Origin of the sequence: Streptomyces sp. NBC_00576 (genome assembly GCF_036345175.1) — a bacterium.
Lineage (GTDB): Bacteria > Actinomycetota > Actinomycetes > Streptomycetales > Streptomycetaceae > Streptomyces.
This window is the reverse complement of the sequence record NZ_CP107780.1, coordinates 10,563,940-10,621,610: the sequence shown is the minus strand read 5'-3', so window position 1 is coordinate 10,621,610 and position 57,671 is coordinate 10,563,940. Positions and strand designations below refer to the sequence as shown.

General features: G+C 68.5%; 44 protein-coding genes and 5 pseudogenes (2 of these 49 only partly in view). 19 read left to right on the top strand and 30 right to left on the bottom strand.

Annotated elements, in window-relative coordinates; genetic code table 11:
* A protein-coding gene (locus tag OG734_RS46295) for a fatty acid desaturase family protein (RefSeq protein WP_330293387.1) crosses the window boundary here: on the top strand, positions 1 to 275 show its end. The gene continues 844 nt to the left of window position 1, outside the view; the window shows 275 of its 1,119 coding nt (coding positions 845-1,119); the start codon falls outside the window, past its left edge; its stop codon occupies positions 273 to 275.
* A gap of 324 nt (positions 276 to 599) precedes the next feature.
* Here OG734_RS46295 and OG734_RS46290 read toward each other — a convergent pair whose 3' ends face one another.
* The 3 genes from OG734_RS46290 to OG734_RS46280 form a co-directional block, all read right to left on the bottom strand.
* Complete coding sequence (locus OG734_RS46290) at positions 600 to 1,361, bottom strand: beta-glucanase (RefSeq protein ID WP_330293386.1); 762 nt, start codon at positions 1,359 to 1,361, stop codon at positions 600 to 602.
* Between the two features lie 468 nt (positions 1,362 to 1,829).
* On the bottom strand, positions 1,830 to 3,842 hold the full coding sequence (locus tag OG734_RS46285) for a glycosyl hydrolase (RefSeq protein WP_330293385.1): 2,013 nt from the start codon (positions 3,840 to 3,842) through the stop codon (positions 1,830 to 1,832).
* A 238-nt stretch (positions 3,843 to 4,080) separates the two neighbouring features.
* Positions 4,081 to 4,620, bottom strand: a complete 540-nt coding sequence (locus OG734_RS46280) for an immune inhibitor A domain-containing protein (RefSeq protein ID WP_330293384.1) — start codon at positions 4,618 to 4,620, stop codon at positions 4,081 to 4,083.
* Positions 4,621 to 5,205: 585 nt separating this feature from the next.
* Here OG734_RS46280 and OG734_RS46275 point away from each other — a divergent pair.
* Together OG734_RS46275 and OG734_RS46270 are read left to right on the top strand one after the other, a co-directional pair.
* Positions 5,206 to 8,547 (top strand): S8 family peptidase, encoded by a 3,342-nt coding sequence (locus OG734_RS46275; RefSeq protein ID WP_330293383.1) that lies wholly within the window; start codon positions 5,206 to 5,208, stop codon positions 8,545 to 8,547.
* Between the two features lie 282 nt (positions 8,548 to 8,829).
* On the top strand, positions 8,830 to 10,017 hold the full coding sequence (locus OG734_RS46270) for a PQQ-binding-like beta-propeller repeat protein (protein WP_330293382.1): 1,188 nt from the start codon (positions 8,830 to 8,832) through the stop codon (positions 10,015 to 10,017).
* Between the two features lie 197 nt (positions 10,018 to 10,214).
* Here OG734_RS46270 and OG734_RS46265 read toward each other — a convergent pair.
* A pseudogene (locus OG734_RS46265) lies at positions 10,215 to 10,601 on the bottom strand (transposase); the annotation flags it as partial.
* A gap of 569 nt (positions 10,602 to 11,170) precedes the next feature.
* Here OG734_RS46265 and OG734_RS46260 point away from each other — a divergent pair.
* The 3 genes from OG734_RS46260 (at position 11,171) to OG734_RS46250 (ending at position 15,077) form a co-directional block, all read left to right on the top strand.
* Positions 11,171 to 11,797 carry a class I SAM-dependent methyltransferase gene (locus tag OG734_RS46260; protein ID WP_330293381.1) on the top strand — a complete coding sequence of 209 codons (627 nt, stop codon included), beginning with the start codon at positions 11,171 to 11,173 and terminating at the stop codon, positions 11,795 to 11,797.
* A 737-nt stretch (positions 11,798 to 12,534) separates the two neighbouring features.
* Positions 12,535 to 14,220, top strand: coding sequence for a ribonuclease J (locus OG734_RS46255; protein WP_330293380.1), 1,686 nt, complete (start codon positions 12,535 to 12,537; stop codon positions 14,218 to 14,220).
* Between the two features lie 128 nt (positions 14,221 to 14,348).
* Positions 14,349 to 15,077: a spermidine synthase gene (locus OG734_RS46250; protein WP_330293379.1), complete on the top strand. Its 729-nt coding sequence runs from the start codon at positions 14,349 to 14,351 to the stop codon at positions 15,075 to 15,077.
* A gap of 337 nt (positions 15,078 to 15,414) precedes the next feature.
* Here OG734_RS46250 and OG734_RS46245 read toward each other — a convergent pair whose 3' ends face one another.
* From OG734_RS46245 to OG734_RS46235, 3 genes are all read right to left on the bottom strand, one after another.
* The gene (locus OG734_RS46245; RefSeq protein WP_330293378.1) at positions 15,415 to 15,957 is read right to left on the bottom strand and encodes an NAD(P)H-dependent oxidoreductase; all 543 of its coding nucleotides are present in this window, start codon (positions 15,955 to 15,957) and stop codon (positions 15,415 to 15,417) included.
* A gap of 79 nt (positions 15,958 to 16,036) precedes the next feature.
* Positions 16,037 to 17,017 (bottom strand): aldo/keto reductase, encoded by a 981-nt coding sequence (locus tag OG734_RS46240; RefSeq protein WP_330293377.1) that lies wholly within the window; start codon positions 17,015 to 17,017, stop codon positions 16,037 to 16,039.
* Between the two features lie 98 nt (positions 17,018 to 17,115).
* On the bottom strand, positions 17,116 to 17,961 hold the full coding sequence (locus tag OG734_RS46235) for an SDR family oxidoreductase (protein ID WP_330293376.1): 846 nt from the start codon (positions 17,959 to 17,961) through the stop codon (positions 17,116 to 17,118).
* A 247-nt stretch (positions 17,962 to 18,208) separates the two neighbouring features.
* On the opposite strand from OG734_RS46235, the gene OG734_RS46230 reads away from it, so the two are divergent.
* The gene (locus tag OG734_RS46230; RefSeq protein ID WP_330293375.1) at positions 18,209 to 19,159 is read left to right on the top strand and encodes a helix-turn-helix domain-containing protein; all 951 of its coding nucleotides are present in this window, start codon (positions 18,209 to 18,211) and stop codon (positions 19,157 to 19,159) included.
* A gap of 217 nt (positions 19,160 to 19,376) precedes the next feature.
* Here the strand turns inward: OG734_RS46230 and OG734_RS46225 are convergent, their stop codons facing one another.
* Positions 19,377 to 20,924: an MFS transporter gene (locus tag OG734_RS46225; RefSeq protein ID WP_330293374.1), complete on the bottom strand. Its 1,548-nt coding sequence runs from the start codon at positions 20,922 to 20,924 to the stop codon at positions 19,377 to 19,379.
* A gap of 232 nt (positions 20,925 to 21,156) precedes the next feature.
* Positions 21,157 to 21,300 (bottom strand): annotated as a pseudogene (locus OG734_RS46220) (MarR family winged helix-turn-helix transcriptional regulator); the annotation flags it as partial.
* A 448-nt stretch (positions 21,301 to 21,748) separates the two neighbouring features.
* Between OG734_RS46220 and OG734_RS46215 the strand changes: the two are divergent.
* Entirely contained in the window at positions 21,749 to 21,877 is a 129-nt protein-coding gene (locus OG734_RS46215; protein WP_263973004.1) for an LPFR motif small protein, read from the top strand.
* Between the two features lie 150 nt (positions 21,878 to 22,027).
* On the opposite strand, the gene OG734_RS46210 is transcribed toward OG734_RS46215, so the two are convergent.
* The 5 genes from OG734_RS46210 to OG734_RS46190 all read right to left on the bottom strand — a co-directional run bounded on the left by OG734_RS46210 (position 22,028) and on the right by OG734_RS46190 (position 25,657).
* Positions 22,028 to 22,708: a polysaccharide deacetylase family protein gene (locus OG734_RS46210; RefSeq protein WP_330293373.1), complete on the bottom strand. Its 681-nt coding sequence runs from the start codon at positions 22,706 to 22,708 to the stop codon at positions 22,028 to 22,030.
* Positions 22,709 to 22,710: 2 nt separating this feature from the next.
* A complete protein-coding gene (locus tag OG734_RS46205; protein WP_330293372.1) occupies positions 22,711 to 23,406 on the bottom strand; it encodes a glycoside hydrolase family 11 protein in 696 nt (231 codons plus the stop codon).
* 360 nt (positions 23,407 to 23,766) lie between these two features.
* Positions 23,767 to 23,937 (bottom strand): hypothetical protein, encoded by a 171-nt coding sequence (locus OG734_RS46200; protein WP_318325307.1) that lies wholly within the window; start codon positions 23,935 to 23,937, stop codon positions 23,767 to 23,769.
* A gap of 200 nt (positions 23,938 to 24,137) precedes the next feature.
* The gene (locus OG734_RS46195; protein ID WP_443065046.1) at positions 24,138 to 24,401 is read right to left on the bottom strand and encodes a hypothetical protein; all 264 of its coding nucleotides are present in this window, start codon (positions 24,399 to 24,401) and stop codon (positions 24,138 to 24,140) included.
* Positions 24,402 to 24,520: 119 nt separating this feature from the next.
* On the bottom strand, positions 24,521 to 25,657 hold the full coding sequence (locus OG734_RS46190) for a hypothetical protein (protein WP_330293371.1): 1,137 nt from the start codon (positions 25,655 to 25,657) through the stop codon (positions 24,521 to 24,523).
* Positions 25,658 to 26,107: 450 nt separating this feature from the next.
* Here OG734_RS46190 and OG734_RS46185 point away from each other — a divergent pair, with 450 nt between their 5' ends.
* From OG734_RS46185 to OG734_RS48245, 3 genes and pseudogenes are all read left to right on the top strand, one after another.
* Positions 26,108 to 26,308 carry a hypothetical protein gene (locus tag OG734_RS46185; RefSeq protein WP_330293370.1) on the top strand — a complete coding sequence of 67 codons (201 nt, stop codon included), beginning with the start codon at positions 26,108 to 26,110 and terminating at the stop codon, positions 26,306 to 26,308.
* 528 nt (positions 26,309 to 26,836) lie between these two features.
* Positions 26,837 to 26,968 (top strand): annotated as a pseudogene (locus OG734_RS46180) (GNAT family N-acetyltransferase); the annotation flags it as partial.
* A gap of 234 nt (positions 26,969 to 27,202) precedes the next feature.
* Positions 27,203 to 27,598, top strand: a pseudogene (locus tag OG734_RS48245) (SCO2400 family protein); the annotation flags it as partial.
* A gap of 194 nt (positions 27,599 to 27,792) precedes the next feature.
* Here OG734_RS48245 and OG734_RS46175 read toward each other — a convergent pair.
* The gene (locus tag OG734_RS46175) at positions 27,793 to 28,080 is read right to left on the bottom strand and encodes a hypothetical protein (protein ID WP_330293369.1); all 288 of its coding nucleotides are present in this window, start codon (positions 28,078 to 28,080) and stop codon (positions 27,793 to 27,795) included.
* 851 nt (positions 28,081 to 28,931) lie between these two features.
* On the opposite strand from OG734_RS46175, the gene OG734_RS46170 reads away from it, so the two are divergent.
* A complete protein-coding gene (locus OG734_RS46170) occupies positions 28,932 to 29,432 on the top strand; it encodes a GtrA family protein (protein WP_330294029.1) in 501 nt (166 codons plus the stop codon).
* Positions 29,433 to 29,566: 134 nt separating this feature from the next.
* Positions 29,567 to 30,835, top strand: a complete 1,269-nt coding sequence (locus OG734_RS46165) for an alpha/beta hydrolase family protein (protein WP_330293368.1) — start codon at positions 29,567 to 29,569, stop codon at positions 30,833 to 30,835.
* 76 nt (positions 30,836 to 30,911) lie between these two features.
* Here the strand turns inward: OG734_RS46165 and OG734_RS46160 are convergent, their stop codons facing one another.
* Complete coding sequence (locus OG734_RS46160; RefSeq protein ID WP_330293367.1) at positions 30,912 to 31,295, bottom strand: winged helix-turn-helix transcriptional regulator; 384 nt, start codon at positions 31,293 to 31,295, stop codon at positions 30,912 to 30,914.
* A 251-nt stretch (positions 31,296 to 31,546) separates the two neighbouring features.
* On the opposite strand from OG734_RS46160, the gene ligA reads away from it, so the two are divergent.
* Positions 31,547 to 33,634 carry an NAD-dependent DNA ligase LigA gene (ligA, locus tag OG734_RS46155; protein WP_330293366.1) on the top strand — a complete coding sequence of 696 codons (2,088 nt, stop codon included), beginning with the start codon at positions 31,547 to 31,549 and terminating at the stop codon, positions 33,632 to 33,634.
* Between the two features lie 317 nt (positions 33,635 to 33,951).
* Here the strand turns inward: ligA and OG734_RS46150 are convergent, their stop codons facing one another.
* Both OG734_RS46150 and OG734_RS46145 read right to left on the bottom strand, forming a co-directional pair.
* Positions 33,952 to 34,608 (bottom strand): response regulator transcription factor, encoded by a 657-nt coding sequence (locus OG734_RS46150; protein WP_330293365.1) that lies wholly within the window; start codon positions 34,606 to 34,608, stop codon positions 33,952 to 33,954.
* Positions 34,605 to 35,756, bottom strand: a complete 1,152-nt coding sequence (locus OG734_RS46145; RefSeq protein ID WP_330293364.1) for a sensor histidine kinase — start codon at positions 35,754 to 35,756, stop codon at positions 34,605 to 34,607. Before OG734_RS46145 ends, OG734_RS46150 begins: the two co-directional genes overlap by 4 nt.
* Before the next feature lie 276 nt (positions 35,757 to 36,032).
* Between OG734_RS46145 and OG734_RS46140 the strand changes: the two genes are divergently transcribed.
* Entirely contained in the window at positions 36,033 to 36,395 is a 363-nt protein-coding gene (locus OG734_RS46140; RefSeq protein WP_330293363.1) for a hypothetical protein, read from the top strand.
* Positions 36,396 to 36,611: 216 nt separating this feature from the next.
* Here OG734_RS46140 and OG734_RS46135 read toward each other — a convergent pair whose 3' ends face one another.
* Positions 36,612 to 37,640 carry an SDR family oxidoreductase gene (locus OG734_RS46135; protein ID WP_330293362.1) on the bottom strand — a complete coding sequence of 343 codons (1,029 nt, stop codon included), beginning with the start codon at positions 37,638 to 37,640 and terminating at the stop codon, positions 36,612 to 36,614.
* Between the two features lie 253 nt (positions 37,641 to 37,893).
* Between OG734_RS46135 and OG734_RS46130 the strand changes: the two genes are divergently transcribed.
* Positions 37,894 to 39,615: a SpoIIE family protein phosphatase gene (locus OG734_RS46130; protein ID WP_330293361.1), complete on the top strand. Its 1,722-nt coding sequence runs from the start codon at positions 37,894 to 37,896 to the stop codon at positions 39,613 to 39,615.
* 54 nt (positions 39,616 to 39,669) lie between these two features.
* Here OG734_RS46130 and OG734_RS46125 read toward each other — a convergent pair whose 3' ends face one another.
* Genes OG734_RS46125 through kdpF form a run of 4 tightly spaced genes read right to left on the bottom strand, consistent with a single transcriptional unit; the run spans position 39,670 to position 44,321 of the window.
* Positions 39,670 to 40,338: a potassium-transporting ATPase subunit C gene (locus tag OG734_RS46125; RefSeq protein WP_330293360.1), complete on the bottom strand. Its 669-nt coding sequence runs from the start codon at positions 40,336 to 40,338 to the stop codon at positions 39,670 to 39,672.
* A 25-nt stretch (positions 40,339 to 40,363) separates the two neighbouring features.
* The gene (gene kdpB, locus OG734_RS46120; protein WP_443065133.1) at positions 40,364 to 42,460 is read right to left on the bottom strand and encodes a potassium-transporting ATPase subunit KdpB; all 2,097 of its coding nucleotides are present in this window, start codon (positions 42,458 to 42,460) and stop codon (positions 40,364 to 40,366) included.
* A 47-nt stretch (positions 42,461 to 42,507) separates the two neighbouring features.
* Complete coding sequence (gene kdpA, locus OG734_RS46115) at positions 42,508 to 44,223, bottom strand: potassium-transporting ATPase subunit KdpA (RefSeq protein WP_330293358.1); 1,716 nt, start codon at positions 44,221 to 44,223, stop codon at positions 42,508 to 42,510.
* 8 nt (positions 44,224 to 44,231) lie between these two features.
* Positions 44,232 to 44,321 carry a K(+)-transporting ATPase subunit F gene (gene kdpF, locus OG734_RS46110; protein ID WP_016434100.1) on the bottom strand — a complete coding sequence of 30 codons (90 nt, stop codon included), beginning with the start codon at positions 44,319 to 44,321 and terminating at the stop codon, positions 44,232 to 44,234.
* Between the two features lie 573 nt (positions 44,322 to 44,894).
* Between kdpF and OG734_RS46105 the strand changes: the two genes are divergently transcribed.
* Entirely contained in the window at positions 44,895 to 46,856 is a 1,962-nt protein-coding gene (locus tag OG734_RS46105) for an APC family permease (RefSeq protein WP_330293357.1), read from the top strand.
* Positions 46,857 to 47,207: 351 nt separating this feature from the next.
* On the opposite strand, the gene OG734_RS46100 is transcribed toward OG734_RS46105, so the two are convergent.
* The 5 genes from OG734_RS46100 to OG734_RS46080 all read right to left on the bottom strand — a co-directional run bounded on the left by OG734_RS46100 (position 47,208) and on the right by OG734_RS46080 (position 53,162).
* Positions 47,208 to 48,254, bottom strand: coding sequence for a LacI family DNA-binding transcriptional regulator (locus tag OG734_RS46100; RefSeq protein ID WP_330293356.1), 1,047 nt, complete (start codon positions 48,252 to 48,254; stop codon positions 47,208 to 47,210).
* Positions 48,255 to 48,405: 151 nt separating this feature from the next.
* Positions 48,406 to 49,794, bottom strand: a complete 1,389-nt coding sequence (locus tag OG734_RS46095; protein WP_330293355.1) for an acyl-CoA reductase — start codon at positions 49,792 to 49,794, stop codon at positions 48,406 to 48,408.
* The gene (locus tag OG734_RS46090) at positions 49,791 to 51,134 is read right to left on the bottom strand and encodes a hypothetical protein (RefSeq protein ID WP_330293354.1); all 1,344 of its coding nucleotides are present in this window, start codon (positions 51,132 to 51,134) and stop codon (positions 49,791 to 49,793) included. Before OG734_RS46090 ends, OG734_RS46095 begins: the two co-directional genes overlap by 4 nt.
* A gap of 10 nt (positions 51,135 to 51,144) precedes the next feature.
* Positions 51,145 to 51,882 carry an ABC transporter ATP-binding protein gene (locus OG734_RS46085; protein WP_330293353.1) on the bottom strand — a complete coding sequence of 246 codons (738 nt, stop codon included), beginning with the start codon at positions 51,880 to 51,882 and terminating at the stop codon, positions 51,145 to 51,147.
* A 38-nt stretch (positions 51,883 to 51,920) separates the two neighbouring features.
* On the bottom strand, positions 51,921 to 53,162 hold the full coding sequence (locus tag OG734_RS46080; protein ID WP_330293352.1) for an ABC transporter substrate-binding protein: 1,242 nt from the start codon (positions 53,160 to 53,162) through the stop codon (positions 51,921 to 51,923).
* A gap of 127 nt (positions 53,163 to 53,289) precedes the next feature.
* Here OG734_RS46080 and OG734_RS46075 point away from each other — a divergent pair, with 127 nt between their 5' ends.
* A complete protein-coding gene (locus OG734_RS46075) occupies positions 53,290 to 56,004 on the top strand; it encodes a branched-chain amino acid ABC transporter permease/ATP-binding protein (protein WP_330293351.1) in 2,715 nt (904 codons plus the stop codon).
* A 227-nt stretch (positions 56,005 to 56,231) separates the two neighbouring features.
* Here OG734_RS46075 and OG734_RS46065 read toward each other — a convergent pair whose 3' ends face one another.
* Positions 56,232 to 57,281: a GDSL-type esterase/lipase family protein gene (locus tag OG734_RS46065; protein ID WP_330293349.1), complete on the bottom strand. Its 1,050-nt coding sequence runs from the start codon at positions 57,279 to 57,281 to the stop codon at positions 56,232 to 56,234.
* Between the two features lie 166 nt (positions 57,282 to 57,447).
* Between OG734_RS46065 and OG734_RS46060 the strand changes: the two are divergent.
* Positions 57,448 to 57,569 (top strand): annotated as a pseudogene (locus OG734_RS46060) (IS5/IS1182 family transposase); the annotation flags it as partial.
* A 42-nt stretch (positions 57,570 to 57,611) separates the two neighbouring features.
* On the opposite strand, the gene OG734_RS46055 reads toward OG734_RS46060, so the two are convergent.
* Positions 57,612 to 57,671 carry the 3' portion of a hypothetical protein gene (locus tag OG734_RS46055; RefSeq protein WP_330293348.1) on the bottom strand. The gene runs 375 nt beyond the window's last position, so only the last 60 of its 435 coding nucleotides appear in the window; its start codon lies beyond the right edge, outside the window; the stop codon is at positions 57,612 to 57,614.

Here is a 57,671-nt window from a genome sequence, read left to right as displayed (position 1 = left end):
CGAACATCAGCGGCAGCAAGGCCATGCACTTCATGACCGGCAACCTGTCGCACCAGATCGAGCACCACCTCTTCCCCGACCTGCCGAGCAACCGGTACGCCGAGGTCGCGGTGAAGGTGCGCGCGCTGTTCGAGAAATACGAGCTGGAGTACGTCACCGGCCCGCTGCCCAAGCAGGTGTTCTCCGCGTGGCACAAGGTCTTCCGGCTCTCGCTGCCGAACAAGAAGCCCAAGGTCAAAACGCCGGACCGCGAGCAGGAACTCGTCACCGCCTGATACCCGGTATCGGATCTCACCGATCCCGGCCGTACCGGCGGCACCGCCGGGATCGGTGAGATCCGTCGCGGACGCTGGGCGACCGCGACCTCAGACCGTACGACACGGGACCCGGGGCAGCCTGAGCTGCGCCCCGTTTCGTAGAGTCCCTGGGATACCGGGAGGCAAGCCGCCGGCCGGGAGAGCTTGCCCAGCGGCACCGTTCCCCCTCGCACTCGTGGTTGACACAGACCTCGCCCCGCCCGAGCGGGAAGTCGTCGATCTCGTGCTCCACGAAGTGCCCCTTCTCCTCGTGTTTCTGTGACATCGCCGTCGCCTACAGGCTCACGGTCCGTCGCTGTCGGCCACCGCCTCGGACTCGTCGGACACAGCCTCCAAAAGCGCGGCTGGCCGCCGCACCACGAGGTGCTGGACCTCGTACGACATCTCCTTGACCTGGGGAGCCGGTGGCGGGTGATAGCGGCCCGCGGACACCGAAAGGTTGACGATGAGGTAGGCGTGCCAGGCGCGCCCCACGCCTCGGCGGTCGGCGAACACCCGGCTGCCGTTCACCCACCAGATCACCGACCTCGGCCCGAACTCAACGCGAAGGTCGACCCACGCGCCCGGGCCGACAGCGGCATCGCGGTAGTAGAGGTTGCCGCCGCGGACGTGGTTGGTCAGCTCCAGGAGGTCGGGGTTGTCGGGATGGTACTCGAAGACATCGATCTCCTGGTCGCCGTCCCGCCAAGTCCAGATGGCCGGCCAGGCCCCGGTCTCGTACGGCAGTCTGACCCGCGCCTCGAGCACATCCCCCGCGCGAACGGTGAAGGCCTCCTCGCTCCCCTCCGTGGTGAGCAGGCCCGTGTCCCACCGGCCGTCCCTGCGGAGGGTGGCACGGAAGGTGCCCGAGCGGCTGTACGCGGGGTCCGCCGTCAGGTGATCCAGTTTGTTGTCGCCGGGATTGACCGGTCCGCCGTTCGGATATGCCCACGAACGCCCTGCCACCCATTGACGGGTAGACGCGAAGTCCGCCGTAAAGACGACCTCAGGTCCAGACAAAATCCCCTCCGCCGACGGCGTTCCGTCGCATGCAGGATTCTCCATGCACGGATGCTGCTCCCTGTATGACTTCAGCATGCAAAAGCTGGTGAACCCACGGAAAGGACAACTCGGACGAGTGAATCCGTATGACAAAGCTCGGTCGCAGACACCGCCCGCGCCCACGAGAGCCAGCGGGCCCGGGAGCCTTCCCCGCCGACCAGCACCATGACGCGCACCCATCTGCACATCGACGCCGCTGCTCGTGCTCACCACGACTCGTGCTCGTACGGACGTCGACGTCCAGGAAGTGCCGGTGTTCGGCGAGGGCGGAAGCGGCACCTCGCCATGAACCATGGCTGGACGCGGTCGGGGTCGACCGGCGGGCGTACGGGCAGCTCAGGCACGTGTTGTGCAGCCTCTTGGCCCGCACGTCGTCGTGGATGATCCGGTCTCCTGGGTGAGAGCGGGCCACGCCGCTCTCGGCTCTCCCGTGCAAGCTGGCTCGGGTGGAGGTACCTCGTGCCGGGTGCATCATTCGGCCCTGATGTTGTCCATGTACACAACGCCCTTGGTCGCCGTGCCGCTGCCACGGCCGAGGTACAGATTGAACGCCGTCACCTTGGCCAGACGAGCCGCGTCGAGCACCGCTTCGGTGTGTGCGGTGTCCCAGGGAGCGGGCCGGAACTCGCTGAAGGGTGTCCTCATCTCCTGCCCGTTCGTGTCGTCCAGCGGAAACCGGTACTGGAACTGGACTCCGTCAGCGACGATCTCGAACGCCCCGGCGTTTTCGGAACCGTCGCCCCGCAGCCACAGCGCCAGGGACGTGAAAGCGGACCAGTCCGCGACGACCGACTTGCCGATGCCGGTGTACTCGGATCCGGTGAAGTCGTATGTGTAGGCCAGTCCGTAGGAGCCCGCGGACTTGTGATCGGGCGAGAGCGTGAGGGTGTTGGAGTTGGTGTGGGTGTACGCCTCGCTCAGGGCGGCGTCGTCTCCGGCGTATCCCTCGAAGTCGTCGACCCAACCGGCAGGCAGCGGTGCGACCTCGCCGAGAAGGACCACGGCCGAGTCGGTGAGCGTCTCGCCGTGCACCCGCGACCTCACGGTGAGGGTGACCGGGCTGTTGCCCGGCAAGGCCGGGTCGATCGACCAGTCGCCCGAGTAGAAGCCGTCGACGTCGAGGCGCAGCGGTCTCGCGCGTCCGCCGTTCACGGAGTAGGTGACCCGGCTCGCCCGCGCGGGCGTGACGCGTACTCGGAGGGTGGTCTTGGAGGCCGTCACGCGCTGTCGGTCCGCGGGAGACACGATATGCATGAACGGGACGTTCCTTACAGCGGTGGTGCAGGCGGCGAACACCCCCCGGAGATCTGCGGCGAACAGGGTGTAGGAGTCCTGGTGGTACTTGACGAAGTCCGGCAGCAGGGCGTGGCCGGGGTACGGCACATAAGCGCGCTTGGTGCCTCCGAAGTTGGCCCAGGTGAGCATGTACGTCATCTGACGGGCCAGCGGGTCCGCCTTGACGGCCTGCAACAGCTGGGTGAACCACTGCGGGTTACGGACCTCGGTACCGCTTTCCCCGAACTCGGTGAAGGCCGGCACCTTGCCCCGCTCGTTCGCCAGCCGGACCACCATCGCCAGGTCCCGCACCAGACCGTCCAGCCAGGGGGCCGGTCCGGCTTCGTCGTAGGAGTCGTAGCCGAGGATGTCGATGAACCGGTCGCCCGGGTAGGTCTTCAGGTAGCCGGTCGGGTCGCCTCCGAAACTCGAGTTGGGTGAGTAGGCGTAGAGCAGGTTGTGGACGCCCCTGGTGTCGCGCAGGTACTCGACGGTGTAGCGGAACAGCTCGATGAACTCGCCCGAGGTCGTGTGGCCCGCGCCCCACCAGAACCAGCCTCCGTTGTTCTCGTGGAAGGGTCGGAAGATGACCGGAATCGCGGTGCCGTCCGGTCGCCGCGCACCCTTGACCGCCTTGGCGATGCGGTCGAGGAAGTCGTTGAAGTCCGCGTGCTTCGCCCCTCCGGGAAGGATCTGGCCGACCACTCGGCCCGTTGTGTCGTAGAAGTCCTTGCCGGTGACGAAGTTCGGCATGTGGGCGGTGAGGGTGTTGATGCCGCCGCGTGCGTCCCCCCGCCGGATGCACCGGCTGAGTGCGGCGATGTTCTCGGCTTCGGTTCCGCCCTGGGTGCCGGGGCGTTCGTCGCCGTCGAGGATGAGGGTGTCCCAGCCGAAGACCGCAGGGTAGTCGCCCACCGCCGCCCTGGTGTCGGACGCCTTGCCGTCGGGAGTGGTGAAGGTGAAGCCGTAGGTGAGGTCGTGCTGGTGACCGAACAGGATTCCCTTGCCCTGCTGCCGCTTCAGGTACGCGAACAGCGAGCGAGTGGCGGGAGTTGCCTTGTCGTCGACGATCCGGACCGGCGTCGGCTCGCCAGTGGGCACCGAGGGGGAGGCCGCCGCGGCGGCCACCGGGGTTCGGGCGCCGGCTGCCACGGCGACCGCGGCACCGAGGAGGATGACGGTGCGACGCTTCAGGGGCGAACTGGGCATGTATGTCTCCTTGTGACGTGGCGATCTCTCGCAGGGGGGTGACCCACCGGGGTCGGGTGCAACGCACTGGGGGCGTCGTGAGCGGGAGCCCCCGTCGGCGGCGCCGCGCATCATCGCGGATGACGGTGGTCGCCGTTGTCGTACAGCGGGACGGGACGAGGCTCGGGTGGCTGTGGACTGGTGGCCTGCTCAGTCGGCCGTCGTGCAGTCGTCTCGTTCCGGAGGGACGAGCTGTCTGTCACTCGCGAGTCTGCGACCCAGAGCCGTGGACCCGACCCGCCATTACTGGATTCTCCGGGTCGGAGTGCCCGAGAAGAGGGGTGAGCCGTCCGCGATGGCTGCCGGCCCAGGCGTTCAGACCGTCGCTGACCACGTTCCATACGCTGGAGCAGTTGGTCCGACCGCAGACGTTGATGCCATAACAGGCTTCGCTGTATGGGACTTTGACCCAATCCGTGACTACACGCTCGACCCAATAGCGGCCTGAGGACTGCCTTTTGTAGTGCTTCTTCACCGACTTGGGCTTCTTTCCGGTGCCAAAATACAGCCGTTCGTGGTGCTCCCGGTTGTAGTGCGCCCGCCAGGCCGTCGATTTGTTCTTGGTGCGGTCAGGCTCAGGTATCCGGCTCACGTGGTCCGTCACGTCGTACCGGGCCACGGCCGCCGTCGATGTACCTTCGCCGGCCTGCGTCACCGCGAAGGCGGAGAACGTGAATGCCACCATGGCAAGGGCGACACTGGTCGCCGCCGCCCTGAACATCCAGGGTCTGTTGGTCACTTGTGGGGGGGTCCTTCCAGTGACGCGGGCCGGCTGCGAAAAGAGGGTCCTGGTCAGGGACATCCGCAATACACGACACGCGTGTGATTCAAGTGACGCTATTTGACTAGAGGTTGAGGAAAAAAGAAAGAGCTTGACTCTGCCCTGACCAAGTCACTGGATGCGGAGAGCCATTGATGAGCAACAGCACCGGCCGCTACCCAATTGACCCAAAAGACAACAAGGGGTGGGGCAAGGCCAACAGGACGACAGAATGGACACGATGAATAAGTCAACAGGTCCAGCTGACCGGAGGGACTGCGCGACAAAGAAGCGGGCGCACCGACACAGACTGGCGCATGTCAGTAATGACGAGGCCAGCCACGGTCGGCCAGGGGGATGCGCTGGAGAGCCACACGCTTCACGCGGGGCCTGACATCGACCGACCGGGGCCCATTGGCTGACCACTCGTCAGTTCGAGACCTTTCGGGTTGTCTCCATCCTCTCCCCTCCGCCGGTTTGCGAGCGCCGCTGAGAACCGAACGCCTTCCACGCGCGTGGTAGCGGAGAACGCATGGTCATGCGCACAAAGACGGGGGAACGCGAGTGGGATCCACAGTACGCGCGAGAACGGCGGCACTTGCCGCCTTGACGGCCGGGGCGCTGCTCACGGCGACGGTATCGGCCGGAGGCCTGTCGGCGCACGGCGCCGGCTCCGCGGCGCATGCCGGAGCGAAGCCACCGGCGACCGTCACGCTGGTCACCGGCGACCGTGTGACCGTCGGATCCGACGGCCAGGTCGCTCGGCTCGTGCGCGGCAAGGGCCGCGAGAAGATCGGCTTCTCGGTGCGGCGCGAGGCCGGCCACACGTACGTCGTCCCGCAGGATGCCCTGCGCCCGGTCGCCGACGGCGTGCTCGACCGGCGGCTCTTCGACGTCGCGCAGCTGGTCAGGGACAAGTACGACGACGCGCACCGCACCACGCTGCCGCTGATCGTCGGCTACCGGAAGGACGATGCCGGAGCAGGGGCCTTCGCCACCGCCCGTGACCCGTTCGCGGGCGTGGTCCTCCGGGAGCGCCGTAAGCTGCCCGCACTCGACGGCGAGGCCTTCGAGGCGCCCAAGGTCGGTGCCCCAGCGCTGTGGGCGGCCGTCACGGGCCGTTCTTCGGCCCGTACGGCTAGCAGTACGGCCGTCGCTGCGCGGCCCGTCGCCCATGTCTGGCTGGACGCGAAAGTCCGGGCCACCCTGGCCGAGAGCGTGCCGCAGATCGGTGCGCCCGCCATATGGGAGTCGGGCTACACCGGCAAGGGCATCAAGGTGGCGGTCCTGGACACGGGCGTGGACGAGACCCACCCGGACCTCGCCGGCGTCGAGATCGCGCAGAAGAACTTCAGCAGGTCCCCCGACGTCCAGGACCGCTTCGGGCACGGGACGCACGTGGCCTCCATCCTCGCCGGGAGCGGTGCGAAGTCCGGCGGCCGCTACAAGGGCGTGGCGCCCGACGCGAAGCTGCTGGACGGCAAGGTCCTGCGCGACGACGGCTTCGGTGAAACCTCGGACATCGTCGCCGGCATGCAGTGGGCCGTCGACCAGGGCGCGCAGGTCGTCAACATGAGTCTGGGCTCCCCCGACACCCCGGGTGTCGACCCGATGGAGGCGGCCGTCGCCCAGCTCTCCGGCAAGGCCCTGTTCGTGGTGGCCGCGGGCAACGAAGGCAACGGGCCCCACACGATCGGGACGCCGGGCAGCGCCCCCGCGGCGCTCACTGTCGGGGCCGTGGACAAGCAGGACCAGATCGCCGATTTCTCCAGCCGTGGCCCGAACCTCGACGGCACGCCCAAGCCGGACATCACCGGCCCCGGCGTGGACATCACCGCCGCCCTGACCACGCAGGGCGAACTGCCCTCGAGCGAGGGCTACGTGTCGCAGTCCGGCACGTCGATGGCCTCCCCGCACGTCGCGGGCGCCGCTGCCCTGGTGCTCCAGCAGCACCCGGACTGGAGCGGAGCCCGGCTGAAGGCGCTCCTGACCAGTTCGGCCAAGCCCAACCCGCTGCTGAACGCCCACCAGCAGGGCGCGGGCCGGGTGGACCTGGCGCGCGCCGCCACGGCCCTGGTCGTCTCCGAGCCCGGCTCTCTCGGCTTCGGCACGCACGCCTGGCCCCACGCCGACGACAAGCCGGCCTCCAAGACCCTCGCCTACCGCAACTACGGCACCATGGCCGTCACCCTGCGGCTGAGTGCCTCCGGCGTGGACCCGTCGGGCGGCCCCGCCCCGGCCGGCATGTTCACCGTCAAGGACGCTCAGCTCACCGTTCCGGCCGGCGGTACCGCGCAGACCACCGTCACCGCCGACACGCGCAAGGGCTCCGTCGACGGCGTTTTCGGTGGCACCGTGCTGGCGTCGGGAGACGGCCAGCAGGTGCGCACCGGTCTCGTGGTCGAGCGGGAGGTGGAGTCGTACGACGTCACAGTGCGGCACATCGACGCCGACGGGGCGAACCCGGCCACCTACGCGACGACGATCAACCCCATCGGCGGGCTCGGCGGGTCCTTGGAGCTCCCGTACCGCGAGAACGGCACGGTGGTCCAGCGGCTGCCCAAGGGGTCCTACCAGTTGGAGAGCCTGGTCTTCGCCAAGGACAACGAGCTGGGCTTCTTCGTCCAGCCGGTTCTGGAGGTGACCGGGAACGTCGCGGTCACCCTCGACTCCCGCAGGGCGAAGCCGTTCGCCGTGCGGGCACCGGATCCGGCCGCGAAGCTCGTCACCTCCATCGTCGGTTATTACGACGAGGCCGTGGGCGTGTCCAACTCCTGGTCCACCGACGGGGTGCCGCCGATCCGCACCGCCGCCCTCGGCCCTGCGTCCGCCACGATGCGCGCCCAGTTCAACGGGGTGTGGAAGACGCCCGGCGCGGCCGGCGAGAACGTCGACTATCGGCTCGCCTTCAACCGCAAGGGGAGCTTCTTCACCGGCCTGACCCGCACCGTCACCAGGGCCGAGGTCGCCGAGGTGAAGCTCGGCTTCGGCGCTTCCGTCACCGGGGCGAAGGGCCAGGTCCACATCACGCCACTGGACGAGCTCGGGAGCAGCGTCGGCATACACGAACCGCAGGAGCAGAACCTGCCGCAGGCCACCACGCACTACCTCAGTACGGCCGGGGTGCGCTGGTCCTGGACGGCCGCGCAGCTCAGCGCCGGCAGCGAGGTCCGCATGATCTACACGAAGCAGCGGGTGACCTACAAGCCGGGCTCCAGCCACACGCTGAGGTTCAACACCGGTGTGGTCGGCCCCGATCTCGCAGCGGGGAGCCCGGAGGAGCAGGGTGCCGCGCGGACCGGTGACTACATCGACGCCAGGATCCCGCTGTTCAACGACGGCAGCGGCAACCCGGGGTCCTCGATCGTCACCACAGGCTTCACCCGGCTGGAATCCGGCGGGCGGATCCTCGGCGAGGGCTCGGCCACGGACTGGCTGAGCACCGAAGTCCCCGCCGCTTCCGGCGTGTACCGCCTGACGGTCCAGGCGGGCCGCTCCGCCGATGACACCTCCACCAGTACGAAGGTGGCAGGGGTGTGGACGTTCACCTCGGCCCGGCCGACATCGGACGACACGGTCAAGCTGCCGCTGTCGACGGTGCGGCTCGCGCCGAAGCTGAGCCTGCGCGGGACTGCTCCGGCGGGCAGCACACTCACGGTGCCCCTGAAGCTGAGCGGCGCGGCCGCCACGGCCGGGCAGGTCGCCGCGCTGACCGTGAACGTGTCCTACGACGGCGGCCGGACCTGGAAGCCGCTCACCGTGACGACCGACGCGAAGGGGGCGCGCTCGGTGAGTGTGAAGCACCCGGCGACCACGAAGGCCGTGTCCTTCCGGGTGGACCTCAAGGACAAGGGCGGCAACACCGTGCGCGAGACGATCACGAACGCCTACCGGCTCGCTCCGTGAGGTGCCCCTGAGACGGTGACCGTCACCCGCCGCCGGTGAACCCTCCGGTCTGGTCCCCGTAGAGCAAGGCCATGGGCTCAGTCCGCTCGGGTGGGACAAGCTGCGTCCCCCGTTCAGGCTTCGGGTATGGAACGTGATAGTGGAGATCTCCAACTGCTCGAAAATAGAAAGCGGTTGGGACGCCTTTGAAGGACCATGAGAACTAGAAGCGGGCCAACGCATGCGGTGCTGGTCCGCCCGCGTGCATCGCTACGGCGATGCCGGAGGATGAGGGATATCTGAGTGAACCTTCGAAGAACCATCGCCGTCCTGTTCGGTGTGGCACTGTCGGTTCTCGCGCTCGTGACGCCGGTCAGCGCGCAACCCAGGCAGACCGGAGTCTCGACCACCTACCAGATCAACGCACGGCACGACGGCAGTCTCGTCGATACCGCTGTGGGCGCGCCGCCGCTCAGCCAGAAGTGGTCCCGCGATCTGGGCGGGAACGTCTCCTACCCCATCGTGGCCGGCGGGCGCGTCTTCGCCACCGCTGCCTCGCCGAATGGGTATGGCACCATCCTCTACGCCATTGACGCGGCCACGGGCCAGAACGCCTGGGCGCCCGTGGACCTCGGTGGCACCTACTGGTGGTCCGCGCTCACCTACGGGGGCGGTCGACTCTACGCCCAGAACTACGACGGCGTGCTGACGGCATTCAACCCGGCCAACGGGAAGAAGATCTGGACCGTCACGCTGCCCGGGCAGTATTCCTTCACCTCGCCGCCCACTTTCGCCGGTGGCGTGGTGTACACGGGTGGCGCCGGCTCGGGCGGCACCTTGTACGCGGTGGATGCTGCCACCGGTGCGGTGCTCTGGACCCAGCCTGTCGCCAATGGGGACAACAGTTCGCCTGCCGTCACGGCTAACGGAGTTTACGTCTCATACGCCTGCGAGCAGACATACGCCTTCGCCCCCAAGTCGGGCAACCCGATCTGGCACCACGAGACGGACTGCTCTGGCGGCGGAGGCCGTACCCCTGTTCTCGCCGACGGTGGTGTCTGGGTTCGCGACGATGCCGGGATGGTCCCCTCGGTCCTCAACGCCGCCGACGGGAAGGTCCGCGGCTCTTACGAGGCCGCGGGCTGGTCGCCGGCACCGGCCTTCGACGGCCGCCAAGGCTACTTCGTTGATGACGGTGTTCTTCAGGAGCGGCACAGCCGCACTCTGGCCACTCGCTGGAAGTTCGAGGGCGACGGCCAGATCAGCACGGCGCCGATCGTCGTCAACGGTTACGTCTACGTCGGCTCGCGAAGCGGTCGGTTGTGGGCGCTCAACGGCGCCACTGGTCAGCCTGTCTGGTCCGCTGACGTCGGCGCGTCGATCAACGAGCCCGACGAGCACAACGTGTCCGAGCCGCTGACCGGCCTCGGTGCGGGCGGCGGGCTCGTGGTGGTCCCGGCCACCAACCTGCTGGTGGCGTACGGGCAGTGAGCAGCGGGGGTGGCCGCCGGTCCCGGCGGCCACCCCCTGGCCTCGACCACCGTAGTAGGCCGCGCATGCCCTCCTGCTGAACGTCACGGGCGCAGCATCGACTCCCGCTCCACATCCCGTACGTCCAGCCACGAGTCGAACTTCGCCAGTGACTTGGCCAGGGACCCGGGGATGGGCGAGACGCCCGCGGCGTCAGGCCGGCGACGTAGGTAGGCGTGCAGGGCCCGGGTTTGGACAGTGTGGTTGAGGTGGTGGGAATTGCCGAGGGTGAACTGCCGTAGCGGTCCGAAGTGCGCTTCGATGGGGTTGGCCCAGGACGCGTAGGTCGGGGTGAAGCACAGCTCGACCTTGTTCTTGGCCGCCCATCTCTTCGTCCGCCAGTTCGTGTGGGCGGAGAGGTTGTCAAGGATCACGTAGATCGGGGCGCCGTCCGGGCGGACTGCCCGGATCGTTCTCAAGACCGCCCACGTGTGGTCAATGCTCTTGCGGCGTCGGTTGATGCCCCACACCTGGTCGTCGCCGACCGAGTAGCAGCCGTGGAAGTACGTGACGCCGTGAGTTCGCCGGTAGGTGGCGCAAGTTCTCCGCAGTGGGCGACCTGCGGCCGCTGCCCGCCTACTGGTCGCGCCAGTGCGTCCGCGAGGGTTGTCCGCGGCGGGTCAGGTGTTCCAGATGCCCTGCGAGGCGGCGGCCTTGGCGTACTCCGAGAGTTACCAGGGAGGTCGGCCCAAAGCACGCTGCACGCCGTCGCTGCGTGAATCGAGACCGCCAGAGCGGACGTATTCGTACAGGCCGGCCGACAGCTGCACCCCGTTCGCTCCCTCGGTCGCAACTCATCCATCTCCCACCAGGTCTCCAGCGAAGAGGAGTTGCTCGACCTCGGCCGGGCGCTGGACGCCTTGTCGTCGCCGTACCCGACGAGGACGGCGACGACTCCCGACCAAGGTCGAGGACACGCAGGCGGACTTCGCTTGCCGGGGGCGCTCTTCCACCCGGACTCGAGGGGGCCGTGGTGATCCGGTCCCGCGGCCTGCTCGCCGTGACGAGCCGCGCCCGCGTACCTTCGTAGCAGGCCCTGAGGTCTATCCACGATCAAGTGTGATGACAGTGGCCTCGCCCTTGCTCCCCCAGCTGACCGGAAGGCACACGGAACATGAACAGGCAGAGCGACCGCTGGGCGGAGCTGACAGGCGGACAAGCCGGAGAGAAGTACGCCCAGCGTTTCGCGCGGCTCGCCGAATCGGGACATGACATCCACGGCGAGGCCGCCTTCTGCGCCGCACTGCTGAAGCCCGCCGCCCGGATCCTCGACGCCGGCTGCGGCACCGGTCGGGTCGCGATCCGGCTCGCCGAGCTGGGTCACCACTGCACCGGCGTGGACGTCGACCTTTCCATGCTTGCTGTCGCCCGCCGTGACGCCCCCACACTGGAATGGCTCCACGGCGACCTGGCGCACCTGGATGCCCTCGGCCTGAAACCAGGCTTCGACCTGGTGCTTGCCGCCGGGAATGTCATCCCCCTGCTGGCCTCCGGCACCGAATCCGCCGTCACACGGCAACTGGCTGCCGTACTGCGCCCCGGCGGACTGCTGGTCACGGGCATGGGGCTGGACGCGGCGCACCTGCCGCTGCCGGAACCGCCGGTGACTTTGACGGAGTTCGATCACTGGTGCACCCAGGCCGGACTGGTCCTGCGCCGGCGTTACGCCACCTGGGGCGGCGATCCCTACTCTCAAGGGGGCGGCTATGCCGTCAGCGTGCACTCCCGGCCCACCACCTGAAACCGGGCCCGCCCTGAAACCGCGCTCCCAGTGTGTGCCGTGTACTTCGTACCGAACTCGTCCCCTGGGGACCACAGTTCGGCCTCGTCGACGGCTACGCCGGCACGGCGGCTGCGGCCGGTACGCCGACAGTCGCCCGGACTCCGAGTGCGGACACCAGCATCAGTCGGCCGTCCCCTCGTCCGTCCAGCCCCGGCCTCGTCGAAATCACGGTCTCCGTATCGGCTGTCTTCGGCACCGGCGTGTTCGGGATGGGAACCTCTGCCCGGGCTGCTCGTCGGCGTCAGCCTGCTGATGGGGCAGACCCTCGATATCGGTTCCGATATCGGCTCCGTCGATTCCCAGGGGCTTCCGGGCGCTGCTCACGGCGTCCTCGCTTCCACGAGCAGGGTTGGTGCGAAATGCAGGTACCCCGGCGACCGACGACGATGCGGCCGTTTCGGCCCCCGGAGGCCGGTCAGCGGCTACGCCGTGGTGCGGTGTGCGACGGGCGGCGTCCGAGCCCCGTCCGGGGCCCTGGCCGCCCGCAGGTGCCCCTCAGATCTACGGCCGCATCCGCTTGGCTCGACAGGTCTGCGGCGACGGCGACGACGGCATCCAGCAGAGCGAGTTCGTCGTCGCTGCCCGCGTGGGCGCGGCCCCGCTCCACCCGCTGACCGCCTCGGACGCGCCGTGTTGAACTGGTTGGTTGGGCAGCCAGTGGATCACCTCGGCAGACTCTCCGGTAACGTCGGAATATGAGCCACCCGCATCCTGAACTGAAAGCCGCCCCTCCCCTGCCCGAAGGGGGGCTGAGGGTCGTCGCACTCGGCGGTCTGGGTGAGATCGGCCGCAACATGACCGTCTTCGAGCATGCCGGCAAGCTGCTCATCGTCGACTGCGGCGTGCTGTTCCCCGAAGAGACCCAGCCCGGCGTGGACGTGATCCTGCCGGACTTCACCTCGATCCGTGACCGCCTCGACGACATCGTGGCCGTCGTGCTCACCCACGGCCACGAGGACCACATCGGTGCCGTGCCGTATCTACTGCGAGAGCGCTCCGACATCCCCGTCGTGGGCTCGAAGCTGACACTGGCGTTCCTGGAGGCCAAGCTCAAAGAGCACGGAATCCGGCCGCGCACGGTGCGCGTACGTGAAGGCGACCGGCGCGGCTTCGGCCCCTTCAACTGCGAATTCGTGGCGGTCAACCACTCCATCCCGGACAGCCTCGCGGTCGCGATCCGCACCGCGGCCGGGCTGGTGCTGCACACCGGTGACTTCAAGATGGACCAGTTCCCGCTGGACGACCGCATCACCGACCTGCGCGCCTTCGCCCGCCTCGGCGAGGAAGGCGTCGACCTCTTCCTCACCGACTCCACCAACGCCGAGGTCCCGGGTTTCACCACCTCCGAGCGCGAACTGAACCCGGCGATCGAGCAGGTGATGCGTACCGCCCCGCGCCGGGTGATCGTCTCCAGTTTCGCCAGCCATGTGCACCGCATCCAGCAGGTCCTGGACGCCGCGCACCAGCACGGCCGCAAGGTCGCCTTCGTTGGCCGCTCCATGGTCCGCAACATGGGCATCGCCCGCGACCTCGGGTACCTGAAGGTTCCCAGCGGCCTGGTCGTGAGTACCAAGGAACTGGAGAAGCTGGCGGACCACAAGATCACCCTGGTGTGCACCGGGTCCCAGGGCGAGCCGATGGCGGCTCTGTCCCGGATGGCCAACCGCGACCATGTGATCCGCATCGGCAAGGGCGACACCGTCCTGCTCGCCAGCTCCCTGATCCCCGGCAACGAGAACGCCATCTACCGGGTGATCAACGGGCTGACCCGGTGGGGCGCCCACGTCGTCCACAAGGGCAACGCCAAGGTGCACGTCTCCGGCCACGCCAGCGCCGGTGAGCTCGTGTACTGCTACAACATCGTCAAGCCCCGCAATGTCATGCCCGTGCACGGCGAATGGCGCCACCTGCGGGCCAACGCCGACCTGGCCATCCGTACGGGGGTCGATCCCGAGCGGGTGGTCATCGCCGAGGACGGCGTGGTCGTCGACCTCGTGGACGGGCGGGCTTCGATCACCGGCAAGGTGCCCGCGGGCAACGTCTACGTGGACGGCATGGAGGTCGGCGGCGCCACCGAGGCGTCCCTGAAGGACCGCGTCACCCTCGCGGAGGAGGGCGTGGTCACCGTGGTGGCGATCGTCGACGCCGATACGGGCGCCCTTGCCGAGACTCCCGACTTCCTGGCCCGCGGATTCGTCCACGACGACACCACCTTCGAACCGGTCATCCCTGTCATCGAGAAAACTCTGGCGACCGCCGCTCAGGAAGGCGTCGGCGACGCACACCAACTGGAACAACTCATCGCCCGTGCCGTGGCCAACTGGGCCTTCCGCACCCACCGACGACGGCCCCTCATCATCCCGGTCATCATCGACGCCTGACCAGCGGCCCCTCCCCTCCCCTCCTCCCCTCCCCTCCCCAGCCGACAGCAGGAACCGCTTCGCGCCTCCGCCCACACCAGCGCGGAGCGGCGCTCCAGGCACCGACGGTGCGTCAGAAAGGTCAACGGATGAGCGCGCGTTTCGAGGAAATCGACTGGCGCCCGACAGCCATGGGCGACATCAGCCTGCGGCGCCGACGCGACCCTGCATCGGGCACCGATGTGTACGAGGTGAAGCTCGGCGACGAGTTCTTGATGTCCAGCCTCTTCACAGCCGGCGAGATCGCACTTGCGGAACTCGGACTGGCGAAACTGCCCGGCACCGAACTGGACGTCGCCGTCGGCGGACTCGGACTCGGGTACACCGCCGCGGCGGTGCTGGACAACCCCCAAGCGCGCTCGCTGACCGTGATCGATACGCTCGCCGAAGTCATCGACTGGCATCAGCGGGGCCTGGTCCCTCTCGGCTCCCGGCTGACCTCGGACGCCCGCTGTCGCCTGGTCCAAGGCGACTTCTTCGCAATGGCGGCCGATTCGTCCGGCCTGGACCCGAGCAAGCCCGGCCGCCGCTTCCACGCCATTCTTCTGGATGTCGACCATTCGCCGCGCCATGTGCTCCACCCGCGCCACGCGGCGCTCTACCAGCCTGCCGGGCTCCGCGCTCTCAGCGAACACCTCCACCCCGACGGGGTCTTCGCCCTGTGGTCGAACGACCCGCCGGACAAAGAGTTCACCTCCGCACTCACGGAGGTCTTTGCGCAATCAGAGGCCCATGTCGTCCACTTCGACAATCCCCTGCAAGGCGGCACCTCGACCAACACCGTCTACGTGGCCAGGACAGAACCGGGCCCGCCGTAGGCAAACAGTCTGACCAGGCCGAGTTGGTCTCGTATCAGGCGCTTTGGTCGCCGCGGACGTGAGCACGAACGACTGCGGCGAGGCCTCCTGGTCGCGCTCGGTTGGGGTAAAAACCCCGAGCTACCAGGAGGCCCTGCGGTTGTGCCCCGGCTGCCCAGAGAGTCGGCTCTTGGCTGGCAGGCGGTGCTCGCCTTCGAAGCAGAACACGGGGAGGACCCGGACCAGTCCGGGGACGCCGACCAACGCAACTTCTGGCGAAACCAGGACCAAGCCCCGCAGTCCGCCTGCGACAAGATCAGCAGCCTCTATGAAGCTCGGCTGGCGCCGTGAGAGCGCGTCAGGCGGCGTAGGAGGCGAGCAGTTCGTTGTACTGCTTGGCGGCGGTGGCCAGGTCCTCGTCGGAGAGGCCGAAGGCGGTGCCGTACACCTTGAACATCGGCTGCTGAGAGTCGAGCTGGCACAGGCGCAGGGTCGCCTCCCAGCTGTTGAGGAGGGTCTCGACGGTGGCCTGGTTCGCGCCTTCGGGGGTGTAGTGGTCGGCGGGGACGCCGGTGGTGACGGCGACGACGGCCTTCTTGCCGGCCAGTTGCGAGGCGGATCCGTCGATGGTGAAGGCCCAGCCGAGGGTGAGGACCGTGTCCTGCCAGTGCTTGAACAGCGGGGTGGTGTTGTACCAGAACACCGGGTGCTGGAAGACGATCACATCGTGCTCGGCCAGCAGCGCCTGCTCAGCCTCGACATCGATCTGGAAGTCGGGGTAGGCGGCGTAGAGGTCGTGCACGGTGACATGGGGCAGACCGCGGACGGCGTCCACGAGCGCCGCGTTGGCCCTCGACCGGGACAGGTCGGGGTGGCCTACGACAAGAAGAACCTTGGACATGATGAGAAACCTCTTCAGTGATCGGTGAAGTGGGTGAATGGATGCAACGCGGGGTGAGCCGGGCGCAGCGGAGCCGGGGTCAGCGGTCGATGCTGGCCATGCTGGCTTCGTTGTGGCGCTCGCCGGCGGCCGGGGTGAGGTTGTTCAGGCGGTCGAGCTGAGCGGCGTTGAGTTCGACACCGTCGGCGGCGATGTTCTCTTCGACGCGCGAGACCCGCCGGGTTCCGGGAATCGGGGCGATGTCGTCGCCGCGGGTCAGCAGCCACGCCAGCGCGGTCTGGGCCGGGGTGGCACCGATCTCGGCGCCGATGGCCCGCACTTCGTCGACGATGGTCAGGTTGCGCTGGAAGTTCTCGCCGGTGAAGCGCGGGTTGGTCTTGCGCCAGTCGTCGTCCGCGAAGTCGTCGACCGTGCGGATCTGCCCGGTCAGCAGGCCGTGCCCGAGCGGCGAGTAGGGAACGAAGCCGATGCCCAACTCACGCAGCAGCGGGAGGATTTCGGCTTCGACGTCGCGGGTCCACAGGGAGTATTCGGTCTGCAGCGCGGCCACCGGGTACACGGCGTGGGCACGGCGGATCGTGCCGGGGCCGGCTTCGGAGAGGCCGATGTGGCGCACCTTGCCCTCGGCGACCAGTTCGGCCAGCGCGCCGATGGTCTCTTCGATGGGCATGTTGGGGTCGACGCGGTGCTGGTAGTACAGGTCGATGTGGTCAGTGCCGAGCCGCAGGAGCGAGCCTTCGACCGCGGTCTTCACGTTGGCGGGACTGCTGTCGATGACGCCGGGGCCGTCGCCGGCGTGGGAGACGAGGCCGAACTTCGTCGCGATGACGACGTCGTCGCGTCGGCCCTTGATGGCCTTCCCGACGATTTCCTCGCTGTGGAAGGGGCCGTAGATCTCGGCGGTGTCGATGTGGGTGACCCCGAGGTCCAGCGCCCGGTGGATGGTACGGATCGACTCGGCGTCATCGAGCCCACCGCCCGTCGTGTACGTGCCGGCCATGGTCATGGCTCCCAGGCCGATGCGGGAGACGTCGAGCCCGCCCAGTGATACGTGCTTCATCAGGTACTCCTTGTCGTAGTGGCCGTCAGGCCGGTCAGCGGTCGCGATCAGTGCGGTGCGCCACCAGTCGGCGGACCGTGGGGCGCGGGGTGTATTGCTCAGGCGTGGGTGTCGTCGTAGGCGAGGGCGCCGCCCAGTTCGCGGGAGGCCTCTGCCTGGGCGAGGAGTTCGTTCGCCTTGGCTTCGGCGGCCTCGATGGCGTCGGCGCCGGCGACGAAGCGCTGCAGGGGCTTGTCCTGGCCGGCGATGGTGAGCAGGGCGCGGGCGAGTTTGGCGGGGTCGCCGGGCTGCTGGCCGTTCATGCTCTTCATGCCCGCGATCCTCGGGGCGGTGCGCGGGGCGTAGTCGTCGATGGACAGTTCGGGCCAGGTCGTGGAGCCGTCGACGAGGAGCTCGGTGCGGAAGTAGCCGGGTTCCACGACGGTGGTGTGGATGTTGTACGGCTCGACGTCATGGCGCAGGGACTCCATCCAGCCTTCTTCGGCGAACTTGGAGGCGGCGTAGGCGGAGGTGAATTCCATGCCGACCAGGCCTGCGGTCGAGGTGATGGTGATGACGTGGCCGGCGCGCTGCTCGCGCATGATCGGCAGGACGGCGCGGGTGACGTTCATCGGGCCGAAGAGGTTCGTCTCGAACTGCCGGCGCATCTGCGCGGGCGAGATCTCCTCGAAGTAGCCGGTGAACAGGTTCCCGGCGTTGTTGATGAGGACGTCGATGCGGCCGAAGCGGTCGACGGCGGCCTGCGCGGCGGCTTCGGCGTCCTCCAGGCTGGTGACGTCCAGCTTGGTGACGAGCAGGTTGTCCTGAGGCCCGCCCAGGGTCTTCTCGACCTCGCCGGGGCGGCGGCCGGTGGCGACGACCCGATGGCCGGCGGCGAGGGCCTCGCGGGCGATGTCCGTACCCAGACCGCGTCCGGCACCGGTGACGAGAATGACCTTGCTCATGAGGAGTTTCCTTTCAGACGCCGTGCACCGGCACCTGGTGTGTACGGGGAGATACGGACGGCACCGACAGCACCCCTGCGGGAACTGGGGACCGGCGCCGCGAGCGCCGCCCTGTCCGGGCCGTTCACACCGCCATGGGCGGTGCACAACCAACAAAACCCGCTGTCACACGCGTGTGGGAGTCCCTGATGAGGGGGTCACTGACAGGGACCCCCAACCCGGTGGAAGCGCTCGTAGAGTGAAGCGCATGACAGACAGAACCGACCCAGAAGGCGGCAATCACGACATCCGTGACAATTTCCGCACGGAGATCCGGGAATTCCTCGGCACGCGACGGGCCAGGGTCACCCCCGCACAAGCCGGACTGCCTCTCTACGGCGGAGAGCGTCGGCGAGTCACCGGACTGCGCCGCGAGGAGGTCGCCCTCCTCGCGGGCATCTCCAGCGAGTACTACACCCGACTGGAGCGCGGCAACGCCACCGGCGTCTCCGAGAGCGTCATCGAAGGCATCGCCCAAGCACTTCAGCTCGACGAGGCCGAACGAACCCACCTGCTCGACCTCCTGCGCGGCGCCGGCACGACCCGTCCGCCACGCCGCCGACCCGCCCAGCAGCGCGTACGGCCCGCCGTGCAGCGCGTCCTCGACTCGATGGTCGGCACCCCCGCGTTCATCCTCAGCGGCCGCGGGGACATCCTGGCCGCCAACCATCTCGGGCGCGCCCTGTTCTCCCCCGTCTACGCCGACCCGGTGCGGCCGCCCAACAACGCACGGTTCGTCTTTCTCACCCCGCACGCGACCGAGTTCTTCCGTCACTGGGACGAAGTCGCCAACGACACGGTCGCCATGCTGCGTGCCGAGGCCGGCCGCGATCTCTACGACCGGCGGCTTTCGGACCTGATCGGGGAGCTGTCCACCCGCAGCGAGGAATTCCGTCGCCGCTGGGCCGCCCACAACGTACGGATGCACACCACCGGTGTGAAGCTCCTCCATCACCCGGTCGTCGGGGACCTCGACCTGCCCTTCGAGACCTTCCCGCTCGGCGACGGCCCCAGCCAGTTCCTGCTCACCTACACCGCGGAGCCCGCGTCACCCTCGCAGAACGCCCTGAATCTGCTGGCCAGCTGGGCCGCGGCCAACGATGACATCGAGCGGTCGACGCCGGCCAACGACTCCCAGTCGGCGGATACACCCGACTGAACGACGAGCCACGCGAGTCCATCCGCGGCAATGTCTGGGCCGTCGAGGGATGCGCCGGGCGCGTGAGGGCGTGCGGACCCGGTGGGCAAGCCGCAGTCTCTGCAAAGCGACAGCCACCAAGCAGGGGCCAGTCAACCACCAGCCCATAAGCCGGACCCCCTGCCTCCTTGCGAGCAGTCCCTCCGCTGCGCCGGAGCCGAATTCGGCCACTCCGCCGTCATGCTTCCGCAGCCCTACCCGTCGCTTTTCCCGTCGCTTTTCCCGTCGCCTTGACCGTCACCTTCCCCTTGGCCTTCGCCGAGGCCGACGCCACCGCCGACAGCGGCTTGGCGATGTCCTCCAGCGAGCGGCGTTCGGCACTCACCGCGAGGAACGCGGCGACGATCCCGGCCGCGCACATCAGACCGGCGCCGATCTGGAAGGCGAGCACCGTGTCCCCGACCACGCCGGACGCGGTGAGGTCGGCGAAGACCAGCGGGCCCGTGATGCCCCCGGCGGCGGTGCCGATGGCGTAGAAGAAGGCGATGGACATGGCCCGCGTCTCCATCGGGAAGATCTCGGAGACCGTCAGGTAGGCGCTGGAGGCGCCCGCCGAGGCGAAGAACAGCACCGCGCACCAGCAGGCCGTCAGCGTGGTCGCGGTCAGCGAGCCGCGGTCGAACAGCCAGGCCGTGCCGAACAGCAGCACTCCGGAGAGCAGGTACGTCGAGGAGATCATCACCCGGCGGCCGACTGTATCGAACAGTTTACCGAGCAGCAGCGGGCCGAAGAAGTTGCCGACCGCGATCACGGCGAAGTAGTAGCCCGTGTTGCCGCTCGGAACGTCGAAGAACGTCGTCAGGATCGCGCCGAAGCCGAAAGTGATCGCGTTGTAGAGGAACGCCTGGCCGATGAAGAGGGAGAAGCCGAGGACACTGCGCTTGCGGTAGGTCGCGAAGACCGTGCGGGCGATCTCGCCGAAGCCGACCGTCTTGCGCTGCTGGATGGTGATCTCGTTCTCGGGTTCAGGAAGCGGTTCGCCCTTCTCGGACTCGACCTTCCGCTCGATGGAGGAGACGATCTCCTCCGCCTCCCGTTCCCTGCCGTGGATCAGCAGCCAGCGTGGACTCTCGGGGACGTGCCGTCGTACGACGAGGATGACCAGGCCGAGGACCACGCCCAGGGCGAAGGTCAGCCGCCAGCCCACGTCCTTCGGCAGGATGTCGGTGTTCAGCGCGACGATCGACAGCAGCGAACCGCCGACCGCGCCGATCCAGAAGCTGCCGTTGATGATGAGGTCGACGCGGCCGCGGTAGAACGACGGGATGAGCTCGTCGATCGCGGAGTTGATGGCCGCGTACTCGCCGCCGATGCCGAAGCCCGTGAGGAAGCGGAACGCGAAGAACCACCAGGTCGAGAAGGACACCGCGGTCAGCGCGGTGGCGGCCAGATAGACCGCCAGGGTGATCATGAACAGCTTCTTGCGGCCGAAGCGGTCGGTCATGCGGCCCCAGAAGAGGGCGCCGACGCAGGCGCCGGCCACGTACAGGGCGGCCGCGATACCGGTGATCTGACCGGAGGTGATCGGCAGGCCGCTGCCGGGCTCCGAGAGCCGGGAGGAGATGTTGCCGACGACCGTGACCTCAAGGCCGTCGAGGATCCATACGGTGCCGAGGCCGATCACGATCGTCCAGTGCCAGCGTGACCATGGGAGGCGGTCGAGGCGGGCAGGGATCGAGCTGGTGATGGTGCGGCCGGTTCCGGCCGGAGCGATGGCGCTGGGCATGGGCTCCCTCCTCGTCGAGCGAACCACCTTCGTGTGCCCCTGCCTTGTCGCTTTACGCTCCGGCGCGGATCGCGAGGGATCACCTCACGCAGGCCGCCGGCGCGGGGACCCCACAAGGAGGCGGGTCCTGTCCCCCCTGAGGGCCGAAAACTCCAGGAGCGACCCGGTTGAGGGCATCATTCGGCACCGGGCGACGGGTGGCGCCATGGTCAGTCGCCAGGTCAGCGAAGCCGTGATGCTCGAACCGCCTACCGTGCCCCGAACGCCGGTCCACCAGCTCCTGCGCCACCAGTCGTCCGGCGAGGGTGTCGAACGCCTGCTCACCCTGGAAGGTCGCCGCCTCCGGCTCCCGCGCACTGGCGCCGGGCGTGCGACCGAGCCGGCCCGCAGGAGGCCAGGACGAGCGACCGGTGCCGGTCCCGGATCCGCGGGCACCTGACCCAACTCTCGCAGCAGTACATGTACTTGACGATGTCGCGTCAGCGCTTCCGGGGCGGAGGAGACGGGCGGTCCGGGACGGCCCTGCACACCCTCCAGCCACGCCGTGGCGCAGTCCTCAACCTCTGGGCCCGTGGACGCTGCGGCCCATCAGAAATGTCGTGGCGAGCGAGGATCAAGTGGACCCCGTGTCCTTCCTGGAGGTCCTCTGGGACTGGTGTGACCGCTCACAGCGAGGCCCACCACCGCGTCACGTCGGACAACGGCTTCGTGTCCGCCGGCGAGGCCGGTTTCCTCGGCCGATCACCGGGCACCCGCCCGGTGATCGGCCGTACAGCGGCAAGCCAGACCCGGCGCACTGCGCTGGAGGAGGATGGAGGCCCACCGTGTTGAAGGCAATCGCAGATGTTCTTCGGTCCATCGGCGGGGCCATCGCTACCGTCGTGACCCTGCCGTTCCGGGCCGTGGCCCGACTCTTCGGCGGCGCCTCAAGCTCCGCCCACGGACACCACTGACACACCAGTGGCGCGTCGATGTGCGAACGTCCCCGAAGCCCAAGCCCGGCTGGCACCTCTGTCCAGCCGGGCTTACGTTTGCCTGACCTGCGGAGAATGCGTCGACACGCCGACTTCCGCAGGCCTCAGGTGCGGCGGAATCACAAGAGGCTAGGGGGCCACGGCTCGTCCGGTCGCCGGGGAGATCTTCCCGGCGCACAGGCCGCGGCCGGTCAGGCCCTGTGCGATACGTGGAACCGCGGCGAGCGTGTTTGCGGACCAGTCGTGCATGAGGATGACCTGCCCGTTGGTGAGCCTGGCGGCGGCCTGCACGATCGCGTCGGTACTGGCGCCGTTCCAGTCCTGTGAGTCGACGTCCCAGATGATCTGGGTCAGACCGTACCTGGCCGCGACCGCCTTCACCGTCGCGTTGGTCTCGCCGTACGGCGGGCGGAAGAGCACCGGAGTGCCGCCGCCCGCGTTGGCGACGGCCTGTTGGGTCCGGGAGATCTCCGAGTCGATCTGTGACTGGCCCAGCTGGGTCAGATGCGGGTGGGTGTAGCTGTGGTTGCCGACCCACATGCCGGCGTTCACCTGGGCACGGACCAGGGCCGGGTTGGCGGCGGCGTACTGGCCCTCGTTGAACATCGTGGCTCGCAACCCGTTCCGCGTGAGGGCGTTGAGCAGAGCCGCCGTGTTGGTGGACGGGCCGTCGTCGAAGGTGAGCCCGACGTACCCGTTGCAGGCAGCGGCCTGCGCCGGGGCGGCGGTGTGGCCGGTGAGGGCGGTGGCAGCGGCGAGAACCACCGCGGCGGCCAGTAACGGGAGACGGTTTGCTTTCGTCAGGGTCATGGCTAGCGCACCGTGATGTTGGAGTTGCCGCTGCTCCGGTAACCCTCGGTGGCGAGGATCATGTAGTAGTTGAAGCTGCCCATGGGCATACCGGCGCGGGCCCAGGCGTCGAAGTGGTTGCCGGTGGTGATGGTGCCGCCGGTCCGTTTCGACTGTCGGACGCTCCAGTACTGGTTGAAGGTGCGGTTGCCTTCCACGGACGGGGCGTTGTAGCGGGTGGTCTGGTAGATGTCGTACGTACCGCCGTCGCTGGTGACGGTGCCCTTGTACGTTCCCGTGGGCCGGTAGGTGCCCCAGTTGTCGACGATGTAGTACTCGACGAGCGGGTTGGACGTCCAGCCGTACAGCGCCAGGTAGGCGTTCCCGGACGGATTGAAGCTGCCCGAGTAGTTCACGGTCCTGCGTGAGCCGTTGCTCCAGCCCTTGCCGGCCACGAAGTTGCCGGTGTTGCTCCATGAGGTGCTGTAGTTGCCGCCGGAGTTCAGGGTCATGGAGACGGTGCCCGGCGCGTCGGTCCAGAACGAGTAGTAGTAGCCGTTGTTGGTGCCGGTCTGGTTCGTGGTGACGACCGTGGCGGCCTGAGCGGTGCCGGGCAGAGTCAGTGCGGCCACGGCGACCAGCAGCATGGTGCAGACGCCGCTGATGAACAGCCTGAGCCGGAATGCGGATGCGCGTGCGCGTGCGGGTGCGTTGTTCATGTGCGTGTTTCCTCCTCGTCCTCATGGGACCTGGGGGCTGCTGAACACGCGACAGTGTTGGCCGGGTCACGTCAGGTGTCAATAGTTTCGGTATTTGCCTCGAAACATTCGAAAGCAGTGACGGCCACGTCGGAGAAATTGTTTTTCCTGTTCAATGCCCCATTACGCTCAAGTAGACGAGGCGACGGCGAGTCGAATTCTCGTATCGCCGAAGTTCGAAGCAAATGCTCTAGGCCCATTTTTCCGAATGTTTCGAAGCCGACCTGTACAGCACCCACGCGGCGAACGGCCGGCCCCGACACGGATCGCGTCCGCGGCGCGTGTCGAGTGTCGAGGCGACGTGCACCGCCGCGAGGCCCGTCAGCGCCTGCGGCCAGACCAGCCACTCCCTATTCCCGCGACGTGCAGGGCCAGGAGCATCAGGCCGAGGAGCATGACGTTCGTGGAAGAGAAGACATCGTTCGTCGCGATCTCGGCAGCGTTGATCAGGAATGCGATGAAAAACAGTACTGCCGCAGCTATACCAAGCATGGAGCGGTTCCTCTCGAAAGGGTGAGACCCGTGTGCCCCCGTATCCCCCTGGCACGCCTCTGACTGCGAGAGGCGACTCGCGACTGCCTGCCATCCCTGTCCTGGTCACTTCGACCCCTGAGGCAGTTCGCCATCGCCAACGCGCCCGCATCCGCATCCGCATCCGCATCGAGAAAAGCATCCACTGGGCGGACACCCCCTCAAGACGGCTGCCTGACCGACACCCGCGAACCTCTGCGGTCGCAGCGCAATGCGGCGTTCGCGACGCCGAGCAGGCGACGGACAGTCAGCACTCCTCGGCCGTGGTCGGCGTCCGCCTTGGGCAGGTCAAGCTTGGTGAAGATGCTGTTGATGTGCTTGGCTCCAGCTCCTCGCGCCCGCGCGGCGTCAGCCGGTCGAGCGGATCGCCATCCGCTGCTTGGGCAGCCGACGCCGGACGTGTTGGCGGGAAAGAGATCGGTCACGTACCGCTCCTCCACGTATTGCGCCAGCAACAGCCCCGATTCGCAGCCGAGTCGTGGGAGCGCCGGCGGCCAATCGACGGAAGCGAGCTTGGCCGCACGTACCCGCGCCCGTTCCGCCGCTATCCGCGCTGCCCGTAACGCCGCCACTCGCGTCCACCGTCGTGAGAGATCCACAGCCCTTCGCCCTTCACCAGGTCATAGGTCGAAGTCGTCGCGTCCGCGATGCCGTAGAGGGTCGTGCCGTCGACGGTGAACGACGTGAACTTCGCCGGCGTCTTCAGCTCGTGGAAGGCGCTGTTGGTGCGGTCGTCGGCGAGCCAGTAGCGGCCGCTCTCCTCGCCGACGAGCAGCCGTCCGTCCGCCAGCAGCTCCAGGATCATCGACTCCGGGCCACGCTGCAGATCCTTCCAAGGAATGCCGCCGCCGAGGATCATCTGCCAGCGCTCGCCGCCGTCCGTCGTCACCAACAGGCCCCCCACGCCCTCGCCCCGGATGAGGGACAGCGCCGCGCTGCCACCCCGCGCGGCGAGGACGCCTCCCGCGTACGGTTTGGGGACGGCCGTGGAGCCAAGTGTGCGCCCGTCGCGCTGCCATACGACGCGGTTCGGGTCGTCGGTCAGGGGCTGGTCCAGGCTCCAGACCGTGCCCCGCTCGTCGACGGCGAGGCGGGCAGCGTCGTCCGCCACTCCGGCCGGGGGCGCCACGGTGCGCGTGGCGGGGCGGTAGATGAGAGTCGGCTCCGGTTCAGCGAGCAGGACGTCGCCGGGGCGGGTGCGCAACGGAGTCCCGGTGGTGATGACCTTGTGCCGCCTGCCGCGTACGTCCAGGGCGTACGCTTCCTCGGCCCCATCCCCCGGCGGCACCCGCACGAAGCCCCCGCGCACCCCCTTGAACGCGGGCGGCACCGCCTCCGCGTCGGCGTGTTCCGCGTGCTCGGCTACCGTACGGCCGTCCGGGCCGACGATGCGCCAGGCGGTGGCGGCCGGCCCCTCGTCATCCTCGACGTTGCCGGCGTCGTACATCAGGAGCAGCGAACCGTCGTCCGCGCGAACCACGCCGGTGGGCGCGCCGACCGCCTCGATGACATCGGCGGGGCGTGGGTGAGGGTCTTCGATGACTCGCTTGTACGTCGCCTCGCGGCCCCCGGACTCCCCGTTGACGGCGCCGCCTTGGCTGCAGGCGGTCAACGCCAGCACCGCACTCGCCGTGGCCACGAGCCCGACCGTCCGCCGCCCACGTTCCCTCAGCCACGCCATTGCCACATCCTCACACGAGGCCGCGGCCACCTTGGCATGAGGCGGATGCCCCGGGCCACACCGCCGCCCCTGCGTCGCGATCGACGAGAGCGGCCGTCGACTGCCTGCCGACGGGTCGCCAACGACGAACCCGAGCTCTTCCAACGCCTCTTCGATGTACTGGACTTGGGCGACAGGTACCCGGGGGCATCGATCCGGTCCACGGCGGAGCCGCCCTGGCCAACGGTGTACCTCGGCCGGTCGGACCCGTGTCGGGCTCCCCGCCAAGGGGACCGCGTCCGCTGCGCACACGGCGATGTCGCGGGCGACGCCCCCTGGAAGCGCCCATCTGACTTGCCGGGCGTCGAAAAAGCGGAGCGGCATGCGCTCTGGCGGCGAGTCGTCGGCGAGCAGAGCGTCCGGACAGGCCAGCGCGTGCCTGCCCTCGTCCAATGCGGCGCAGTACGTCGAGTGCGGTCCACCCCGGTCCGGTCGCCGACGAAGTCCCGCTTCGCCTGCTCGTACGCGTCGAGGGCACACGCCAGCTCGGCGCGCATCGCATCGGTGGCACCGAGCTGGCCGGGGCTGAAGGAATGGGCGTTCAGGGCCTCACCGAACGCGGTGATCCCCGTGGCCGCCCTCATACCGTACGACCCGCAAGGCACCGCCTGAGGGCGGCATCGGCTCCGTCCGGCCCGGATCTGGCGCCCTGACGACCGAAAGCGGCGGCGCGCCCGAGCGGGTCAACACCGAGCCGTCGCTAAGGCCGACGGCACCCCGGCACCCAACATCCCCGTCACCGCCCAGGAGGTCGTCCGCTTCTCCACCTACGTGGCGGGCGCGACCAAGCGGCTCCCGATCATCAACATGTCACTCCCGCGCGGGTAGCCCCACCGGCAGATGGGGGCCCGTGGGCCCCGGCGGGTCACCCTCGCACGAGCGGAGGTGACCCTGGTCCTGGTGCGCGGCCTGCGAGGCCCCGGGCTGCACGGTCAGGATGAGGGAGATCGGTGACGACATCCTGAGATGCACGAGGCGAAGGTTGTTCCGCTCTCCTGCAGCCCATTTTTCACTTTCGCCTGCGGGGCCGCTCCGAACGGCCTGGGGTCGGTCAGTCCGGGCAGGGGGCGTGCTCGGTGCAGAGCTGGGCCTGACGGGTCCCGTTTGCCGGTCCGGCTTCACCTGTGAGAAGTCGGCGACGCAGGCCGCGGCGAGGCGACCGCGACAGTCCGGGAACTGTGCCGGCTGGCGGCAGTACGGTACGGGCTCTGCACACGCAGGGCGGCCACTGCCCGCGAAGATGCCGCGTCCCAGGAGGCGCCGGTCTCGGCGGTAAGCCGGACACCCTTCACCGGTGCGACATCCAGGCCCTCCTACTGGCGGGCGAAGCGGATCAAATGCCGTGCAACCAATGGAAACGGTACGCGGATGTGTCGTACAGCGGTCACGACCCGGGCGCATCTGCGCAGGAGTGACACACAGACTGCACACACCCTTTCGAAAGCCTCGCTACCTTTGCTCGCGGCTCCCTTCCCCCGTGCAAAAGTGAACACAGGAAGACCGTAGATGGACTACTGCTCCACATGCCGTCGGCATCTCAACGGCGCCCTCATGTGCCCCGGCTGCGGTGCCTACGCCCCGGACATCGCTCCCCTCGCCGACGGAACGCCCGCACCGGCCGTTGCGGCGGCCGCGGCAGCTCGGCAAGTCCCTTCCCACCTGTGGAACGACGCAAGTTCCGGCGCCGAGGAAGGCAGCCCAACGCTGCAGGAGCACCCGTACGACGGCCCGGACGCCCCCTCCCCCGCGCCTCCGGGCCGGGCGGCACGGCGTCGCCAGCGGGAACGCTGGAAGAAGACGCAGCGCAGGGCCCTGGTCGCCACCGCGGTCGCCCTGGTCGGCGGAGGCATGACCGTCTCGTCACTGAACCGCCAGACCCCGGACCGAACGCAGGCGGCCTCCGCGCCGGACAGAGAAGTCATGGGAATGGCGGAGGAACAGGCCACAGAGCCCACTCCGGTTCCCTCGACACCGGCAGACACGCACCGAGCGAAGCACACCTCGTCCGCCACCCGCTCCACCACGACGAACACGCCGCACGAGCAGCAGGCGGTCGCGCCCCAGGCCAAGCCGAGGACCCCAGCGAATCAAGCAAATCAGCAGTACAGCGTCACGATCCCACTGACGAAGGCGACAGCCCCGGCCGAGGCACAGGCGGCGTCCATCGTGTCCGATGCCACGGACACCGCCACGAAGACGACAGCCACGCCCACACCCCCGGCCACCGACAGCACCAGCACCAGCACCAGCACCAGCACTTCAGGTACGGACACATCAGGCACGGACACATCGAGCACCGACACATCTTCGGCGACTCCCTCACCGTCCGAGTCCTCCTCGCCGCCCTCGTCCCCAGAGCTCTGCCTACTCGGACTGGTATGCATCAGCTGACGCAACGCCCCCAGGCGAACCGCACGGCGCTATATCCCACAGATCCCACCCACGCCTGACGCAACCCCGAAGAACGCCGTCCGCGAGGGTGTCGAAGCCGTTTCAACCGGCTGCGACACCCTCGCGGACGGCGTTGGGGCCGATGTCGCCGTCGACGGTTCCGGCGACGCTGAATCCGCGGTCGTTGAGGAAACGCTGTCAGGCCGCCCAGTTGTCGGGGCCGAACTGGCCGTCGATCGCGCCGGGGTCGCAGTCCGCATCGCGGACGTAGCACTGCACGCTCCCAAGCGCTTGACGGCTGATTGTCGTTGACGGAGCCCAGCCCGCGAGATGGGGCAGGATGCACCCGCTTCACGCTTGACGGCGTCCTCCATCTGGACCTCCGTGAGCGGAGGCTGCCGAGCCTCCTCAGCAGTGACAATGCGGACGGCACCTGCTTCCTTGGCATGCGTTCCAACATGGCGTTCACCGTCAATACATTGCAACGAATGCGATGATCGTCGTTGCATTAGATCAGAATCTAATGCAACAGTTTATTCGCATCTACCTGCACCAATGTCGAATGTGCGCAACGAGTCCATTGCTAGATATCAGAACGCAACGTAGCTTTTCCATTGTTCGAAACAACGGAGCCGAAGCCTGGGAGCGCACGATGCAGAAGTTCGACACCACCGTCGCGGTCCTGCCCGCCAACACCTCGTCGAGCCGAGACGCGAAAGCGGCCAGCGCTGAACTCCGGGGCGTGGGACGCCTCGGCGACATCACCCACGAGTGCGCACAGGGCGCGGTCAAGCTCGACGAGACGGACCGCGCCCGCCTCGCCCTCCAGGCCGCCCCCAGCCCCATCGCCTCCTTCATACGGTTTGTAATTTTCGGGGGTGGTGTCGGAATCCTCTCCAGCTTCGCAGTACCGCTGTTAGCCATCACCATGCCCTGGCCGGTGTCGAACGCGATCATCACCGTCGTCTCCACTCTGCTGTGCACCGAGCTCCACGCCCGCTTCACCTTCGCCAAAGGACGTAGCGCCGGACGGCGGGAGCACTGGCAGTCCGCGGGTTCGGCGACCGCCGCCTACCTGGCGACCAGCACTGCCGTCTACGTCCTGCACCTGGTGCAGTCCTCCCCCGGCATGCTGACTGAGCAGACGCTCTACCTCAGCGCCTCTGGCCTCGCCGGCGTCGGCCGATTCACCGTCCTGCGCCTCTATGTCTTCGCCGGCCGCCGCGCCAAGACCACACGACCGCTGACGCAGCGGGGGACAGTGGTCATACCCGTCCCGACGGGAGGGCGGCAGTCGTCACGCACCACCTGGCCGAGCGGATCGCAGACACAACTGACTGCCTGACACTGCTGGTGGCCTGCTGCGGTTCCCCAACTCCACAAACCGGCCGCGAGCAAACCCCTAAGGGATGACCACAGACCGAAATGGGGGGACACCCCGATGGTGCGGCCAGCTCGTGGCTTGGAACATAGGCTCACATGACGGAGGAACAATCGATCAGGCAACGAAGCAATCGGCGTGGCTTCCTGCGGGCCGCGGTCGCCTGCGCGGTCATCACAATCAGCACTCTCACCGCCGTTCTGGCTGCTGAGGCCGCTACCACAGTCGCGCCCACGAGGCACCCGGCGCAGCTGAGTCTGCCCCTCCCCACCGGCAGGTACCAGGTCGGCGAAGTGCCTGTGCACCTCGTGGACCACTCCCGGCCCGACCCTTGGCAGACCAGTCAGAACTACCGCGAGCTGATGGTCAGCGTGTACTACCCCACGACGCATACAGCACACCATCCCGCCGCACCGTACATGCTTCCCAGGGCGGCAGCGCACTTCGACTCCGTGACCGCCAACGACTACCTCGGGATGAACCTGCCGACCGGACAGGTCAATTGGGCGGCCACCGCCACGCACGCGGTCCAGGGCGCTCCGGTTGCCCGCGGGGATGGGGGACGGCCGGTGCTGATCTATTCCCCAGGGCTTGGCGAACCCCGGACCTGGGGCACCACGCTGGTAGCGGATCTCGCCAGCCGGGGCTATGTGGTGGTCACCATCGACAACACCTACGAATCCCCGGAAGTCCAGTTCCCCAACGGTTCGCTGGCCACCATGGTCACGCCGACGGACCCTGACGCGTTCATCAAGAAGGCCCTCGCCGTCCGGACCGCCGACACCAGCTTCGTCCTGGACCAGTTGAGCCTGCTGAACGCCGGCCACAACCCTGACGTGGACGGCCGACGACTCCCCCATGGCCTCGCTGGGTCGCTCGCCCTCTCCAGGGTCGGCATGTTCGGTCACTCGATGGGAGGCACGGCCACGGCCACGGCAATGGATGCCGACCCGCGGATCAGCGCCGGCATCAACATGGACGGCAATCTGACCAACTTCGACGGGACACTCATGCCCGTGGCCGAGCACGGGCTCGCGCGACCGCTCCTGCTGATAGGTAAGGATGGAAGTACGGACACCGGACCCGGCTGGCAGGCGTTCCGCGCCCGCACCCCCGGCTGGACACGCCAGCTCACGCTACGCGGGTCGGAGCACGCCTCGTTCACGGACGCGGAAGCGCTGCTTCCGCAGCTAGGTCTGCCGCCGGCCACCCAGACGCAGAACATCGGCACGATCGATCCGGCGACGGCGATCCGTACCAATGAGGCCTACCTGTCCGCGTACTTCGACCACTGGTTGCGCGGGCGGTCCGGCCGGCTGCTGAACGGGCCGTCAGACCAGTACCCAGCAATGGAGTTTGTTGACTGATCCCCCCGGTTCGGTGGATCCAGCGGCTGGCCATCGACCTCGGTCGGAGTTGCGCCGTCCCGTCTGTGGAGGTTGTTCAGGTGCCGAAGTGACGGCGCGCGTCCTCAATGCGACCGAGATACTGGTGGGTCCAGACGCACAGGGCGTCGACTGTGGTCCGCAGGGCCCGGCCCGGTTCGGTAAGGGTGTACTCCACCCGCGGCGGCACGGTGGGGTACACCTTCCGGTCGACCAGGCCGTTGCGTTCCAGCATGCGCAGGTTCTGGGTGAGCATCTTGTGGCTGACGCCCTCGACCTCGTTCCGCAGCTCGCTGAAGCGTAGGGTGCGCTCGCCGAGAGCCTCGATGATCAGGAGCGCCCACTTGTTGGCGACGTCCGAGAAGATCTCCCGCGCCAGGGAGTCCGCGCGCCTAAGGTCCGCGTCCTCGGGCAGGCCATTGAGCAGTTGCTTGGTCGCCATCAGTTTCCTCAGTCACCGAAAAGGACGTTCTTCCAGGTCAACCTTCACTCTCCTACAGTCCCCAAGTAACTACAAGAGAGCAAGCCAGAAAGGCGACTTGTCGTCGACACGCGACTGCCGGCCTGAGCCTGTCGGCAACGCGCGGCACGGCGCGGATCGGCTCTGCTCAGCACGACAGCGACCAGTTGTGAACAGGCGCTTCACTCGGTCAGCCGGGGGCGTTGTCGGTGGTGGCAGGCAAGATGGCGGGCATGACGACACCAGGTGCAGTGATTGTGGATGCGGCCTCCTACGCGCAGGCAGTCGAGGATGCGACAAAGGCGTCGGCCGCCTACTACGCGGGCGGCAACTCGGTGCTCGACGACGACGCCTACGACCGGCTGCTACGCGGCATCGCGGCCTGGGAGGCCGGGCATCCCGATCAGGTACTGCCCGAATCGCCGACCGGGAAGGTCGCCGGGGGCGCTGTGGAGGGCGATGTCCCGCACACGGTCGCGATGCTGAGCCTGGACAACGTCTTCTCCCCCGAGGAGTTCACGGCCTGGACGGCGTCGCTGGCCCGGCGTATCGGCCGCGACGTCGCCCGCTTCAGCGTGGAGCCGAAGCTCGACGGTCTCGCGATCGCCGCCCGTTACACCCGAGGACGCCTCACCCGGTTGATCACACGTGGCGACGGGACGGCCGGGGAGGACGTCTCGCACGCCATCGGCACCATCGAGGGCCTGCCCGCGGAACTTGCTGAACCGGTGACGGTGGAAGCGCGCGGCGAGGTCCTTATGACCGCTCTCCAGTTCGAGTACGCGAACACAGTTCGGACGACGCACGGCGGGGCGCCGTTCGCGAACCCGCGCGGCGCCTCGGCCGGCACCCTGCGTGCCAGGGAGCGTGCCTACACGGTGCCCATGACGTTCTTCGGCTACGGCCTGCTGCCCGTCGCCGACACCGGAACGCAGCTCGCGGATCGACTGGGCGAACTCGCGCACAGCGACCTCATGACTCTGGCCGGCGAGCTCGGAGTGAACACCACCGCGACCACTGCCGTGCCCGGCATCACCACCGACAACGTCGAGCAGGCGCTGGCCCGGGTCAGAGAGATCGCCGCGCTGCGGGCCGAGTTGCCCTTCGGGATCGACGGGATCGTCATCAAGGCGGACCTGGCCGCCGACCAGCAGACCGCGGGATCCGGTTCACGGGCCCCGCGCTGGGCGATCGCCTACAAGCTGCCCGCCGTGGAGAAGATCACCAGGCTGCTGGAGGTGGAGTGGAACGTGGGCCGGACGGGGATCATCGCCCCGCGCGGCGTGCTGGAGCCGGTCGAGATCGACGGCGCCACCATCACGTACGCCACGCTCCACAACCCAGGCGACATCACCCGCCGCGATCTGCGCCTGGGTGACCACGTCATGGTCCATCGCGCCGGCGATGTCATCCCCCGTGTCGAAGCGCCTGTCGCCCACTTGCGCACCGGAGACGAACAGCCCATCGCCTTTCCAGAGATGTGTCCGCGGTGCGGAGCCGGCATCGACACCAGCGAACAGCGCTGGCGGTGCGTCAACGGCCGCAACTGCCACCTGGTAGCCGCGCTCTCCTACGCCGCCGGCCGCGACCAGCTCGACATCGAAGGCCTCGGCCACACCCGCGTCGTTCAGCTCGTCGACGCCGGTCTGGTGAAAGATCTCGCCGACCTGTTCACCCTCACCCGCGACCAGCTCCTGAACCTGGAACGGATGGGCGCCACCAGTACCGACAACCTCCTCACCGCGATCGGCGCGGCGAAGGAGCAACCGCTGTCGCGGGTGCTGTGCGCACTCGGGGTACGCGGCACCGGCCGCTCCATGTCCCGTCGCATCGCCCGGCACTTCGCCACCATGGACAACATCCGCGCCGCCGACGCCGACGCGATGCGACAGGTCGATGGCATCGGCACCGAGAAGGCCCCCTCCATCGTCGCCGAACTCGCCGAACTCGCCCCGCTCATCGGCAAACTCGCCGCAGCCGGGGTGAACATGACCGAGCCCGGCGTCACCCCGCCCGCCCCCAGGGTCGACGGTGCCGATGGCAGTACAGAGAGCGCTGAGGCCGCGGGCGGGCCGCTTGCCGGGATGACGGTCGTGGTGACCGGCGCGATGACCGGCGTGCTGGAGAAGCTCAGCCGCAACCAGATGAACGAGCTCATCGAACGGGCCGGGGGCCGCTCCTCCTCCAGCGTCTCGAAGAAGACCAGCCTGGTCGTCGCCGGTGAGGGTGCCGGATCCAAACGCGCCAAGGCCGAGACTCTCGGCATCCGCCTGGCCACCCCGGATGAATTCGCCGCACTCGTCGCCGAGCACGTCGACTGACTCCACCACGAGGACGGGTGGCTCAGTTCCCACAGCGCAGAAGGTGTGCCGACGCCCGTCCGGGGCGACTTCCGAACGTCAGCGCCCCCGGCCGACGAGTGCGGCTTCAACGTGCCGTTTCGCGAGGCTGGGGCAACAGGATCTCAAGTCGGTTCTCACACACCACCGCCTCCGGAACTGGGGAGCGCCGTCGTCTCGGCCGCAGCAGAACCCGGTCCAGAGCGGCCCGTTGATCCGTTCTTGTTGGCTTCCCTCCTCGCTTACATACGGCGGGTGTACGGCCGCCAGGCTCGGTCTGTCGCGGCGCGGCCGGGCGTCTATCCGCCTGGGGTCACCAGCCCCGATTCGTACGCCACCACCACGGCCTGTGCCCTGCTGTCCAGGTCCAGTTTGGTCATCGTGCGGTTGAGATGGGTCTTGACGGTCGCCTCGCTGATGTAGAGGCGGTCAGCGATCTCCAGGTTGGACAGGCCGCGTGCGATCAGTGTGAGGACCTCCAGTTCACGGGAGGTCAACGCGTCCAGATCGGTGGGCTGTTCGCAGGCGGTCTGCCGGGCGTAAGCCTCCACCAGGCGGCGGGTGACGCTGGGTGCGAAGAGCGCGTCACCACCGGCGATCGCGGCCACGGCGGCGAGCAGCCGCTCCGGGCCGGAGTCCTTGAGCAGAAACCCGCAGGCTCCGGCGCGCAGCGCCCCGTACACATACTCGTCGAGGTCGAAGGTGGTCAGCATCAGGATCCGGGGCGGGGGGTCATCGGCCCGGGCGAGAATACGTTCGGTGGCCTCGATGCCGTTCATGCCGGGCATCCGCACATCCATGAGGATCACGTCTGGGGCGGTCCGGGCGGCCAGTGTCACGCCCTCCGCGCCGTCGCTCGCCTCGCCGACCACCTCGATGCCGGGTGCGGCACGCAGCAGGCCCACCAGGCCGGCCCGGATAAGGAACTGGTCGTCCACGACAAGCACTGTGGTCATGTGGTGGCGTCGTCCCCCTGCTGTGCGGCCCGCGCGGAGGTCGGCAGGATCAGCCGCACGGCGAAACCACCCTGGTCCCGTGGGCCGATGTCGATCTGCCCGCCGTAGAGCTTGGCCCGCTCCCGCATGCCAAGCAAGCCGTGTCCGCCGCCGGTTCGTAGTCTGTCTGGAATCACCCCCTCTCCATCGTCCGTGACCGAAACCGTCACCTGGTGCGGTTCATACCTCAGGCGTACCTGCGCACTCGCGCCGGGCGCGTGCTTGAGGACGTTGGTGAGTGCCTCCTGCACCACCCGGTAGGCGCACAGTTCCATACCGGGGGCCAGGGGGCGCTCGATGCCCTCGACGGTCAGGGCGACCGCGGTCCCGCCGGCGCGGACGCGTTCGGTCATCTCGCTGAGGCGGGCCAGGCCCGGCATCGGCCCGGCGGGGGCACCGTCGTCAGCGGCGCGCAGCACCATGAGCATGCGGCGCAGCTCTTCTAGCGCCTCCTTGCCGGTGGCTTCTATGGTGTCGAGCGCGGTGCGCGTGGTCTGGCGGTCGGTGTCGAAGACGAACCGGGCGAGACCGGTCTGCACGGAGATCACGGACAGGTGATGGGCGACCACGTCGTGCAGTTCGCGGGCGATCCGGCCGCGTTCCTCGGCCACCTCGCGTCGGGCCCGCTCGGCCTGTTCCCGGCGCAGTTGTCGGGCCAGCTCGGTCGAGCGGCGCGCCAGGACGCCGAACCGCCACAGCATCGCCGGGTAGACCACGGCCTGTCCGGCGACGGACGCCCAGGAGTCGGTGTGGTTCACCGCACCCGCGTAGATCCAGACCCCGCCCATCAGCGCGGCGCAGGGGGCGGCAACGCGAAGCGCCCGCAGGGAGGCGACGGTATAGACGGCGAGCATGGGGCCGAAGCTGCACACCACGGGCCAGTAGCCCGCGGTGATGTACACCAGCCAGGTCGCGTGTACGAGGCAGCAGACCACGAGAGGGGCCCGGCTGCGGAGGATTAGCGGCAGGTGGACCAGGACGACCAGTGCGTAGGCAGTCGCGTCGAGCGGATTATGCCCCTGGCGCGCGGCCTCGGGCCCCAGCAGTAGGGCCACGCCGGTCAGCGCCGCCACGATCAGCGCGTCGACGACGAGGGGGCGGATCCGCATCGCAGCAGCGTAAGGCCTGCCGGCCTGATGGGCGTCAACCTTTCGCGGTACCGCGGAAGTTGCAGGAGCCGGGCAGCTACCACCGTGGTCTGTACGGGAGTTCAACCCCGCATGGGACGCGGGTCGTGGGCGGCGAACCGTACGTTCCGGGATCACAAGGTTCGCGTCCGTCGACCCTCGGCTGCTCTTGAGGTCTCCGGACTACTGCCATGCCTTTCAGACAAGGAGTTGCCCGTGTTGAATACCGTGTCGCAACGTGGCCTGATTCGATCCATCGTGAACGCGCTGTTCGCGACCCTGCTGGTACTCGGTGCCGGCGCCACAATCGCGCCGTCGGCACACGCCGCCGCCCAGGCGGAATGCTGGACCCCCACAGCCAACGGCGAGGGGCGCGCGGAGATGCTCTGGGGAGTCAACCTCAAGAGCGGTCCCTACGCGGACGGGTGCGGCAACACCGGATGGGCTCCCGAGGGCAGCACGGTCTACTTCCAGTGCTGGACCAAGAACTCGTTCGGCAACGTGTGGTGGTACGTGAGGCTCGCGGGGACTCAGACCTACGGCTGGACGTCGGATGCCAATGTCTGGGGCACCTCGGTGGACGAGAACGGCGACGGACAGATCATCTTCTACCAGTGCTGAGCGCCCCGCTGTTGGTGCGGCGAGGTGCTGTCGGTCCGCTGCGGCGCCGTCGCGGCTGGTCGCAGCCTCGCTGACGAGCCGCCCTCCGCTGCCGCAGACACGGCGGCGGAGGGCCTTCCCTGTGATCCTGCGGCGTTTGGGATACGACTGTCGGTCGCGTGTCCTGCGGCCCCGAGAAGTGGCTCAGACGGCAGGACCGTCGCTGTGGCCGTGGTACTAGCCCACTTTGCGGCCGCGCAGCGGTTCCGTCTCCGCGCCGGCTCCCTGTTGCATGCCGTGCAGAAACTCCTCCAGCACCTCTACGGCCGTATGCTCCGGCCGCCAGTGAAGCTCCGTATGGGCCCGCGAGCAGTCCATCAGAGGCAGCCTCAGCACGGCGTCGAAGAGATGCGGCGAGGCGGGCAGCAGACGCAGGCCCCATGCGGCGGCGATCGCCGTGCGGGCTGCGGAGCGTGGCAACTGCACCGGGCGCGCTCCGAGCATCTCGCCCAGCGTCTCCGCGTCGATGGGCGGCTCGCCCGCCAGGTTGAAGGCGCCGCGGGCGTCGCTCCGTAGCGCGAGCTGGTACGCCCTGGCCGCGTCGTCGGTGTGCAGGGCCTGCACCCGTAGGCCGGGGATGTCGGGCAGGAAGGGCAGCAGTTCGGGGCGGGCCAGCGGTCCCGGCAGGAATCGGCCGCCGAATATTCGGCGCTGCTCGCTCGCCGACTCCCGTTTGAAGAGGAACGCGGGCCGCATCCGCACCACGCGGACACCGGGGTGCTCGTACTCGAAGGCGTCCAGCGACCGTTCCAGGTAGGCCTTCTCACGGCAGTACGCGGCATCCGGCCAGCCGTGAGTCGGCCATGACTCGTCGACCATGTGGTCCTTGGGCCCCGGCGAGTAGGCGCCTACCGACGAGGCGTGCACCAGTGCGGGAACCTTCGCGGCGGCCACTGCCTCGAACACCCGGATGCTGCCCAGGACGTTGGTACGCCACGTCGCTGCCGGATCATGTGTCGGCTGGAACGCCCAGGCCAGATGTACGACGGCGTCGGCGCCCTCGAACTCCTTGACCAGGTCCGAGTCCTCGTTCGCCAGGTCCACCGCGGACCACTCGGTCCTGGCGGGCGACCAGTCGGGAATCCGGCGGGCCAGCCCCCGCACCGAGCCAACCTCCGCGCCTTCGGCGAGCAGACGCACCAGACTGGTACCCACATTGCCGGTGGCTCCCGTGACGACGATCCTGCCGCCGGTTTCACTGTTCACTGTCTGCTCCTCCGGGAGGGGCCTGCTCCACGCGTCGTGGCCGTGCGATGGCCGAGTACCCAGCGCCCGCGGCTGCACACGGACACCAGCCGGTCCCGGACGGCCCCTTTTCCTCGTTGATGGCCGGGATCCGACGGCCCGGTTTGCCGACCGCGAGCGAGGGCGAGGCTGGATTCACGGCTACCGGGCAGGCGGGAAAGCAGCAGACACCGCCGAGCGGGCCGTGCCGCCACTCAGTCAGGGAGATCAGGTCATGGCAGGACCAGCGCATACGGAGGCCAACGGCGAACGGCCGCTGACGGCGCCACCGGCCGCCGGGCTCACCGAGGCACTGGAAGCCATCGGAACCGGTGCCTACCTCGTGGACGAGCAGGGCCGAATCATCGCCGTCAACTCCCGCACCGAGCAGTATCTGGGCAGGCCGGCCAGCGATCTTTTCGGTCATGACGCGCACGACCTGCTGCACCGGGATGTCCACGGCCAGCCCCTGCCGAGGACTCGCTGCCGCATGCGACAGGCTTTCCACGCCGGACACGCCGCTCTGGGCGACGAGGACTACTTCGCCCACGGGGACGGTTCCCTGCTGCCCATCTCGTGGCTGATAGCCCCGTTCGGCCTCAGCGGACATGAAGGCAGCACGCTCATCCTCTTCCACGCCCGGCATCCGCGGGAAACCGACCCGCTGCCCGAGCCTGCGGCGACGCTGCTGCCGGAAATCGAGCGGCTCGCGCTGCTGGCCGCGACCACCTCTCAGCTGACCTCCACTCTCGATGTCGACGAGGCACTGCGACGGCTGGTGACTCTGGTGGTGCCCCGACTGGCGGACTGGGCCATCATCGACTTGATCACCGAGCGCGACGAGGTGTGGCGCACTGTCGTCGTCGAGGCGAACGACGACGCCCTGGTGCACCACGAGGAACTTCAGGGACCGATGCCACCGGTCCCTGAAGAATCCCCGATGCCCTTGTCCAGGGCTCTACGCGGAGTCGCATCGACTCTGGCCGACCCGCAGACCTACCAGGGGTCACCCGATTCCGGCATCGCGGTCGAACAGCGCCGTCTGTTCGACACCACCGGCATCCACTCCGCGGCCATCGCCCCCATCCGCAGCACACGCGCGGTGCTCGGGGCCCTGACCCTGGGCCGCGCGAAGCAGCCGCGAGACTTCAGCGCTCCCGATCTCCCCCTGATCGAGGACATCGCCCGCCGCGCCGGCCTCGCTCTGGACAACGCGCGTCTGTACCAGCGCCAGCGCAAGGTCGCCGAGACCATGCAGAACCACCTGCTGCCCCAGATGCCGCGCGTGCCCGGGCTGCAGATGGCGGTCCGCTATCTGCCCGCGCCCGACGCCTCGCAGGTCGGTGGCGACTGGTATGACGCCTTCTCGCTGTCCGACGGCGCCACCGCGCTGGCCATCGGCGACGTCGTCGGCCACGACCTGGAGGCCGCAGCCGGCATGGCACAGGTGCGCAACATGCTCCGCGCCTATGCCTGGGCCCTGCAAGAGCCCCCCAGCCGGATCGTCGAACGCCTGGACGAGGCGGTCCTGCACATCACTGACGTCGCCATGGCCACCATGATCCTCGCCCGGATCGAAGAGGCCCACGACGGCCAATGGAAACTGTCCTGGACCAACGCCGGCCACCCGCCGCCCCTGTTGATCAGCCACGACGGTCTGGCCGACTACCTCACCGAGGGCCACGGCATTCTCCTGGGCACCGGAGCCCACAAGCACCGCACCGACGCCACCACCCTGTTGCCGCCCGGTTCCACGCTCCTGCTCTACACCGACGGCCTGGTAGAAGAACCCGGCCACACCCTCGACGAAGGCCTTCACCGACTGCGCCGGCATGCCGCCGCCCTCGCCCACCGCCCTCTGGCCTCCTTCACCGACCAGCTGCTGCACCGGGTCCGCCCCGCCGCCAACGACGACGACGTCGCCCTCCTCGCCCTGCGGGTGCCCACCCGTACGTGAAGCCCCTGGGGTGTCGCCCGGTCCGCCAACTCCCGCTTGGCGGGCGCAGGGCCGTCAGCTCTTCGCCAAGAGTTCCTTGAGAGCGATGTTGACTTCGAGGACGTTGACCCGCGGTTCACCGATGAAGCCGAGGGTGCGGCCGTCGGTGTGGTCGTCGACCAGTTTCCGCACCCGGGCAACGGCGAGGCCGTTGCGCTCGGCGATCCGGTGGACCTGGAGGTCGGCGTACGCCGGAGAGATGTCAGGGTCGAGGCCCGAACCGGAGGACGTGACCGCGTCGGCGGGCACCTCGGAGGGCTTGACCGTATATCCGGCCACCGAGTTGTCCTTGACGACGGCGGCCTTGGCGGCCTTCACCCAGTCGATCAGCTCCCTGTTGTCGGCGGAGCGGTTCGTCGCGCCGGAGAGGATCAGCTTGTATTGAGTGTTGATGCTGTTGCTGCCGAGGCCGTTCTGCGGTCGCCCCTGGAACCACTTCAAATCGGGGGCCGGAGTCTCCTCGCCCTTCTTCAACGGGCGGGTGTACGACTGTCCGATGAGGGAGGAGCCGACGACCTTGCCGTCCGCCTTGATCTCCGAGCCGTTCGCCTTGTCGTTGAAGAGCGCCTGGGCGACCCCTGTGACGGCCAGCGGGTAGATCACACCCGTCACGACGGTGAGGACGAGAAGGGCTCGCAGTCCCGCCCACAGCAACCGGGCCGTGTTGGTAACCGAGTTGTTCATAGCCGATCAGCACGCTTTCACAGAGTTACAGCCCGGGGATGAGGGAAATGAGCAGGTCAATGATCTTGATGCCGATGAAGGGGACGACGAGTCCGCCGAGGCCGTAGATCCCGAGGTTGCGCCGCAGCATCCTGTCCGCGCTCACCGGCCGGTACTGCACGCCCTTCAGCGACAGGGGGACCAGCGCGATGATGATCAGCGCGTTGAAGATGACGGCCGAGAGGATCGCGGAGTCGGGCGAGGACAGGTTCATGATGTTGAGCCTGTCGAGTCCCGGGTAGACGGCCGCGAACAGCGCCGGGATGATCGCGAAGTACTTCGCGACGTCGTTGGCGATGGAGAACGTCGTCAACGCACCCCGGGTGATGAGCAGTTGCTTGCCGATCTCGACGATCTCGATCAGCTTCGTCGGGTTCGAGTCAAGGTCGACCATGTTGCCGGCCTCCTTCGCGGCCGACGTACCCGTGTTCATCGCCACGCCCACGTCGGCCTGGGCAAGGGCAGGCGCGTCGTTCGTCCCGTCACCCGTCATGGCGACGAGCTTGCCGCCCGCCTGCTCCCGCTTGATGAGCGCCATCTTGTCCTCGGGGGTGGCCTCCGCAAGGAAGTCGTCGACGCCCGCCTCCTCGGCGATCGCCTTGGCGGTCAACGGGTTGTCGCCCGTGATCATGACGGTCTTGATGCCCATGCGGCGCAGCTCGTCGAACCGCTCCCGCATGCCTTCCTTGACGACGTCCTTGAGGTGGACGACGCCCAACACCCGTGCCCCGTCGGTGTCTTCGACGGCCACGAGCAGCGGGGTGCCGCCCGCCTCGGCGATCCGGTCGGTGAGCGCACCGGCGTCCTCGGACACCTCGCCGCCCTGCTCACGCACCCAGGCGACGACCGAACCTGCCGCCCCCTTGCGGATCTTGCGCCCGTCGACATCCACGCCCGACATCCGCGTCTGCGCGGTGAATGCGATCCACTCGGCCCCCGACAACTCGCCCTGGTGACGCTCGCGCAGCCCGTACTTCTCCTTCGCCAGCACGACGATGGACCGCCCCTCGGGCGTGTCGTCGGCCAGCGACGACAACTGCGCCGCGCCGGCCAGTTCGGCCTCGCCGGTGCCGGTCACCGGCACGAACTCGGACGCCTGCCGGTTGCCGAGCGTGATGGTGCCCGTCTTGTCCAGCAGCAGCGTGGAGACGTCACCGGCGGCCTCGACCGCCCTGCCGGACATGGCGAGTACGTTGCGCTGGACGAGGCGGTCCATGCCCGCGATCCCGATCGCGGAGAGCAGTGCGCCGATCGTGGTCGGGATCAGACAGACCAGCAGCGCCACCAGCACGACCATCGTCAGATGGGTGCCCGCGTAGTCCGCGAACGGCGGCAGGGTAGCCACGGCGAGCAGGAACACGATGGTCAGCGAGGCCAGCAGGATGTTCAGGGCGATCTCGTTCGGCGTCTTCTGCCTGGCAGCACCCTCGACCAGGCTGATCATGCGGTCGATGAAGGTCTCGCCCGGCTTCGTCGTGATCTTGATGACGATCCGGTCGGACAGCACCTTCGTGCCGCCGGTGACAGCGCTGCGGTCACCACCGGACTCGCGGATGACCGGCGCCGACTCCCCGGTGATGGCCGACTCGTCGACTGACGCCACGCCCTCGACGACGTCACCGTCGCCGGGAATGATGTCGCCCGCCTCGCACACCACCAGGTCGCCGATGCGCAGTTCGGTGCCGGGCACCTGCGCCTCGCGGTCACCCGCGAGACGCCGGGCCACCGTGTCGGTCTTGGCCTTGCGCAAGGTGTCGGCCTGGGCCTTGCCGCGCCCTTCGGCGACCGCCTCCGCCAGGTTGGCGAAGATCACGGTCAGCCAGAGCCAGGCGCTGATCGTCCAGCCGAACCAGTCGCCCGGGTCCTTGAAGGAGAACACCGTGGTCAGCAGCGAGCCGATCCACACCACGAACATCACGGGGGACTTGACCATCACCCGCGGGTCGAGCTTGCGGCAGGCGTCCGGTAGCGACTTGACCAGCTGCTTCGGATCGAACACACCCGCGCCGACACGTCCTTCGGCGGGCCTGTGCCCGGTCGGCGCGTCACTGCGAGGTGCCCGGGTCGGGGTGGCAGTGGACATCGGGCCCTCTTGCTTCTCTGTACGAGTGGTCATGTCTGTACGAGTGGTCATGACGCCAGCCCCTCGGCCAGCGGCCCCAGCGCGAGCGCCGGGAAGTAGGTGAGACCGGTGATGATGAGGATCGCGCCCACCAACAGACCGGTGAACAGCGGTTTCTCGGTGCGCAGGGTGCCCGCGGTGGCGGGTACCGGCTTCTGCTCGGCGAGTGAGCCGGCCAGCGCCAGGACGAACACCATGGGCAGGAAACGGCCGAGCAGCATGGCGATGCCCAGCGTGCTGTTGAACCACTGGGTGTCCGCGTTCAGCCCGGCGAAGGCCGAACCGTTGTTGTTCGACGCGGAGGTGTAGGCGTACAGGATCTCGGAGAAGCCGTGCGCCCCGCTGTTGGTCATCGAGTTGCCGGGCGTCGGCAGCGCCATGGCCGCGGCCGTGAAGACGAGCACCAGGGCCGGGGTGATGAGGATGTAGCAGGCCGCGAACTTGATCTCACGGGTGCCGATCTTCTTGCCGAGGTACTCGGGCGTACGGCCGACCATGAGCCCCGCGATGAACACCGCGATGACGGCCATGATCAGCATGCCGTAGAGACCGGAACCGGTACCCCCGGGCGCGATCTCGCCCAGCTGCATGCCCAGGATCGTGATCCCGCCACCGAGCCCCGTGAACGAGGAGTGGAAGGAGTCGACAGCACCCGTGGACGTCAGCGTCGTCGACACCGCGAAGATCGACGAGGCACCGACACCGAAGCGCTGCTCCTTGCCCTCCATCGCCCCGCCCGCGATGTCGAACGCCGGGCCGTGGTGGGCGAACTCGGTCCACATCATCAGCGCGACGAAGCCGACCCAGATGGTCGCCATCGTGGCGAGGATCGCGTAGCCCTGCTTCAGGCTGCCGACCATCCGGCCGAACGTCCGGGTCAGCGCCAACGGGATCACCAGCAGGAGGAAGATCTCGAACAGGTTGGTGAACGGCGTCGGGTTCTCGAAGGGGTGCGCGGAGTTGGCGTTGAAGTAACCGCCACCGTTGGTACCTATCTCCTTGATGGCCTCCTGCGAGGCGACCGCACCCCCGTTCCACTGCTGCGACCCGCCCGTGCTGTGCCCATTCAGGAATTGGCCGACGTCATGAATACCGGCGAAGTTCTGGATCGCACCGCAGGCCACGAGGACGACCGCGGCGACGACGGACAGCGGCACCAGGATGCGGACGACACCACGCACCATGTCGGCCCAGAAGTTGCCGAGTTCACCGGTGCGGATGGGGGTCCCCCCGGTCGAGCGAAGCCGAGAGTGGGGGAGGGCGAAACCGCGTACCAGCGCCACGGCGACGGCGATGCCCACCGCGGCCGAGACGAAGTTCTGCACGGCGAGGCCGCCGGTCTGTACGACGTGGCCCATGGCCTGTTCGCCGTAGTACGACTGCCAGTTGGTGTTCGAAACGAACGACGCGGCGGTGTTGAACGCCTGGTCCGGGTCGATCGAGGAGAAGCCCAGCGAGCCGGGCAGGACGCCCTGAAGCCGCTGGAGCAGGTAGAGGAACAGGACGCTGACGGCCGAGAACGCGAGGACGCCGCGCAGGTAGGCGGGCCAGCGCATCTCCGTGTCCGGATCGGCGCCTATGCCCTTGTAGATCCACTTCTCGACGCGCCAGTGCCTGTCGGAGGAGTAGACCCTGGCCATGTGGTCGCCGAGCGGGACGTAGGCGAGTGCCAGTGCCGCTGTCAGAGCGAGCAACTGGAGAATGCCGGCAGGTACAGGACCCATGACTGTGCTCAGAACCTCTCCGGGAAGATCAGGGCGAGGACGAGATAGCCCAGCAGGGCGACGGCCACGACCAGACCGACAATGTTTTCGGCGGTCACAGCTTCGTCACCCCCTTGGCGGCGAGGGCCACCAGCGCGAACACCGCGATCGTGGTGAGGACGAAGGCCAGATCGGCCATCGCGAACTCCTAGATGAGGTTCAGAAACGAATCGGACAGTTCGAGGTAAGCGCCTTTGTGGCCAAATTCGGCCGCCGTTGACACCTCTCTTACGGCACGTCGTACGCCCTTGACGGAACCCTGACGGCCGACAGCGCAGCCGGCAGATCACCGCGTCGATGTCCTGGCGGACGGCGTGCGCGACCACGGCGCCCCGTTGGATCTGGCGCCGCACCCGGCAGGGCGGCGAGCGGCGAGCGGGACCATGACGGGACCGGCGGATCAACTACGAGATGGGCCGCCCCGGATCCGACGTGACGCTGGGTGTCCGTGCCGGACCCATCACCGCCGCACGTCCCTCATCTGGCCCAGTTCACGCCGCCTGTCTTAACGGAAGATTGACGCCGTCGACGGTCCTATCCATGGGCCCGTGCGTCACTCTCTGCATACGCTGGTTCCGCCGTCCGCGTGATGGCCGAAACCACACGCCGAGACGCACCTCAGGAGCACGCCCATGCCCACCACCGAACACCCTCCTCCCAGCCGCCTGCGCGTCTGGATGCTGGAGGGGCTGTCCGACATGGGCAAGGGCCACGGTGACCGGACTCCGGCGGCCAGGATCGAGCCCGAGCCCGAGCACCAGGGTCAGCGCTGGTACCGGGTCATGTGTCTCACCGGTGTCGACTACTTCTCGACCCTCGGCTACCAGCCGGGCATCGCGGCCCTGGCGGCCGGCCTGCTGTCGCCGATCGCGACGATCGTGCTGGTGATCGTCACCCTGGCCGGGGCTCTGCCTGTCTACCGGCGGGTGGCCGAGGAGAGCCCGCGCGGCGAGGGCTCGATCGCGATGCTGGAACGGCTGCTGTCGTTCTGGAAGGGCAAGCTGTTCGTCCTGACCCTGCTGGGCTTCGCCGCGACCGACTTCCTGATCACCATCACCCTTTCCGCGGCGGACGCCTCGACCCACCTGGTCGAGAACCCACATCTGACCAGCACCCTGCACGACAAACAGCTGCTGATCACTCTCATCCTCGTCGCCCTGCTCGGCGCGGTCTTCCTCAAGGGCTTCCTGGAGGCCATCGGCGTCGCGGTCGCCCTGGTGGTCGCCTATCTCGGCCTGAACGCCGTCGTCGTGGCCGTCGGCCTGTGGCACGTACTCACCGAGGGCCACGTGGTCACCGACTGGTCCAGCGCCCTTATCGCCGAGCACGGCAACGTCTTCGCCATGATCGGCGTCTCCCTGCTGATCTTCCCCAAGCTGGCCCTGGGCCTGTCCGGCTTCGAGACCGGCGTCGCGGTCATGCCACACGTCAAGGGCGACCCGGACGACACGGAGGAGAACCCGAAGGGCCGTATCCGCGACACGAAGAAGCTCCTCACGACAGCCGCCCTGATCATGAGCGTCTTCCTGATCGCCACCAGCTTCATTACCACGGTGCTGATCCCGGAGAAGGAGTTCGAGTCCGGCGGCCAGGCCAACGGACGCGCGCTCGCCTTTCTGGCCCACGAGTACCTCGGCAATGCCTTCGGCACGGTCTACGACGTCTCGACCATCGCCATCCTCTGGTTCGCCGGCGCCTCCGCGATGGCCGGCCTGCTCAACCTGATGCCCCGCTACCTGCCCCGTTACGGCATGGCCCCGCACTGGGCCCGCGCGGTGCGCCCCATGGTCATCGTCTTCACCCTCATCGGCTTCCTGGTCACCTGGATCTTCGACGCCGACGTCAACGCCCAGGGCGGTGCCTACGCCACCGGCGTCCTGGTCCTCATCTCCTCGGCGGCCATCGCCGTGACGATCGCCGCCCGCAAGGCCGGCCAGCGGAACTGGACCATCGGCTTCGCGGTGATCTCGGTCGTCTTCCTCTACGTCACCGTGGTGAACGTCATCGAGCGTCCGGACGGTGTGAAGATCGGCGCCTGCTTCATCGCGGGGATCATCCTGGTCTCGTTGCTGTCGCGGCTGGCCCGCGCCTTCGAACTACGCGTGACAAGCGTGTCGTTGGACGACATGGCGGAACGATTCGTACGGGACATGGCCAGCCGGAAGATACGGTTCATCGCCAACGAGCCGGACCGGCGCGACAAGGCCGAGTACCGCGACAAGATCGAACAGATCCGGCAGGACAACGATCTGCCGGGACAGGAGGACTTCGTCTTCGTCGAGGTCTCGGTCCTCGACCCTTCCGAGTTCGAGGCGGGTCTGACCGTACGCGGCGAAGTGCTCCACAATCGCTACCGCGTCCTGACCCTGGAGTCCTCCTCCGTACCCAACGCTCTGGCCGCGCTGCTCCTCCACGTTCGCGACTCGACCGGCCGCACGCCGCACATCTACTTCGAGTGGACCGAGGGCAACCCCTTCGCCAACTTCCTGCGCTTCTTCCTCTTCGGCCAGGGCGAGGTCGCCCCGGTCACCCGGGAGGTCCTGCGCGAGGCGGAACCGGACCGTGCCCGGCGACCGCGCGTCCACACGGGGTGACGGGGACAACCGATGAGTTCTGGGCCGCGTCAGTGCCCTGCTGGTTGACTGCCCACGCTTGAACATGGACCGATGACCGACCCGCGCGACACTCTGCGACCTCTGTGAGCGACGGATCACTGCCGGGAGCGGTGGGCCTGGTGGCCCGCGTGCGGAGTACGGCTTCGCGTCCGACTTCACGCTGCCAGCGGTCCAGCGGCTGCCGTGGATCGGCGTGGGAAGGTCGACGCCACGGCGATGACTGCGTCCGTGAGCCTCGCGGTCGGCTACTCGTCGGACGGCCGAGGACGGTGTTCGGGGCGTCGGCCCTCACGCCCGCTGCGGGTGAAGCCCAAAAAAAAGGGAGAGGGTCTATCGGTCGTGGTGGGACGGTGGAGGGGCGGTCGAGCCGCGGACGACGAGTTCGACCGGCGGTTCGCTCGCCGGGGGCAGATCGGCCTCGGGCGCCTCGATGGCGTGCACGAGGAGCCTGATCCCCTCCCGTGCCGCTTCGTCGAAGGGCTGACGCACGGTGGTCAAGGAAGGAGTGACGTAGGCGAAGACGGGGTTGCCGTCGAAGCCCACGACGCTGATGTCCTCCGGTACACGGCGGCCTGCTTCCCGCAGGGCGTGGATCAGGCCGATGGCCATTTCGTCGCCCGCGGCGAACACCCCGGTCACGGAAGGGTCCGCAGCCAACTCGCGGCCCGCCTCGAAGCCGGACTCAGGTGACCAGTCCCCCTCGATCAGGGGAGGCTCATATGCTCCCCGTGCTGTCAGCGCCGCCCGCCAGCCCTCGATACGGTCCTTGGAGGCGTACCACTGCTGCGGACCGGCGAGATGATGGACCGTTGCGTGTCCCAGATCCAGCAGGTGATCCGTTGCTGCCCTCGCCAACTCGAACGCGCCCACGCCCGCAGTCAGGGTCCGGGCGGAGGTGAAGGCTGGTGGTGCTCCCAGGAAGAGGAGCGGCACGTCGATCCCGACGCGCACCTCGCCCTCCACGATGGGTTCGGAGACGACGATGCCGTCCACGCCTTGTTCAAGGAGTGAGCTCACGGCGCCGGCGATGCCTTCCGGCTCTCCGTCCACCGTGTTGACCATGCGCAGCGCGTAACCGGCGTCCCGTACGGCCTTCTCGATGCCGACGAGAAGCGAGGCGGTTCCGTAGCCGGCTGTGCCCAGGGCGACGACGCCGATGGACCGGCTCCGGCCGGAGGCCAGCGCCCGGGCGGCCTGGTTCAGCCGGTAACCGAGTTCTTCCGCGGCTTCCAGGACGCGTCGACGAGCCTCGTCGGAGACGTACGGTTCGTTGTTGAGGACCCGCGACACCGTCTTGCGCGACACGCCGGCCACCCGGGCCACATCCGCGCTGCGCGGAGCGGCCGAGGCCGCACCGTGCGCCACCATTCGTGTCATCGAATCTCCCGTCAAGCGCATGCCTCTGTATGAGCGAGGCCAAGCATATGACCGCGCGGTCACTGACCGCGCGGTCCTATCTATGTAACCGGAGGAGTATGCGTCAAGAGCGCCGACAGAATTTCCGGCCACGGGCGGACGCTTCTGAGGCTCACTCGTCGTTCACCCAGCGCATGAGCCGTTGCAGCGGGTAGAAGCCGTCGTGGGAGAGGCCCGGTGGCATGCCGCCCGCCCCGCCGAGGGAGACGACACGCTGGACGCCGGCGCAGGCGAGGGCATCGCGCAGTTCCGCCTTGCGGGTGTCGGGATACACGCCGACCGTCTGGGTGGCCACCCCGGCGTGCATGACGGCTTCGGACAGTGCGGCGACGGGGACGACGTCGACGATCTTTCCGTCGGGGTGAAAGTCCACCGGCTCCGGCGAACGGATGACCAGGCCCCGGCCGTCGTAGCCGCCCCACACCCGGTAGTCCGGAGCCAACAAGCGCAGTACGTCAATCTCCTCGCGGAGTTCCGCGGCGACTCGCGGTCCGTCGGCGGAGCTGAACTCCCTTGCCACGCCGAGGCGTTCGCAGAGCAGGGCGGCGTAGCGGTCCGCGTCCTCCCAGGAGCCCTCGACGAACTGGAAGCGGCTGGCCACACACGCCTGCTGGTTGAAGAACGTGGCGTCGGCAGCGCCCGCGTCGGCGGCCCGGGCCAGGGCCTGACGGGACTCGAAGGCCTCGCGGCCGATCAGGGAGATGGAGGTCTTGGGGTCGAAGGAGACCAGTTCGAGGCCCGGGCCCACGTACCGCAGTGCGCCGCGGATCGTGGCCTCGCCGCCCCAGGCGACCAGTTTGTCGAAGAACTGCGGGCGGAAGAGCACGCTCTCCACGCTCTCGTCGCCACCGCGCCAGTACACGGCGGAGAACGAGCGCACGACAGGATGGCCGGGCGCCACCGCGGCCATCGTGCGCAGGATCGCGGTCGCGGTGAACAGGTCGTTCGAGGGCAGCTTCAGCAGGTTGACGCCCTTGGTGAGGGCGCCGCGTACGACGGACATCGCCGCGACGCCGGGTGCGTTGCCGGCGATGATGTGCACCAGGCGCGGCGGGAAGGCGCGAGTGGCCGCGATCCGGTCCCCGGGCAGCCGAACCTCGCGCCAGCCGTCGAGTACGTCCGCTCCGCCGAGTTCGTGGTCGATCTGGGCGTACAGGCCGGGTCGTTGGAAGCTGCGCCACAGTACGGCGTAGGCACGTTCGAGCACCTCCGCGGGCAGCGGGCTGACCCCGACCATTCGGTCCAGGGCCTCGGCGAGCAGGCCCGCGCGGTCCGCCTTGAGGGCCTCACCGGTCTCCACCAACAGGTCGACGATCTCCGCGACGGGCACGTGGAAGGCGGGGCCGGGTTCGGTGCGGGGCCACACGAGGCGGTCCAGGTCGAGTTCCGGTGCGGTGAAGCGGCCCAGGTCGAGGAGTGGTCCCTCGTCGACCTCTCCGCGGATCACGTGTACGACGGCCACGGAAGTCGCCGCAGCGGCGTCGAGCGTCGTGTCGCTCATCCGTGGATCATCCCCCGCACATAGGAGTCGAGGGTCGCCGCGCAGGTGATCTTGTCGTCGCCGCCCAGGTCCCCGTAGCGCCGGATGTCCGGCAGGACGGTCGGTCCCGGTCGGCCGCAGTCGCACGGTGAGAAGTCCACGAAGACCCGGTCACCGCTGATCAGTCCACCCCAGCGGCCCTGCAGGGAGACGTCCAGAAAGGCGAACCGCCCTTCCACGACGCCGTGTTCGGTGTTCAGCAGCTTCTCGCCCGCCTCGTCCAGCACCAGCGGGATCACCCACGGCGGCACATGGTAGTTGCCTTTCTCGCAGGCGAGGCAGGAGCCCTGAAGCTCCGTCATGCCGTAGCTGCGCACCCGCCGTACTCCTTCGTAGAAGGCCGCGAACTGCGCCTGGTAGTCGTCGGGCAGCGCACGGCCCTTGTTGCCGCCGCCGCTGAGCACCAGCGTGTCCGGGTGGAGGCTGCCGCCGGGTACGCCGCGGGTGCGCAGGGCCTGGATCAGCGTGAACTGCTGGTTGTTCATCCCGGCGATCAGCAACGGCTCGTCGCGGTGGGCGGCGATGTCGTCGACGATGCGGTCCATGGCCGCGCCGAGTTCCTGCTCGCGGGTCTCCGACGCCGTCTCGAAGGAGCTGATCTCCTGCGGGGTCGCGGTGCCCTCCGCCATCCGGCGACGCAGGAGGGCGCTGCTCATCAGTTCGGACACCCGCATCGGCTCCTCGGTCAGCAGCCGGGTCTCCCCGGGCCGCGCGAAGACCTCCGCGTGCCACCGGAAGCCGTCGACGGAGCGCATCGGGCCGCTAGCGGGCGCGAGGAGGTAGCCGCGGCGGGTCGGCTTCGGTGGGAGCGGATCGGGCCAGCAGGTGAGGTTTTCCAGGATGTCGTGCAGGAAACTCAGGTCGCCGGCATCGCAGTTGAGGAAGGAGACCTTCCCGGAGGTGCCGCTGGTGATGTACGGGCGGTGTCCTGCGGCGGTGATCCGGTCGGTCCACTCGTCGATGTCGCGTACGCCGTCCATGTCGACGTCGCCCGGTTCGAGCACCGACACGGTCGTGTACCAGCGCAGAAGCCGGTCCCAACGGCCGGCGGTGATGAGGGAGACGGGGTACGACTTGTAGCTGGTGTGCGAGAACAGCAGCGGCACGAGGTCGTCGGGACCCGTGATCTCGTGCACGCCGGTCTCCTGTGCCCGGGTGCGCAGCAGCGGGATCCGCTCCCGTTGGGCGGTGAAGGTCTCCCGCGCGGCTTCGAGCTGCAACTCCCGCACGCCTACGGCCGGTTGATCGAAGGGGTCGCCGGACTGGACCAGAGCTCGGATCTGCTCGCGTGCGGTTGCCACAGCATTCACCTCAGTCGGTTGCGTACATTGTCTTTTCTGCAGTCTTTTCTGCGGTCTTCTCCGCGAGGTACGAGGACTCGATCGCGTCCAGGTTTCCGCGCAGTTCCTTCGGGGTGCCGGTCATGGTGATGCGGCCGCGGTGCAGGACGTACACGCGGTCCGCGATGTCCAGCACCTTGCGCACATGCTGTTCGACCAGCAGCGCACCCAGGCCGCCGTCCGCCGCCTCGCGGACGGCGCGCAGGAGGCGGTCGACCACGAGCGGGGCGAGGCCGAGCGACAGTTCGTCCGCGAGGAGCAGCCTGGGGGTCCGGCACAGGGCGCGGGCCAGCGACAGCATCTGCTGCTCGCCGCCGGACAGCATGCCCGCGCCGACCTTCAGGCGTTTGCCGAGTTCCGGGAAGAGCTCGACGGCCCGGTCCGGTGTCACCCGCCCGACCCGCAGGTTGTCGGTGGTGTCGAGCCGGGTGAAGACCGTCCGTTCACCGACGTAGGCGAGGCCCTCGCGGGCGCGCCGGTGCAGGGGTGCGTGGCCGGGGGTGCCCAGCCAGCTCACCTCACCGCCCATCGGGGCCAGGTCGCCGGACAACGCCCTGAGTGTCGTGCTCTTCCCCGCGCCGTTGGGACCGAGCAGAGCGACGACCTCACCGGGACGGACCTCTATGTCGAGGTCGCGTACGACGGGTCGGGTGCCGTATCCGGCGGACAGGGCGCGGGTCGCGATCAGGGGCGTGTCGATGTCGTGCACGGGCTTTCTCCTCAGCCGAATCTGCCGGTCCTGCCGGATCAGCCGGACGACATGGCCGTCAGCATCTTGCGGACGTCGACGAAGGTCGATCCGGGCTTGGCCCACTCGATCTTGCCGTCGCGGATGGTCAGTTCGGTGGCGGTGGTGTTGTGGATACGGTCGAGCCCCTTGATGGGCAGAGCCGTCGACGTCTTCCAGGTCAGCGGCGGGGTCAGGCCTCCGGTGTCGATGCCCGAGGTGCTGTCGAGTTCCTGCACGAGGGCCTCGGACGTGATGGCCGGGAGCTTCTTGACCGCCTCGGTGAAGACCTTGAACGCCACCCAGGTCGTGCCGTTGGCGCCGTTGGTGGGGTCGATGTCCTTGTTGCCCTTGGTGGCGGCGAGGAAGTCCTTCCAGGCGGGGTCGGAGGAGGGCGGGTAGTACCCGGTGATCGCGGAGCCCTCCAGCGGGCTGCTCGCACCGCCGGTGCTCTCGGCCAGTTGCGGGGTGAGGTTGCCGACGACGCTGCCGAGCTTCGTCTTCGCGCCGGACTGCACGTACGACGTCACGAACAGGTCCGAGTGCGTGCCCAGGATGACGTCCACGCAGTCGCTGCCCTTGGTCGCCGCGGCGACCTGCGGCGCGAGGTCGGTCGAGGTGACCGGCACCTTGAGGTCCTTGGCCGGCGCCCCTCCGGCGGAGACCGCACCGAGGGTGAGGAACTGCGAGACGATCGCGGCGGCGGCGACGTCGTAACGCACGCCGGAGATCTTCTTGCAGCCCTCCTGCACCAACTGCTGCCCATGTGCCGCGAACACGACGGGGGTGCCGCCGTTGACCGGGAACGACAGCGGGTTGGAGAACTCCGCGGCCGAGACGCCGGTCCCGCCGAGGTAGGGGATGCCGGCCTTCTGCAGGATGGGCATGTAGCGGTCGCCCGCGAGGCTGTAGGAGCCGACGACCGCGACGACCTTCTCGGCGACCGCCTGCTGGGCGCACTTCTCGGCCTCGTCGGGGTCGTTCTTCTCGTTGCAGGTGAGGACCTTCAGCGGACCGCCCTTGATCCCGCCGTTGGCGTTGATCCACTTCTCGTATGCCTGGGCGGTGAGCCGGACGCCTGGCTGGGCGCTGCCCTGGGTGTCCTCCGGCGTCCAGACCATCACCTTGACCGGTGTGCCCTTCAGGGAGGTGGTCTCCGTGGAGCTGCCGGCGGCCTCTCCCCCGCAGCCTGCGGCGAGCAGGACTCCGGTCACCGCGAGGCAGCTCGCTGCGGCGGTTCTGCGTCGGCGTGAGTCGTTCATGGTTCCTCCGCGGGGCTCGTCGTCGAGATGCGAACAGCATGGGGTGAGTTTTCGAGTTAGTGAAGTACTCTCGGCACAATTATTTAACTGAATGCGCTGTCTCGTTCCACCTCTGGGAGGTTCCCCGATGGACGACATCCTCAGGTTCGCGCTGCTCGGCCTGGGTCTGGGCGCCCTCTACACGCTCACTGCGCACGGCATCGTCCTGGTCTACCGGGGCTCCGGAGTCCTGAACTTCGCGCACGGCGCGATCGGGATGGCGGGTGCCTACGTCCAGTGGGAGCTGGCCGTTCAGCACGGCGTGCCGTACTGGCCGGCCGTCGCCTGCGGGGTGCTCGCCTCCGCGCTGCTGGGGGTGCTCACCCATCTGCTGGTGCTCCGCCCGCTGCGCCGGGCGTCCTCACTGGCCCGGTTGGTCGCCACCCTGGCGGTGTTCATCGTGCTCACCGCGATCGCCGTCAAGCGCTACGGCGACAGCCTGCAGCTGGTGCCGGGCAAGCTGCCGACCCGGCTGCTGACGATCGCCGGGGCGACGGTGACCGAGGACCGCGTGTGGCTGCTCGCCATCGCGGTCGTCGTGACCGCGGCCCTCCATCTCCTCTACAAGCACACCCTGTTCGGCTTGGGCACCACCGCGGTCGCGGAGAACGAGGGCGCCGCCGCCTCGCTCGGCTGGTCCCCGGACCTGATCGCCACCGGCAACTGGGCGCTCGGCTCGGCGCTCGCAGGGCTGACGGGCATTCTGATCGTGCCGGTCATCGGTCTGTCGGTGACCGGGCTGACCACCCTTCTGCTGAGCGCGCTGGCCGCCGCCCTGGTCGGCAGATTCTCGTCGTTCCCCGTCACCCTGGCGGGCGGTCTCGTCATCGGCGGCGTCCAGTCCGAACTGACCCGCTTCGGCTCCGACGTCACCGGGCTCGCCTCGTCGGTGCCGTTCCTCTTCATCGCACTGGTGCTGGTCGCCCGCGGCAAGGCGCTGCCACTGCGCGGCACGTTCCTGGACCGGCTGCCCGCCCTCGGCTCCGGCAGGGTCCGCCCGGTGCCGCTGGCTCTCGCCGTCGCGGTGGGGCTGCTGCTGGTGAGCCTGTCGACTCCGCTGTGGGCCGACGCGATCACCACCACCCTGGTGATGGCGTTGATCATCCTGTCGATCGTCGTGGTCACCGGTTACGCGGGACAGGTCTCCCTCGCGGCCTACGCCCTCGCCGGGACCGGCGCCTTCATCGCCGGGCACGCGGCGGCCGACTGGGGCTGGCCCTTCGAACTCGCCCTGCTGGCAGGCGTGTTGGGCACAGTGCCGATCGGCCTGCTGTTCGCGCTCCCGGCGGTCCGCACGCGCGGCGTCAACCTCGCCATCATCACGCTCGGGCTCGGCACAACTCTGGAGGCGATGGTCTTCCAGAACACCGATCTGTCGACGACCCCCGGCAGCGACGGCATCGCCGTGGGCAAGCAGACCCTCTTCGGGATCAGCATCTCCGGGGTCGACCATCCGCAGCGGTACGCCACCGTGGTGCTCGTGATGTTCGTCGCCGCCACGCTCGTGGTCGCCAACGTGCGGCGCAGCCGAACCGGCCGCCGGCTCATCGCCGTACGGGCGAACGAGCGGGCCGCCGCCGCTCTGGGCATCGACGTGCGCGCGGCCAAGCTCTACGCGTTCGGCCTGTCCGCCGCCATCGCCGCGCTCGCCGGAGTCCTCACCGGCTTCCGCTCGACCTCCGTGGTCTTCTCCGACTTCGCCAGCTTCGAGTCCATCACCGCTCTCGGGCTCGCCGTCATCGGAGGGGTCGGCTTCCTCGTCGGCCCGCTGTTCGGCGCGGTCTTCGCGGCGGGCACGGTGGGTGCCCGCTTCGGGGACCTGGTGCTGCCCGGACTGAGCGAGTGGATGCCGCTGATCGGCGGGATCATCCTGGTACTGACACTGGTGGGCAACCAGGACGGCATCGGCAAGGAGCTCGGCAGGCAGGCGGCGGGCGTGCACCGCAGGCTGTCCGCCGGGCGCGGTGCGAGCGTGCCGGAGACCGGGCGCGTGGAGGCGGCGGTAGCGGTGCGCCGAGCTGCGCCACTCCCCCTCCACGTGCGGGATCTGACCGTGCGTTACGGCGGTGTCGTCGCCGTCGACGGGCTCTCGCTGGACGTGGAGCCGGGCCGGATCGTCGGTCTCATCGGGCCCAACGGGGCCGGCAAGACCTCCGCGATCGACGCCGTCACCGGCTTCACCCGGGCCGCGTCCGGCAGTGTGCGTCTCGGCGACCGGGACGCGACGCGCCTGCCGGTGCACCGACGTGCCGCCGCCGGGCTCAGCCGGTCCTTCCAGTCTCTGGAGCTGTTCGAGGACATGACCGTCCTGGACAACCTGTACGCGGCCTGCGACCGGCCCGGCCGGTGGACGTACCTCACGGACCTGATCCGCCCCGGCAGCCGGCCGCTCCCGGCCCATGTGCTGGTCACCGTACGGGAGTTCGGTCTCCAGGACAGTCTGGACCGGCCGGTGGGCGACCTGTCCTACGGTGAACGACGGCTGCTGGCCATCGCCCGCGCGGTGGCCGCCTCGCCGTCCGTACTGCTCCTCGACGAGCCGGCGGCAGGGCTGTCGGACGACGAGACGCGGGAGCTGGCCCACCTGGTGCGGCGGCTCGCCGAGGACTGGGGCATGGGGGTGCTGCTCGTCGAGCACGACGTCGACATGGTCATGAGCGTCTGCGACCAGGTCGTCGTCCTGGACTTCGGCCGCCGGATCTGCGCCGGTACGCCGGAGGAGGTGCGCCGCGATCCGGCGGTCCGGGCGGCCTACCTGGGCGACCTGGAGCCGGAGACGCCGGCGTCAACCACCCAGAACTGAAGTCCCGGGCTTGCTGCTCCGGTCATCACTGGCGGTGACGGTTCCGGCTGTGTCCAGTCCTCACACGATGAGCGTGAGGACTGGGGCCTGTGACTCGGCCCCGCAGATCCATGCCATCCACCCGCGTTGGGCGATGTTGTGGGACGAGTTCAGGTCGGCGTGCTCAACGAAGCCGCAGACTCCGCAGGTGAAGACGGCTGTCCGCACCACTCATGCCGTCAGGAGTTCTAGGACGCCGAACACGTGGCCGTCACCGCAGGCGTGCCCGCCGCAGCCGACGTACTCGCGAGGAAGCCGAAGGTGGTGCTCGCCCCCGCCGTCACCGTGCCGTTGTATCCGGCGTTGCGCACCGTCGTCCCGGTCAGCGCGCCGTTCCAGACCTGGGTGACCTGGCTGCCCGTCGGAAGTACGAGGGTCACCACCCAGGAGGAGATCGCCGCCGTGGACGAGGTGTTGGTGACCGTCACCTCACCCTGGTAGCCGCCTTGCCACACCGACACCGCCCGGAACGCCGCCGAGCAGCCACCGCTCCCGGGGTCCCCGGGGTCGCCCGGGTCGCCCGGGGTGAGCAGGGCCGACAGCGCTGGGTACCAGCGGGCCGCCATCTTGGCGTCGCCGGAGGCGTTGGGGTGGACGCCGTCGTTGGTGTCGGTGGCCGAGTCGAAGCCCGTCCACTGGTCGACGACGGTGACCGGCGACTGCGCGGTGGTGATGCCCTGCACCCAGGCCGGAATCCGCTGGTTGAAGGCCACCGTACGAGCGGCGCACTCGGCGCAACTGCTCGGATTGATCGGGATGAGCTGGGCAACCAGCACCTTCATCGCCGGGTTACTGGCCCGCATCTGGCCGACCAGCTTGGTGTACGCGGCGAGGATGGTGTCCGGCGCGATGCTGCTCCAGACGTCATTGGTGCCGAAGTGCATGACAACGATGTCCGGCCGGGTCGCCGCCAGCCATCCGGGCAGCAGGTTCTGGTCGGCGGTGGCGGTGGCCTGGAACCCGCCGTGTCCTTCGTTGTCGGCGTCGTGCGTCAGGGCACAGCTCTGGGCGTTCAGCGTGCCGACGAAGTCGATGTCGGTGTAACCGGCGTTCTGCAGCTGGTTCCAGAGGAGGGAGCGCCAGCAGCCAGGGGAGCCGGTGATGGAGTCACCGAGCGGCATGATGCGCACCGGGGCCGCGGCGGCGGCGGACGGGGCGCCGGCCAGGCCTAAACCGGTGGCGAAGACGAACAGGGCGGCCAGCAAAGCGGCGAGGAGGGGGTGGCGTCTGCTGCGCATGGGGTGTCCTTCCCAAGTGGGGCGGGAGCGGGAGTGCGGCCCGCGGGCATGGGAGCGCTCCCATGCCCGGTACTGTTCATCAAGCCATCGCTGTCACTGACACGTCAATAACCCGGACAGGCCAGGACTGAGACGGTGTCCTATGTGAACCGCCGCTGGTCTGTCCATGGGGCGGGGTACGTGGAGTTGGATTGCTCCGGACGGGTTGAGGGAGCTGGCCAGGCCGTTGAGTCCGGAGGAACGGGTGCGGCCGCAGGGCGGCGGACCCAGTACATGCCTGATGAGACGCGTGCTTCCCGTATGCCGCCCGAGGGCTGCTGACATAGGAGCTCAGTCGGCAAGGTCCGTCGCTTCATAACCGACCAACCCCATAGCGAGCAGGGGCGGTAC

Excerpts from the sequence above, each read along its gene's own strand:
- OG734_RS46260 (WP_330293381.1), top strand. The coding sequence starts at position 11,171 with ATGAACAGGCAGAGCGACCGCTGGGCGGAGCTGACAGGCGGACAAGCC.
- OG734_RS46235 (WP_330293376.1), bottom strand. The coding sequence starts at position 17,961 with ATGAGCAAGGTCATTCTCGTCACCGGTGCCGGACGCGGTCTGGGTACG.
- OG734_RS46165 (WP_330293368.1), top strand. The coding sequence starts at position 29,567 with ATGACGGAGGAACAATCGATCAGGCAACGAAGCAATCGGCGTGGCTTC.
- OG734_RS46075 (WP_330293351.1), top strand. The coding sequence starts at position 53,290 with ATGGACGACATCCTCAGGTTCGCGCTGCTCGGCCTGGGTCTGGGCGCC.
- OG734_RS46225 (WP_330293374.1), bottom strand. The coding sequence starts at position 20,924 with ATGCCCAGCGCCATCGCTCCGGCCGGAACCGGCCGCACCATCACCAGC.
- kdpA (WP_330293358.1), bottom strand. The coding sequence starts at position 44,223 with ATGGGTCCTGTACCTGCCGGCATTCTCCAGTTGCTCGCTCTGACAGCG.
- OG734_RS46175 (WP_330293369.1), bottom strand. The coding sequence starts at position 28,080 with ATGCATACCAGTCCGAGTAGGCAGAGCTCTGGGGACGAGGGCGGCGAG.
- OG734_RS46200 (WP_318325307.1), bottom strand. The coding sequence starts at position 23,937 with ATGCTTGGTATAGCTGCGGCAGTACTGTTTTTCATCGCATTCCTGATC.
- ligA (WP_330293366.1), top strand. The coding sequence starts at position 31,547 with ATGACGACACCAGGTGCAGTGATTGTGGATGCGGCCTCCTACGCGCAG.
- OG734_RS46065 (WP_330293349.1), bottom strand. The coding sequence starts at position 57,281 with ATGCGCAGCAGACGCCACCCCCTCCTCGCCGCTTTGCTGGCCGCCCTG.
- kdpB (WP_443065133.1), bottom strand. The coding sequence starts at position 42,460 with ATGTCCACTGCCACCCCGACCCGGGCACCTCGCAGTGACGCGCCGACC.
- OG734_RS46160 (WP_330293367.1), bottom strand. The coding sequence starts at position 31,295 with ATGGCGACCAAGCAACTGCTCAATGGCCTGCCCGAGGACGCGGACCTT.
- OG734_RS46290 (WP_330293386.1), bottom strand. The coding sequence starts at position 1,361 with ATGGAGAATCCTGCATGCGACGGAACGCCGTCGGCGGAGGGGATTTTG.
- OG734_RS46250 (WP_330293379.1), top strand. The coding sequence starts at position 14,349 with ATGAGCGCGCGTTTCGAGGAAATCGACTGGCGCCCGACAGCCATGGGC.
- OG734_RS46100 (WP_330293356.1), bottom strand. The coding sequence starts at position 48,254 with ATGACACGAATGGTGGCGCACGGTGCGGCCTCGGCCGCTCCGCGCAGC.
- OG734_RS46190 (WP_330293371.1), bottom strand. The coding sequence starts at position 25,657 with ATGGCGTGGCTGAGGGAACGTGGGCGGCGGACGGTCGGGCTCGTGGCC.
- OG734_RS46230 (WP_330293375.1), top strand. The coding sequence starts at position 18,209 with ATGACAGACAGAACCGACCCAGAAGGCGGCAATCACGACATCCGTGAC.
- OG734_RS46125 (WP_330293360.1), bottom strand. The coding sequence starts at position 40,338 with ATGAACAACTCGGTTACCAACACGGCCCGGTTGCTGTGGGCGGGACTG.
- OG734_RS46095 (WP_330293355.1), bottom strand. The coding sequence starts at position 49,794 with ATGAGCGACACGACGCTCGACGCCGCTGCGGCGACTTCCGTGGCCGTC.
- OG734_RS46245 (WP_330293378.1), bottom strand. The coding sequence starts at position 15,957 with ATGTCCAAGGTTCTTCTTGTCGTAGGCCACCCCGACCTGTCCCGGTCG.
- OG734_RS46150 (WP_330293365.1), bottom strand. The coding sequence starts at position 34,608 with ATGACCACAGTGCTTGTCGTGGACGACCAGTTCCTTATCCGGGCCGGC.
- OG734_RS46240 (WP_330293377.1), bottom strand. The coding sequence starts at position 17,017 with ATGAAGCACGTATCACTGGGCGGGCTCGACGTCTCCCGCATCGGCCTG.
- OG734_RS46205 (WP_330293372.1), bottom strand. The coding sequence starts at position 23,406 with ATGAACAACGCACCCGCACGCGCACGCGCATCCGCATTCCGGCTCAGG.
- OG734_RS46080 (WP_330293352.1), bottom strand. The coding sequence starts at position 53,162 with ATGAACGACTCACGCCGACGCAGAACCGCCGCAGCGAGCTGCCTCGCG.
- OG734_RS46105 (WP_330293357.1), top strand. The coding sequence starts at position 44,895 with ATGCCCACCACCGAACACCCTCCTCCCAGCCGCCTGCGCGTCTGGATG.
- OG734_RS46255 (WP_330293380.1), top strand. The coding sequence starts at position 12,535 with ATGAGCCACCCGCATCCTGAACTGAAAGCCGCCCCTCCCCTGCCCGAA.
- OG734_RS46285 (WP_330293385.1), bottom strand. The coding sequence starts at position 3,842 with ATGCCCAGTTCGCCCCTGAAGCGTCGCACCGTCATCCTCCTCGGTGCC.
- OG734_RS46210 (WP_330293373.1), bottom strand. The coding sequence starts at position 22,708 with ATGACCCTGACGAAAGCAAACCGTCTCCCGTTACTGGCCGCCGCGGTG.
- OG734_RS46145 (WP_330293364.1), bottom strand. The coding sequence starts at position 35,756 with ATGCGGATCCGCCCCCTCGTCGTCGACGCGCTGATCGTGGCGGCGCTG.
- OG734_RS46130 (WP_330293361.1), top strand. The coding sequence starts at position 37,894 with ATGGCAGGACCAGCGCATACGGAGGCCAACGGCGAACGGCCGCTGACG.